The sequence below is a fragment of the Streptomyces sp. NPDC057307 genome (assembly GCF_042667665.1).
Taxonomy (GTDB): Bacteria; Actinomycetota; Actinomycetes; order Streptomycetales; family Streptomycetaceae; genus Streptomyces.
Genome location: NZ_JBHUZM010000024.1, coordinates 1 through 57,671 on the forward strand (window position 1 = coordinate 1; position 57,671 = coordinate 57,671).

Genomic DNA, 57,671 nt, shown 5'->3' on the forward strand with positions numbered 1-57,671 from the left:
GGGGGGGCGCCAGCGGCCGTACGAAGAGCAGCGCCACCGAGAAGACCAGGAACCCCACGGCGTCGACGGCGTAGCAGGCGGCGAGGCCGGGTCCGGCGATGAGCAGCCCGCCGACGGCCGGCCCCAGCAGGGCGGCGAACTGTGTGGACGCGGCGGTCAACGCGCCCGCCGCCGCGAGGCGTTCGGTGCCGACGAGCGCGGGGATGGCGGCGAGCATCGCGGGGCCGCCGAGCCCGGCGAGCAGTCCGGTGCAGCCGGTCGCGACGTAGATGACCCAGAGGCGGGGCTCGGGCTGGAGGGCGTTGACCGCGAGGGCGGCGGCGACGAGCGTCAGCGGCAGCCGGGTGACGAGCATCAGCTTCCGGCGGTCCGCGCGGTCGGCGAGCACCCCGCCGACGAGGACGCCCACCACCAGCGGCAGTGCGCGGGCGAGGCTGACGAGGCCGATCTGGAACGGTGAGCCCGTGAGGTCGTAGATCTGTACGGCGACGGCGACGCTCGTCATCAGCGTGCCGAACAGGGCGCCGACGAAGCCCGCGTAGAGCAGCCGGAAGTCGCGGTTCTCGCGGAGCGGGGTGACATCCATGACGAGGCCGGCCAGGCGCATGTACGACTCCAGGAAGGGGCTGGGCGAGGGTTAGGTGAGCCTTGCCTGAGCAACCCTGGACGGCCTGGGGCTTAAAGTCAACATGTGTGAAGTTCAGCGTGGGGTCCGCCCGATTGTTAGCCTCGGGCCCTGATGAGCAGCGACCATTCGCCGGCCCGGCGCCGGCCCACCCACCGCAAGGGGCGCGCCACCCTCACCCGGGAATCCGTGGGGCGGGCGGCGCTGGACTTCCTCGGGGAGCACGGGGCCGCCGAGCTGACGATGCGGTCGCTGGCCGCCGAACTCGGGGTGTCGCCACGGGCGCTCTACAACTACGTCGAGGACCGGCGCGACCTGATCACCGTCGCGGCCGAGATCTTCGAGGCGGCGTGGCGGCCGCCGGAGCTGGATCCGGCGCCGGGTGGCCGGCGGGAGTCGCTGCGCGCGTTCTGCCGCGATCTGCGGGCGCATCACCGGGCGCATCCCGGCATGACCACACTGGCGTTGAGCGAGAACATCACCATGGCCCGGCATCCGGTGATGCTGCGGAACGTGGACGCGCTGATCGGGTTCTTCGCGGCGACCGGGCTCACGCCGCAGGACGCCTATCGCGCGTGCATGGAGTCGATCAGGCTGGTCGTGGGCTTCGTGGAGTTCACGGACTCACTCCACGACCGGCCGCCCGCCCATCTCGACCCGGCGGAGCTGGGGCAGTCCCCACCGCCGTGGCTGCGCGCGGAAGCGGGGGAAACGGTGGACGAGGTGGAATTGGCACACCTCGGCGGGGCCGGCGAGCTGGAGCCCGACTCGCCGGACACCCTCTTCGAGTTCTCCCTGGACGTGTTCGTCGAGGGGATCGCGGCCCGCGCGCGGCGGCGCGGGCCGTGAACCGCGAGCCGTTAGCCGCGAGCCCGGAGAGACGGGCTCAGTCGAAGATCGGCCCCTGCGTACGGGTGCGCTTGATCTCGTAGAAGCCGGGGATCGAGGCGACCATCAGCGTGCCGTCCCACAGCTTGGCGGCCTCCTCGCCCTTGGGCGCGGGGGTGACGACCGGGCCGAAGAAGGCGATCTGCTCGCCGTCCGAGCCGGGCACCGCGATCACCGGAGTGCCGACCTCCTGGCCGACCTTGTCGATGCCCTCCTTGTGGGAGGCGCGCAGCTCGGTGTCGTACGTGTCCTTCTCCGCGTACTCGATGAGGTCCGCCGGCAGGCCGACGTCCGCCAGCGCGGCGGAGACGGACTCCAGGCTGTTGCCCTCACCGAGGTTGTGGAAGCGGGTGCCGAGCGCGGTGTAGAGCTTGCCGACGACCTCGTCGCCGTGCAGCTGCTGGGCGGCGATCACGACGCGGACCGGGCCCCAGGCGGCCTTCATGCCCTCCCGGTACTGCTCGGGAAGCTCGTCGAGCTTCGGCTCGTTCAGTACGGCCAGGCTCATGACGTGCCAGTGGACCTCGACGTCCCTGACCTTCTCGACCTCCAGCATCCAGCGGGACGTCATCCACGCCCACGGACAGAGCGGGTCGAACCAGAAGTCGACCGGCGTCTTGGTCTTCGTCTCACTCATGGGCGTGTCTCTCCTCGGAAAAGAACGGGTCAGGTCCAGCGATGGGCAACGTATCGGGCAACGCCACGGGTCGCCGCGGTCATTCCCGGAACACTCCCGGCGGATGCCCCGTGGGAGAATTCGAACCGTTGTAGGCAAAAACACGCACACGAAGGAGTGCCCGTGCCCGGTGAGAATCTGTCCCGCGACGAGGCCCGCGAGCGGGCCGAGCTGCTGTCCGTCGACGGGTACGAGGTCGCCCTCGACCTGCGTTCGGCGGTCGGTGAGGCGCCGGACAACTCGCCGGGGGGCGGCGCGGCACGCACCTTCCGCTCACTGACGACGATCCGTTTCCGCTCGGCGCAGCCGGGCATCGCCACCTTCGTCGATCTGGTGGCGCCGAGCGTGACGTCGGTGACGCTGAACGGGCGCCCGCTGGACCCGTCCGTCGTGTTCGACGGCGCGCGGATCGCGCTGTTCGGGCTGGCCGCCGAGAACGTGCTGGTCGTGGACGCGCAGTGCGCGTACAGCCGTACGGGCGAGGGCATGCACCGCTTCGTCGACCCGGAGGACGGCGAGGTCTATCTCTACACGCAGTACGAGCCGGCCGACGCGCGCCGTGTCTTCGCCAACTTCGAACAGCCTGATCTGAAGGCGCCGTTCAGCTTCGAGGTGACCGCGCCGGAGGGCTGGACGGTCTGGAGCAACGGCGCGGCGACCCGGTCCGGCGCCGACACCGGTGTGTGGACGTTCGCCGAGACCAGGCCGATCGCGACGTACATCACGGCCGTCGTGGCCGGGCCGTACCACCATGTCACCGACGTGTACCGGCGCGCGCTGCCCGACGGCTCCACCTTGGAGATCCCGCTCGGGGCGCTCTGCCGCAAGGGTCTCGCCCGGCACTTCGACGCCGACGACATCTTCCTGGTGACCAAGCAGGGCCTGGACTTCTTCCACGACCACTTCGACTACCCGTATCCCTTCGGGAAGTACGACCAGGCGTTCGTGCCGGAGTACAACATCGGCGCGATGGAGAACCCCGGCTGTGTGACCTTCCGTGAGGACTACGTCTTCCGGGGCCGGGTCACCGAGGCGTCGTACGAGCGTCGCGCGAGCGTCATCCTGCACGAGATGGCGCACATGTGGTTCGGCGACCTGGTGACGATGCTGTGGTGGGACGACCTGTGGCTCAAGGAGTCGTTCGCCGACTTCATGGGCGCGCTGTCGCAGGCGGAGGCGACACGCTTCACCAACGCGTGGGTGACCTTCGCCAACAGCCGCAAGTCGTGGGCGTACCGCGCCGACCAGCTGCCGTCCACGCATCCGATCACGGCCGACATCCGTGACCTGGAGGACGCCAAGCTCAACTTCGACGGCATCACCTACGCCAAGGGCGCGTCGGTGCTGAAGCAACTCGTCGCGTACGTGGGGCGGGAGGCGTTCCTGGAGGGCGCGCGGCGCTACTTCAAGCGGCACGCGTACGGGAACACCCGGCTGGGCGACCTGCTGTCGGTGCTGGAGGAGACGTCGGGGCGCGACATGACGTCGTGGTCACGCTCCTGGCTGGAGACGGCGGGCGTCAACTCCCTCACCCCGGTGGTCACTTACGACGCCTCCGGGCGGCTGACGGAGCTGGCCGTGGTCCAGGAGGCCGCCGAGTCGCACCCCGAACTGCGCCCGCACCGGGTGGCCGTGGGGCTGTACCGGCGCGAGAGCGTGGACGCCGAGCTGGTCCGGTACGCGCGCGCCGAGGTCGACGTCGAGGGGCCGCGTACGGTCGTCACGGAGCTGGCCGGGGCCGAGCGGCCCGATCTGATCCTGGTCAACGACGACGACCTGACGTACTGCAAGATCCGGTTCGACGAGGGCTCGCTGGAGACGCTGCGCGAGCACCTCGGCGAACTGACCGACCCGCTGGCGCGGGCGCTGTGCTGGTCGGCGCTGTGGAATCTGACGCGTGACGGGCTGATGCCGGCCCGGGACTTCATCGCCCTGGTGCTGCGGTTCGCCGGACGCGAGTCGGACATCGGTGTGCTCCAGATGCTGCACGCCTGGGCGCAGGGCGCGCTGATCCACTACGCGGCGCCCGCGTGGCGCGAGGAGGGCGCGGCGGCGCTGGCGGCAGGCGCGCTGGGCGAGCTGCGGCTGGCCGAGCCGGGCAGTCAGCACCAGTTGACCTGGGCGCGGTTCTTCGCGTCGACCGCCACCTCGGACGCCGATTTCCAGCTGCTGCGGGGCCTGTTGGGGAACACGGCGAAGGTCGACGGTCTCGATGTCGACCAGGAGCTGCGCTGGAGCTTCCTGCGTCCGCTGGCCTCGCACGGCCTGGCCGACGAGTCCGTGATCGCGGCGGAACTGGCCCGTGACGACACGGCGTCGGGCAAGCGCCATCAGGTCCGCTGTCTGGCCGCGCGGCCCTCGGAGGAGGTCAAGGCGACCGCGTGGTCGGACGTCGTCGACTCCGACGCCCTGTCGAACGCGCTGGTGGAGGCGACGATCGCGGGCTTCGCGCAGCCGGGGCAGCGGGCGTTGACCGCGCCGTACGCGGAGAAGTACTTCGAGGTGATCGAAGAGGTGTGGGCCGAGCGCTCGATCCAGATCGGCATGGATGTGGTGCGGGGGCTGTACCCGAGCCTGCAGGACCGCCCGGAGACGGTGCGCGACACGGACGCCTGGCTCACGGGGCATCCGGACGCGCCACCGGCCCTGCGCCGACTGGTACTTGAGGCGCGGGACGACCTGGCGCGCGCGCTGGCCGCCCAGGTGTGCGACGCGGCGGCGGGCGCGGCGGCGTCGGCCTGAGCCGGCGCGCGGGTCATGGGTGGGGCGCTTCCGAAAGCGCCCCACCTGCCCCGGAAGCGCCTGCCCACTCCGAAAGCGCCCCGTCTGATCGGCAATCGAACGTCCGTACTTTAGGACGAGCTTGTCCGGATTTGTCGACGGGCTCGTAACAGCGGTTAGCGGGTGGGCCGTTCGCGGGGAAGCCCCGGACATGAACAACTCCTCCACCTCCTGCGGCGGCGAGACCCCCTCTCCGCTCTCCCCCCGCCCGCTCAGCCACCTCGACGGCGCGCGGCGGCGTGTCCTGTCCGCCGCGCAGCTGCGTGAGCACGGGGTCAGTGCCGCGCGCGCCGCCGCGCGCTGCGCGCCCGGGGGGCCCTGGCAGCAGTTGCTGCCGGGGGTGTTCCTGCTCCACCAGGGCCCGCCCACCAGCGAAGAGCGCCTGCGCGGCGCCCTGTTGTACGCGGAGCGCCGCCCGGCCGCCGGCGCGGCGCGCGGGGACGTCCCGGCGCAGCCCGCCGGCGCGGGCACCGGCGCTCGCCGCGACATCGCCATGATCACCGGCCTGGCCGCCCTCACCCTGCACGGCCTCTCCTCGGCCCCCGCGCTGACCACGCTGACCCACATCGACGTGCTCGTCCCCCGCACCCGCCGACTGCGCTCCACGGGCTGCGTCCGTATCGTGCGCGCCCACACGCTGCCCGCCGCCGAGCGGGTCACCGGCCTGCCCGTCGCGCCCGTCGCGCGCGCCCTGGCCGACGCGGTCGCCGGGCTCACCGACGCGGCGGCCGTACGTCTGCTGCTCACCGAGGCGGTACGGGACGGTCACTGCGAACCGGCGGCGATCGTACGGGAGTTGAGCCAGGCCCGGCTGCTGTCCCGGCCGCATGTCGTGGACGCCGTCGACTCGCTGCTCGCGGCAGGCCGGGCGCTCGCCGAGGACCGGCTCTACGAGATGGTGCGGACGTACGGGCTCCCCGAGCCGGTCTGGAACGTCGACCTGCGGCTGCCGGGCGGCCCGCACCTCGGCGGCGTGGACGCCTACTGGCCCGACCACGCGGTCGCCGTGGAGCTGGACACCCGCGCGCCACGCCACGGCGGGACGCCGCAGGACGATGTCCGGTGGTCGGAGTCCGCCCGCAAGCGCGAGCATCTGGAGCGGCTCGGCGTCACGGTGGTCCATCTGACGCCCAGAAAGCTGCGGGACTCGATGGAGCTGCAGTCGACGGTGGTCCGTACGGCCCTGCTCGCGGCGGCCGACCGGGAGCCCCCGGCGCGCGTGGTCGTACTGCCGCGGTGAGGACCGGCGACCACGGCCGGGCCGCGAGAAGCCCGGATATGGGGCGGTTGATCCTCGATGGCGGACGGCGCCCGGTGGCGGATGTACGCCACCGCCACTTCCCGACACCGACAGCTCTCCACAAACCCTGGTCATTTACGCAAAGCTGAGCGGTCATCCGGTACCGAATTCCGGACTGTCTCTTTCACAACCAGGGATGCTGATGACCTCCGAATCCGAGAGCTCCATATCCGGTCCGAGACGCGTGGCTCGGGTCGCCGCCGCCACGGGCCTGGCCGCCGCGCTGATAGCCACCGGCGCGCTGCCTGTCTTCGCCGCTCCGGCTGCCGACGACCCGGCCGCCTCCGCACCTGTGAAACCCGCCAAGTCCGCCACCGAGAAGCTCGGTTCGTCCGACGTCGACCTGCTCGACAAGGCCGTCGCCGAGGGTGAGAAGAACGTCACCGTCATGGTGGCCACGGCTCCGGGCCAGACCGAGCAGGTCTCCGACCAGTTCGACGCCGTGTCCGGCGCGGTGGTCGGCAAGACGTACGACAAGCTCGGCTACGTACGGGCCACCCTGCCCACGGGCAAGGCCGAGGCCGCGCTCAAGGCGGCTCAGAAGCTCTCCTCCGTCCACGGCATCGACCTCAAGCACGAGATCGAGCTGGACGACCCGACGCCCGCCGCCGACACGGTGAAGGGCGCGGCGAAGGCCAAGGGCGCCAAGGCCGCGACGGCGCCCGGCGCGAACACCCCGGCGAAGAACCCGTACAACCCGTCCTTCGAGACCGGTGCGGTGGACTTCGTCAAGCAGAACCCGAAGGCCGACGGCCGCGGGGTCACCATCGGCATCCTCGACTCGGGCGTCGACCTGGGTCACCCGTCGCTGCAGAAGACCAGCACCGGCGAGCGCAAGATCGTCGACTGGGTCACGGCGACGGACCCGGTCAACGACGGTGACGGCACCTGGCGTCCGATGCAGCTCGACGTCAAGGGCCCGTCGTTCACGGTCAACGGCCGGACGTACTCGGCCCCGGCCGGGAGCTACAAGTTCAACCTGTTCGCCGAATCCGCCACGCGCGGCGGTGACATGGCCGGGGACCTGAACCGGGACGGCGACACCACCGACGTGTGGGCGCTGCTCTACGACGCGGGCACCCGCACCGTGCGGGTCGACCTCAACAACGACGCCAAGTTCGGCAACGACACGATCATGAAGCCGTACAAGAACGGCTTCCAGATCGGCTACTTCGGCGAGGACAACCCGAAGACCGAGATCGTCGAGCGCATCCCGTTCGTCATCGAGGTCCGCGAGGACGTCGTCAACAACGCGGGCGTCAAGTCCGACTACGTCAACATCGGTGTCATCGAGGGCTCGCACGGCACGCACGTCGCCGGTATCACCGCGGCCAACAGCCTGTTCGGCGGCAAGATGAACGGCGCGGCGCCCGGCGCCCAGCTGGTCTCCTCGCGCGCCTGCACCTGGAGCGGCGGCTGCACCAACATCGCCCTCACGGAGGGCATGGCCGACCTCGTCATCGAGCGCGGCGTGGACATCGTCAACATGTCCATCGGCGGACTGCCCGGTCTGAACGACGGCAACAACGCGCGGGCCGAGCTGTACAACCGGCTCATCGACACCTACGGCGTCCAGCTGGTGATCTCCGCGGGCAACGACGGCCCCGGCACCAACACCATCAGCGACCCCGCCGTCGCGGACAAGGTCATCTCCGTCGGCGCCTCCATCTCCAAGGAGACCTGGGCGGCGAACTACGGCTCGGTCGTCACGACCGACTACGACATGATGCCGTTCTCCGCCCGCGGTCCGCGTGAGGACGGTGGCTTCGCGCCGATCATCACGGCCCCCGGCGCCGCCATCAACACCACGCAGACCTGGTACCCCGGCGGCCCCGTCGCCGAGGCCGGCTACTCGCTGCCGCCCGGCTACTCGATGCTCCAGGGCACCTCGATGGCCTCGCCGCAGGCGACCGGCGCGAGCGCGCTGCTGCTCTCGGCGGCCAAGCAGAAGGGGATCGAACTGACCCCCGCGAAGCTGCGTACCGCTCTCACCTCGACCGCCACCAAGATCGCCGGCAAGAAGGCGCACGAGCAGGGCTCGGGCCTCATCGACGTCGTCGGCGCGTGGGACGCGATCGAGGACGGTGCCAAGGCCAACGAGTACAGCGTCAAGGCCCCGGTCGACACCTCGATCGACTTCGCGCTCAAGACCCCGGGCTTCGGCACGGGTCTGTACGACCGCGAGGGCGGCCTCCAGGCCGGCAAGAGCCGGACGTACGACGTCACCGTCACCCGCACCACCGGTCCCAAGGGCCTGGTGGCGCACCAGCTCAACTGGAAGTACAACGACGGCACCTTCAAGCTGCTGAGCGGCAAGAACGTCAAGCTGCCGAAGAACAAGCCGGTCACCGTCACCGTGCAGGCCAAGGCCGACCAGGCCGGCGCGCACAGTGCCATCCTCGAACTGGACGACCGTTCCAGCACGGGCGTGGACAAGCAGATCCTCACCACGGTGGTCGTCTCCAAGAAGCTGGCGAAGCCCTCGTTCACGTACTCGTCGCTGGGCTCGGTCGAGCGCAACGGCACCGAGTCGTACTTCGTCACCGTCCCCGAGGGCGCCAAGACCCTTGAGGTCGCGCTCGGCGGACTCGCGGCGGGCAGCCAGACGCGCTTCATCAGCCTGCACCCGCAGGGTGTGCAGATGGAGGACAGCTCGACGATCTTCTGCTACCCGAACTATGTGAACCCGGCCAACACCTGCCGTCCGGATCTGCGTTCGTACGCGGACCCGACGCCGGGCGTCTGGGAGATCGAGGTCGAGTCGCGTCGTACGTCGCCGCTGCTGAACAACCCGTACAAGCTGGACGTCACCGTGCTGGGTGCCTCGTTCGACCCGGCCGTCACCACACTCCCCGAGGCCAAGATCGGTACCCCGGCCCCGGTCGAGTGGACCGTCACCAACGGGTTCGCCGCCATCGACGGCAAGCTCGCGGGCGGCTCGCTCGGCTCGGCGAAGGTCGACCGGCCTTCGATCGCCCAGGGCGAGCAGAAGGAGACGACCGTCACCCTCGGTGCGGGCGTCGAGCGGCTCGACGTGGCCATCGGCGGCACCTCGGACAACTCGGCGGACCTGGACCTCTCGGTCTACCGGGACGGCGTGCTCGTCGGCCAGGCCGCCGACGGCGACTCCGAGGAGGCCGTCAGCCTGATCGCGCCTGCGGCCGGTGAGTACACCTTCGTGGTGGACGGCTACTCGGTCCCCGCCGGGACCACCGAGTACGACTACCGGGACGTCTTCTACTCGGCGACGCTCGGCGAGGTCACGGTCGGCGACACTCCGGTGAAGCTCGCCAACGGCGCGTCGGCGGAGGTCTCCGCCGAGGTGACGGTGGCCGGCGCGGCTCCGGAGGGCCGGCAGTTCTTCGGCGAGGTCCAGCTGCTGAACGCGCGCGGTACGGCCGCGGGCACCGGCAGTGTCGTGATCGAGAAGGTCCTGCCGTAGCGGTTACGCCGTAACGGTGGACACGTAGGAAGAGGGGCGGGCGTCCGGACGGGCGCCCGCCCCTTACGTGCGCCGCCCGCGCTGTGACCGACGCCGCACCGTCCCGACCAGCGGAATGGATTGGACAAGGCGGGCTCGGACAGACGCATCATGGACGCGGCACCCGGGCCGCATGTACGTACGGAGGAGTCCCTGTGAAGGTCGGAATCGTCGGAGCCACCGGTCAGGTCGGCACAGTCATGCGCACCATCCTGGCCGAGCGGAACTTCCCGGCCGACGAGCTGCGGCTGTTCGCCTCCGCACGCTCCGCGGGGTCCACCATCGAGTGGCGGGGCAAGCCGATCACCGTCGAGGACGCGTCCACCGCCGACTACACCGGCCTGGACATCGTGCTCTTCTCCGCGGGCGGCGCCACGTCCCGGGCGCTCGCCGAGAAGGTGGCGTCCCAGGGTCCCGTCGTGATCGACAACTCGTCCGCCTGGCGCGGCCACCCCGAGGTCCCGCTGGTGGTCTCCGAGGTCAACCCGCACGCGGTCGCCAACCGCCCCAAGGGCATCATCGCCAACCCGAACTGCACCACGATGGCCGCGATGCCCGTGCTGCGCCCGCTGCACGACGAGGCGGGTCTCACCGCGCTCGTCGCCACCACCTACCAGGCCGTGTCCGGCTCCGGGCTCGCGGGCGTCGCGGAACTGCACGACCAGGCCCGCAAGGTCGTCGAGAACGCCGACCGCCTGACCTTCGACGGCGACGCCGTGGACTTCCCCGAGCCGACCGTCTACAAGCGCCCGATCGCCTTCAACGTGCTGCCGCTCGCGGGCTCGATCGTGGACGACGGCTCCTTCGAGACGGACGAGGAGCAGAAGCTCCGCAACGAGTCCCGCAAGATCCTGGAGATCCCGGAGCTGAAGGTCTCCGGGACCTGTGTGCGGGTGCCGGTCTTCTCCGGCCACTCCCTCCAGGTCAATGTCCGCTTCGAGCGCCCGATCAGCGTGGCGCGGGCGTACGAGCTGCTGAAGGACGCCCCCGGCGTCGAACTGTCCGAGATCCCGACACCGCTCCAGGCCGCGGGCAAGGACGCCTCCTACGTAGGACGCATCCGCGACGACGAGACGGTGGAGAACGGCCTGGCGCTGTTCGTCTCGAACGACAACCTGCGCAAGGGCGCCGCGCTGAACGCGGTGCAGATCGCCGAACTGGTCGCGGCGGAGCCGCGCGGCTAGGCCCTGTCTTCAAAGTCCCGCCTGGCCTGCGACGCCTGGCACGGCACCTCGCCGCGTTGTCGGAATCGACCAAGTACGCCCAGTACGAGGCCGATCCTCCGCCTTGCGATGCACCGCACCAGCCGCCGCAGGCCCCGCCCTACGGGCGGACGGCGCTACTTTGAAGACAGGCCCTAGGACCTCTGGTCCTGAGGTGCCGGACGGGCCCGAACCCGTCCGGCACCTGAGGCGTCAGCGGCGTACCTCGAAGTGGAAGCAGCCGTACTCCACCGCCCGTACGTGGACGAGCGCCACCGCCGGGTCCGCGAAGGCCTCCGCGAACGCCTCGTCGAAGCCCTCGTCCGCCGCCTCGGGGATCTCCAGCAGCCGGCCGCCGACGATGCGCCCCTCGGAGTCGTAACGGCGCACGGTGCGCAGCGCGCCGGATCTGGCGAAGGGGTAGCCCGTCGCGTCCGCGGCCGGGCCCTCGCACTCCTCGGCGTGGATGAAGACGGGGCCCTGCTCGTCGTACGCGCCGGGCTTGGCCCAGGTCTCGGCTGCCCAGCGGCGCAGCGGCGCGTACGTCACGAGCGTGATCCGCTCGCCCACGCGGCTGGGGCGCAGGCAGCAGCGCAGCGGGTGGCCGCCCTCGGTGTCGGTGAACGGGGTACGGGTGGCGCCCGCGTCGTCGGTGTCGCGGAGTTCCTTGAGGGCGGCGGGCTCGATGGGTCGTGCGACGTGCTGTGCGATCTGGTGTGTCATGGAACGAGCATCACGCCGTCGGGCCGCGCCGACCGGCGGTTTTCGGACGTCGCGGTACGGCCCGGGGAGGCTCCGGCGATGGCTCCGGCGATGGCTCCGGGCAGCCTGATTACTGCCGGGCGGCCGACCGGGTCCGCATGGAAGGATGGGCGAAAACGTACCGATCCGAGGAGATGACCGGGTGCCTGGCACAAATCTGACCCGTGAAGAGGCGCAGCAGCGGGCGCGCCTCCTCACCGTTGACTCGTACGAGATCGACCTCGATCTCAGCGGCGCGCAGGAGGGCGGGAGCTACCGGTCCGCCACGACCGTGCGCTTCGAGAGCACGGAAGCCGGGGCGGAGACCTTCATCGACCTGGTCGCGCCCGCCGTGCACGAGGTGGTGCTGAACGGCAAGCCCCTGGACGTGGCCGTGGTCTTCCGGGACTCGCGCATCGCGCTGCCCCATCTGCGGCAGGGCGCGAACGAGCTGACGGTGATCGCGGACTGCGAGTACACCAACACCGGTGAGGGTCTGCACCGGTTCGTCGACCCGGTCGACCAACAGGCTTATCTGTACACGCAGTTCGAGGTGCCGGACGCGCGGCGTGTGTTCGCCTCGTTCGAGCAGCCGGACCTCAAGGCGACGTTCCGGTTCACGGTGACGGCCCCCGAGGGCTGGACCGTCGTCTCGAACTCCCCCACGCCGGAGCCCGAGTCGAACGTGTGGCGCTTCGAGCCGACGCCGCGGATCTCGACGTACATCACCGCGCTGATCGTCGGCCCGTACCACTCGGTGCACAGCACGTACGAGAAGGACGGCCAGTCGGTGCCGCTCGGCGTCTACTGCCGGCCCTCGCTCGCCGAGTACCTGGACGCGGACGCGATCTTCGAGGTCACGCGGCTCGGCTTCGACTGGTTCCAGGAGAAGTTCGACTACGCGTACCCGTTCGCCAAGTACGACCAGCTGTTCGTGCCCGAGTTCAACGCGGGCGCGATGGAGAACGCGGGCGCCGTCACCATCCGCGACCAGTACGTCTTCCGCTCGAAGGTGACGGACGCGGCGTACGAGACGCGCGCCGAGACGATCCTGCACGAGCTGGCGCACATGTGGTTCGGCGACCTGGTCACCATGGAGTGGTGGAACGACCTGTGGCTGAACGAGTCGTTCGCGACGTACACCTCGATCGCGTGCCTCGCGCACGCGCCGGAGTCGCGGTGGCCGCAGTCGTGGACGACGTTCGCCAACTCCATGAAGACCTGGGCGTACCGGCAGGACCAGCTCCCGTCGACGCACCCGATCATGGCGGAGATCACCGACCTGGACGACGTGCTCGTCAACTTCGACGGGATCACGTACGCGAAGGGCGCCTCCGTCCTCAAGCAGCTCGTCGCGTACGTCGGTCAGGACGAGTTCTTCCGGGGCGTGCAGGCGTACTTCAAGGCGCACGCCTTCGGCAACACACGCCTCTCCGATCTGCTGGGCGCGCTGGAGGAGACCTCCGGGCGTGATCTGAAGACCTGGTCGAAGGCGTGGCTGGAGACGGCCGGCATCAATGTGCTGCGGCCGGAGATCGAGCTGGACGAGGCGGGGCACGTGGCCTCCCTCGCCGTACGGCAGGAGGCGCCCGCGCTGCCCCCGGGCGCGAAGGGCACGCCGGTGCTGCGCCCGCACCGCATCGCGATCGGCTGCTACGACCTGGACGGGGACGGCAAGCTGGTCCGCACGAGCCGGATCGAGCTGGACGTCGACGGCGAACTGACACAGGTGCCCTTCCCGGCGAACACGCCGCGCCCCGCGGTCATCCTGCTCAACGACGACGACCTGAGTTACGCGAAGGTCCGTCTCGACGAGGAGTCGCTGCGGGTCGTCACCGCGCACCTCGGGGACTTCACCGAGTCGCTGCCGCGCGCGCTGAGCTGGGCGTCGGCGTGGGACATGACGCGTGACGGCGAACTCGCCACGCGCGACTACCTGGCGCTGGTCCTGTCGGGCATCGCCAAGGAGACGGACATCGGTGTCGTGCAGTCGCTGCACCGCCAGGTGAAGCTGGCGCTGGACCTGTACGCGGCGCCGGAGTGGCGCGAGACGGGGCTCACGCAGTGGACGGAGGCGACACTGGCGCACCTGCGGACGGCCGGGGCGGGCAGCGACCATCAGCTGGCCTGGGCCCGCGCCTTCGCCGCGACCGCCCGCACCCCGCAGCAACTGGACCTGCTCCAGGGGCTGTTGGACGGTACGGAGTCGGTCGAGGGCCTCGCCGTGGACACCGAGCTGCGCTGGGCGTTCGTCCAGCGGCTGGCGGCGGTCGGGGTGTTCGACGAGGAGGAGATCGCCGCGGAGTACGAGCGCGACCGTACGGCGGCGGGCGAGCGGCACGCCGCGGCGGCCCGCTCGGCACGGCCGACCGAGGAGGCGAAGGCCGAGGCGTGGGCGTCGGTCGTGGAGTCCGACAAGCTCCCGAACGCGCTCCAGGAGGCGGTCATCGGCGGCTTCGTCCAGACGGACCAGCTGGAACTGCTGGCGCCGTACACGGACAAGTACTTCGCCGCGGTCAAGGGCGTGTGGGACTCGCGCAGCCACGAGATGGCGCAGCAGATCGCGCTGGGCCTGTACCCGGCGCTCCAGGTCGGGCAGCCGACCCTGGACGCGACGGACGCGTGGCTGGCCTCGGCCTCCCCGAACGCGGCGCTGCGCCGCCTGATGTCGGAGTCCCGGGCGGGCGTGGACCGCGCGCTGCGCGCCCAGGCGGCGGACGCGGCGGCGGGCTGACGACGCGGTGAGGTGAGGTGACGGGTTGGGGGCGGCTCTTTCGTGGGGCCGCCCCCGGCTCGTCAGCCCCGGCTCGTCAGCCCCGGCTCGTCAGCGCCCGGCGCGCCCCCGGCCCGGCGCGCTTCGCCGTTACGCCGCCCCGTTCTCGTAGCGCGAGCGCAGCTCCGCCGCTCCCGCCTCCGTCAGTGAGCCGTGCAGCCGCATCCGCGCGACGCCGCCGTCCGGGAACGCGTCCAGGCGGACGTGCGTCACCACCGCCGGGACCGGCAGGACGAACCGGTGCGGGGTGTCCGGCTGGAGGCGGGTACGGGGGATCAGCTCCGTCCACTCCCCGCTCTCGCCGTTGTCCGCGCTCCCGCCGCCGCTCCCGGGGTCGCTCCCGGCGTCGCGGCCGTGCAGCGCGATCCAGCCCGCCGAGTTGCCCTTCAGGTACGCCGTGTCGATCTCCACCGCGCGCACCAGGCCCTGCGCGGCGAGCCGGAACCGTACCCAGTCGTTCGTGTCGCGCACGCGCCTGCGCCGGTTCTCCCAGCCGTCGTCCATCTTGCGGGACGTGCCCGGCAGGATGATCTGCGTGGGCGAGGAGTAGAAGCGGTCGGAGGCGTCGTCGTACGTACCGCCGTTGAGCACCGACAACAGGTCGATCGTGCCCAGGAGTCCGAGCCATTCGGGGTCCGGCACGACCTCGCCGTGGACGCGCAGGCGCGCCACGCCGCCGTCGGGGTGCAGCCGCAGGCGGAGATGGGTGTGGCGGCGGCCGGACGTGACGATGAAGCCGTTGGCCGCGTGTCCGCGTACGGGGGTGGGCGGCACCAGTTCCTCCCAGGTCACGCCGGGAGCGAGCAGCGCCTCGGGGCTCGGCGCGCCGTCGAGCGACGTCGCCTGGACGGAGATCCGCTGCGGGTAGTTCCCCCGGAAGTGCGCCGTGTCGACCACGATCCCGCGTACGACGCCGGGCGCGCCGAGGCGGACGATCGCCCAGTCGTGGTCGTCGGCGGCCGGGAAGGGGTGGCCGGCGTCCGCGCCGCGGCGGCGACGGGTCTCCCAGCCGTCCATGATCTTGCCCTTGTGGCCGAAGCGCTCGGGGTCGAAGACGGCGCGCTCGCGTACGAGGAGGTTCTCGCGCTGCGCGAAGAACTCGTCGTTGGCGGCGACGACTCCGGCGCCCAGACGCCGGTCGGCGAGGTCGACCAGCTCGGTGAAGGGGAAGTCGCCGGTGCGGTAGTCCGCGTACGGGTCGCCTCCGCCGTACGGCGCGGCGTCGTTGGCGTGCGGGTCCTCGTGCGGGGCTTCGTGGGTGTCGCGCGGGGTGTTCGGGCTCGGGTTCGGGTGCGCTTCTGGAGTCATGTCCCGACTGTCGCCCCGGCCCACCGTCCCGGTCCATCGAATGTTTTCGACAGGTTCGTTCAGCTGTGCTGAACAGTCGTACGCGCCTCCGCCGCCTCCCGCAGCGCCGCCAGCACCCGCGCCACCGCCGGGCCGCCCTCCGCCCCGCGCCGGACCGCCGCCACCACATGGCGACGCGGCTGGTCCGCGCTCAGGACCCGGGTCACCACCCCGTCCCGGCGCTGTTCCGCCGCCGCCATCCTCGGTACGAGGGCGACGCCCATGCCCGCGTCGACCATCGCGAGGATCGCGGTCCATCCGGCCGCGCTGTGCGCCTGTTCGGGCACGAACCCGGCCGCCTCGCACGCGGTGAGCGTGATCTCGGACCAGGGGCCACTGCCCCCGAAGATCCACGGCTCGCGGGCCAGGTCGGCCAGCCGCAGCCCCGGCGCGTCCGCGAGACGGTGTCCGGCGGGCAGCGCGACGTCCAGCGGGTCGACGAGCAGCGGGAGCTGGGTGAACCGGGGGTCACGGGCGGTCGGCGCGTGGGCGGCCAGCGACAGCGCCAGATCCACCGCGCCGGCGGACAGCAGCTCGTACGCCTGCGCCGCCTCCGCCTCCCTGACCCGCACCGACAGCCTCGGGGCCACCGCGCGCAGGTGCTCCACGGCCGGGACGACGAGCGCGGGAACGGCCGTCGAGAACGCGCCGACCCGCACCTCGCCCGCCTCACCGCGCAGATAGCCGGCCAACTCCGCGTCCGCGCGCTCCAGTTCGGCGAAGACCACCTCGGCGTGCCGCAGCACCAGGTGCGCGGCGTCGGTCAGCCGTACGCGCCGGCCCTGCGCCTGGAGGAGCGGTACGCCGAGCTGTCTGGCCAGGTTGGAGAGCTGCTGGGACACCGCCGACGGGGTCATCAGCAGCGCTTCGGCCGTCGCGGTGACGGTGCCGCGCTCGCGCAGCGTCCTGAGGATCTGGAGCTTCTTGATGTCCCACTCGGTCATGTCCGCCACTCTGCCTCCGGGACAGACGGAAAAGGCGCCGTACGGCACACCTGTGCCACGCGGCGCCTCCCGAGGAGAGGGGTCGTCAGACCCGGTGCTCCTTCTTGGACTTGTCGAGGACCATCACCAGACCGGCGATCACCGCGAACAGCACCAGCGGCGCGGCCACGTACAGACCGAGGGTCTCCCCGATGCTCAGGCCCGGTCCCGGGTCGTCGCCGTCGTCGCGGTTGACGGCGAGCACGGGAGACGACATGAGCAGCATCATCAGCGTCGTTCCGGCCATGACAGCGCCGGCGCGCAGGGCGTTCTTCTTGTCCACGGTGCCAACGTAGCGAACGCGTGGGGCGTGCGTGCGCCCGGGGGTCCCGTACAAGGTGTCAATTCATTACAGAGGGCCGCAATACGCTCATCAGGCCGTGCAGGCGGGGCGAGGCGGCCAGCTCCTCCAGCGTCATCGGCCGGCCCTCCGCGTCGGCGACCGGCAGCCGCCAGTTCGGATACTGGTCCCAGGTGCCCGGCAGATTCTGCGGCCTGCGGTCTCCCACCGCGTCCGGCAGCCAGACACCGACCATGCGGGCGGGTGTGCGCAGCAGGAAGCGGTACACCGCGCGGACCTGCTCCTCCTCGTCGCCCCCGTCGGCCGGCAGCAGGCCGAGCCGGATGAGCGTGCCGAGCCAGTCGGCGACCTCGGCGGACTCCTCGCGCTGCTCCTCCGCCAGCGGGCGGCCGAGCAGCCCCAGCCGGTGCCGCAGCTCCACGTGTTCGCCGGTGAGGCGTGCGGCGGTGGACGGCAGGTCGTGGGTGGTGGCGGTGGCGACGCAGTCCTCGCGCCAGCTCCCGGGGGCCAACGGGCGGCCCGTGCCCTCCCAGTCGCGTTCGAACCAGAGCACGGAGGTGCCGAGCACCCCGCGGCGGTGCAGCTCCTCCCGTACGCCGGGCTCGACCGTGCCGAGGTCCTCCCCTATGACGACGGCGCCCGCGCGGTACGCCTCCAGGACGAGGACGGCGAGCATCGCCTCGGCGTCGTACCGCACATACGTACCCCGGGTGGGATCCGCGCCGGCCGGGACCCACCAGAGCCGGAACAGGCCCATCACATGGTCGATCCGCAGGGCGCCCGCGTGGGTCAGCAGGCCCCGGAGCAGTCCGCGGTACGGCGCGAAGCCGGAGGCGGCGAGGACGTCGGGGCGCCAGGGCGGCAGCCCCCAGTCCTGGCCGTTGGCGTTGAAGGCGTCCGGCGGGGCGCCCACGGACATGCCCTCGGCGAACGCGTCGCGCTGCGCCCAGGCGTCGGCGCCGTCGGGGTGCACACCGACGGCGAGGTCGTGGACGATACCGACGGCCATGCCCGCGTCCCGGGCCGCGCGGCCGGCCGCCGCGAGCTGTTCGTCGGTGAGCCAGGCCAGCCAGCTGTGGAAGTCGACGCGGTCGATCAGTTCGTGCCGGGCCCGGCCGGTCTCGGCGGAGCGCGGGTCGCGCAGCTCCCGCGGCCAGTGGTGCCAGTCGGAGCCGTGCACCTCGGTGAGGGCGCACCAGGTCGCGTGGTCCTCCAGGGCCTGGCCCTGCTCGGCCAGGAAGTGGTGGTAGGCGGCGCGGCGGCCGGGGCCGAGCGGGACCTCGCGCACGATCTCCAGGGCCTCGCGCTTGAGCTGCCACACGGCGTCGCGGTCGATCAGCGCGCCCTTGTCGAGGACCGCGGCGCGCAGCCCGGCGGCCCGCTCCAGCAGCCCGTCGAGTGTCACGGTCCCCCGGCCGGTGACGTACGCGTACTCGGGAACGGCCTCGACCCGCAGATGGACGGGGTCGGGGAAGCGGCGCGATGAGGGGCGGTACGGCGAGGGGTCGGTCGGGTCGCCGGGGACGGCGGCGTGCAGCGGGTTGATCTGGACGAATCCGGCGCCCAGCTCGCGGCCGGACCAGGTGGCGAGTTCGGCGAGGTCGCCGAGGTCGCCCATGCCCCAGGAGCGGCTGGACAGCAGGGAGTAGAGCTGGACGAGGAAGCCGTGCGTACGGGGCGGGGGCTGCGGCACCTCGCGCGGGGCGACGACGAGCACGGCGCCCGCCGTACGGCCGTCGGCGGCGACGGCGGCGAGCCGGTGCACCCCGAGCGGCAGATCGGGCCAGGAGCGGCCCTCGGAGGCGGCGGACACGGCGCTCGGGACGGCCGCGTCCATGGGCGGCGCGTCGAGCGACGGCCACTCGACCGTGTCGCCCCGCTCCGTCTCCACCCGCAGGACCGTGCCCGGCGGCAGTTCGGCCAGCGCCCGTGGAAGGGCGGGCGGCAGGACGGCTCCGGAGCTGCCGGGGTCCGGGGTGGTCCACACGACGACGGTGGGCGGCAGCAGGCGGCTCGCGGCGGCGGACTCGGCGCGGGTCAGCGCGTCCTGGACGGCCTCGTCCGTGGACGCGTCGACGCCCAGCGCGGCGAGCACCGCGACGACCGTCTCCTCGGGGACCGGGACGGCGACGTCGGGGCCGGGTGAGTGGACGGTGGCGACACCGTGCAGCGCCGCGAGCGTGGCCAGGCGGCCCATTCAGACTCCTGAGAACTCCGTGCCGCCGGCCGTACCGGGCGCGGTCGGCTCGCTGGTGAGGGGTGCGGCGTCGGCGAGCGGGGGCTCGCTGGTGAGCGGTGCGGCGTCGGCGAGGGGCGGTTCGCTGGTGAGCGGGCCCGGGGCGTCGCCGGTCAGCGGTCCGGGCAGGGTGACGGCGAGGGGCTCGTCGCCGATCGGGTCACCAGGAACCACCTGTTTGGAAAGGGCGGAGAGAAGCAGCTGTGCGGATGCGGCCATGGCGGCGCCTCCAAGGACGACTCGGATCAACGGGACACAGCAGCCCTACCCAGTCGGCACGGCCGCAGACGTACTCGTCCGGGTAAACGTGCCCCGGTCACGCTGCGTTCCCCGAGCGGGAGTTGATCCCCCTGCCTATCACAACGGGCGAAAAACGGCATAGCGGCCACGCGCATTGACACCTTCACCCCAGGGTGGTGGGCTCGACGCCGATCGGCCGGACGGACGGGAATCCAGGGAGCCACGAGGGGAGCAGGGGCGTGCAACTCGGGCGCAGACAACGGACGGCGACAGCTGTCGCGGTCGCCGTGATCGGCGGACTTCTCGGTACGGCACCCGGCGCGACGGCGGCACCCGCCGATCCGGGCTCCCCCGCCGCCAGCACACCCGACGGGGAGGGCGAGGCGGAACTGCCCGCCGTCTGGCCCCGTCCCCAGTCGCTCAAGGCGGCGGGCACCGCCGTCACCCTCGGTGACGAGGTCACCGTCGTCGCGGCCGACGACACGGATCCGTACGCCCTCGACGCCCTGAGGGACGCGCTGCGCGAGGCCGGCGTCCGTACGGTGCGCACCACCGCCCCGCCCGTCTCCGGCCGCCCTCCGGCCACGCCGCCACCGAGCGGCGGCCCGGTCGTGCTCGCGGGCGGCAGCGGCGCCCTGAGCGCCCTCAGGAGCCTGCGGGCACCCGAGCGGACCGATCTCCCCTCCGGGGGCTACCGGATCGCCGTGGGCACCGTCGCGGGCCGCGGGACGATCGCGCTCGACGGGGTCGGCGACGACGGCCTCTTCCACGCCGCGCAGACCCTGCGGCAGCTGATCGGCGGCGCACCGGGCCGGGCGACGGTCCCCGGTGTCCTGGTGCGCGACTGGCCGGGCACGGCCGTACGCGGCATGACCGAGGGTTTCTACGGGGAACCCTGGGGCCATCAGGAGCGGCTGGCGCAGCTGGACTTCATGGGACGCACCAAGCAGAACCGCTATCTCTACGCGCCGGGTGACGACGCCTTCCGTCAGGCGCGCTGGCGCGAGCCCTACCCGGCCGGGCAGCGGGCCGAGTTCCGCGACCTGGCCGAGCGCGCGGGACGCAACCATGTGACGCTCGCGTGGGCCGTGGCCCCCGCCCAGGCCATGTGCATGACGTCCAAGGACGACGTCAAGGCGCTCAACCGCAAGATCGACGCGATGTGGGCGCTGGGTGTGCGCGCCTTCCAGCTCCAGTTCCAGGACGTCAGCTACAGCGAGTGGCACTGCGACGAGGACCGGGACACCTTCGGTTCGGGTCCCGGCGCCGCCGCGAAGGCGCAGGCGCGCGTCGCGAACGCGGTGGCCGAGCATCTCGCGCGGCGGCACCCGGGCGGCGAGCCGCTGACCGTGATGCCGACGGAGTACTTCCAGGACGGCGCCACCGAGTACCGCACGGCGCTGGCCGGCGACCTCGACGGCCGGGTCCAGGTCGCGTGGACGGGTGTCGGGGTCGTGCCGCGCACCATCACCGGAGGTGAACTGGCCGGTGCGCGCGAGGCGTTCAAGCACCCGCTGGTGACGATGGACAACTACCCGGTCAACGACTACGAGCAGGGACGCATCTTCCTCGGCCCCTACACGGGCCGCGAGCCCGGCGTCGCCGCCGGTTCGGCCGCGCTGCTCGCCAACGCGATGGAGCAGCCGTCCGCGGCCCGTATCCCGCTGTTCACGGCCGCCGACTACGCCTGGAACCCGCGCGGTTACCGGCCGCAGGAGTCCTGGCAGGCGGCGATGGACGATCTCGCGGACGGCGATCCCAAGGCGCGCGAGGCCATCGGCGCGCTCGCCGGGAACGAGTCCTCGTCGATCCTGAGCCCGACGGAGTCGGCGTATCTGCGCCCTCTGTTGAAGGAGTTCTGGCGCAGCCGTACGGACGCGGTGGCCGCGAAGGACCCGGCGGCCAGGGACGCGGCGGCGAAGCGCCTTCGGGCGGCCTTCTCCGTGATGCGGGAGACGCCGGAGCGGCTGTCCCGTACGGCCGACGGCCGGCTGGACGACGAAGTGCGGCCGTGGAGCGAGCAGTTGGCGCGCTACGGGCGGGCCGGTGAGCTGTCGGTCGACATGCTCCAGGCGCAGTCGCGGGGTGACGGCGACGCCGCCTGGCAGGCGTCGCTCGCCCTCGAACCGCTGCGGGAGGCGGCCGACCGGAGCACGGTCACCGTCGGCGAGGGCGTCCTCGACCCGTTCCTCGACCGCGCGGCCAAGGAGTCGGCGGCCTGGACGGGCGCCGACCGCTCGGCAGGCCCGGAGGCCCGCGCCAGCCGGAGCACCGACGCGTACACCGTAGGTGTGGGCCGCACCCGCCCCGTGGGCGTGATCACGACCATGACGGAGCCGGGCACGGGCGACGGCGCCTCGGTGGAGGCGCATGTCCCGGGCGAGGGCTGGCGGCGGCTCGGCCCCGTGTCGCAGTCGGGCTGGACCCAGACGGACGCGAAGGGGCTGCGCGCCGACGCCGTACGGATCAGCTGGCCCCGTGTACCGGGCGCGACGGCGCCGTCGGTGCGGCGTGTCGTGCCCTGGTACACCGACGAGCCGCGCGTACGGCTCGATCTCGCCCGGAGTGTGACGGACGCCGAGATCGGCGGGAGGACGGAGACGGTCGAGGCGGAGCTGGAGGCGCAGCGCCCCGGCGCGATCAGCGGCCCTCTGACGGCGAGGGCCCCGGACGGCATAGAGGTCACGCTGCCGAAGCGGGTGACGGTGCCGCGCGGTGTCCGTACGACCGTCCCGGTCCGGATCACCGTTCCCGAGGGCACCCCCGCGGGGAGCTACCGGGTCCCGCTGTCGTTCGGCGGGGAGGAGCGCACCCTGACGGTGCGGGCCTCGCCGCGTACCGGCGGACCCGACCTCCTGAGGACGCCGACGGCGACGGTCTCCTCGTCGGGCGACGAGACGCCCGCGTTCCCGGCCGCCGCGGCGGCCGACGGCGACCCGGCGACGCGCTGGTCGTCACCGGTCGAGGACGGCGCGTGGTGGCAGGTGGAGCTGGCGGAGCCGGCCAGGGTGGGCCGGGTGGTCCTGAACTGGCAGGACGCCTACGCGAGCGCCTACCGGATCCAGGTGTCGGCCGACGGGCGCGTATGGCGTGACGCGGCGCGGGTGGCGGACGGCAAGGGCGGGACCGAGTCGGTCCGGATGGACGCGAAGGACACCCGCTTCATCCGGATCCAGGGCGAGCGGCGCGGGACGGAGTTCGGTTACTCGCTGTGGTCGGTGGAGGCGTACGCGGTGACGGAGCCCGCGCCGCCGAAGTGAGCCGGTCAGCCGGTCAGCCGGTCGAGGACAGCCCCGGCGACCCTGACCGGCGCCGTGGAGCGGCCGCCGGGCGGGCACGGGGGCGACACGGAGCCGCACCGCGCCCCGGCACGACGAAGGCCCGGACACGACGAAGGCCCGGATCCTAGGCAGAAATGCCGTCGATCCGGGCCACCGCGTCCTCGGCGCCGAAGGGTTGCAGATACGGCATCCAGCGCGGATCCCGGTGTCCGGTCCCGATGATCCGCCAGGCGAGCCCGGACGGCGGCGCGGGCTGGTGGCGCAGTCTCCAACCCAGCTCGCGCAGATGCCGGTCCGCCTTGACGTGGTTGCAGCGGCGGCACGCGGCCACCACGTTGTCCCACACGTGCTTCCCGCCCCGGCTGCGCGGAATGACGTGGTCGACGCTGGTGGCGACGCTGCCGCAGTACATACAGCGCCCGCCGTCCCTGGCGAAGAGCGCACGACGGGTCAGCGGGACGGGCCCCCGGTAGGGGACCCGTACGAACCGTTTGAGCCGTACGACGCTGGGCGCGGGCAGGACCCGCGTCTCGCTGTGCAGGAAGGCGCCGGATTCCTCTAGGCAGATGGCCTTGTTCTCCAGAACGAGGACGAGCGCGCGGCGGAGCGGTACGACGCCGAGCGGCTCGTACGACGCGTTGAGGACCAGGACATGTGGCACGGTGCCTCCAGTTACGCCGGCGGCGCGTGGCTCGCGCCGGGACGATCTGTCTCAGTCTCTCCTCATGCCTGGTCGAAACGCCACCACGTCTTGGTAACGGGCTCGGAGTGTTTTCGCCCACACCACCCCCACGACCTCTGACCTGGCGTGTCCCCGTCCCCGTGCCTTCCAGGGACTTCGCCCGAAGCCGCCGGGTGAGGAGTGTCTCTCCCTCCCGCGGGGCGACGGCCCACACGCGATGCCCCGTTAGTGTGGTTGGTCCCGCCCGTGTTTCCAGGAGGTTCCCGCCGTGTCCCTGTCCGCCCCGCCGGCCCCGGACCCCTCGTCCGGGCCCGCCACACTCGACGAGGCCGCGGAACGGGCCAACGACGCCGCGGGCTGGGTGGAGCAGAACTGGTCCACCTGGCTGAGCGTCGGCCTGCGCATCCTGCTGATCATGGTCATCGCGCTCGTCCTGCGCCATGTCCTGCGGCGCACCATCACCCGGCTGATAGCGCGGATGAACCGCAGCGCCACGGCGGTCGAAGGCACGGCGCTCGGCGGCCTCCTGGTCAACGCGGAACGGCGCAGGCAGCGCTCCGAGGCCATCGGATCCGTGCTCCGGTCGGTGACGTCATTCACGATCCTGGGCACGGCCGCGCTGATGGCGCTGGGGGCGCTGAACATCAATCTGGCCCCGTTGCTGGCGTCGGCGGGGGTCGCCGGTGTGGCCCTGGGCTTCGGCGCGCGCAATCTCGTCACCGACTTCCTCTCCGGCGTCTTCATGATCCTGGAGGACCAGTACGGCGTGGGCGACACCATCGACGCGGGCGTCGCGTCCGGCGAGGTCATCGAGGTCGGGCTGCGGGTGACCAAGCTGCGCGGCGACGACGGCGAGATCTGGTACGTCCGCAACGGCGAGGTGAAGCGGATCGGCAACCTGAGCCAGGGCTGGGCCACGGCCGGTGTCGATGTGACGGTCCGGCCGACCGAGGATCTGGACGAGGTCCGCGACGTCATCACCGCGGTCGCGGAGAAGATGGCGAAGGAGGACCCCTGGGCGGAGCGGCTGTGGGGTCCGGTCGAGATCCTGGGCCTGGACTCCGTCCTGCTCGAATCGATGACGATCCGGGTGACCGCCAAGACGATGCCGGGCAAGGCGCTGGGCGTGGAGCGCGAGCTGCGCTGGCGCATCAAGCAGGCGTTCGACGCGGCGGGCATCCAGATCGTCGGCGGGCTGCCCCTGGCGGGTACGGAGGCGGCCGCGGCCGACCCGACGGCCGGTGTGGCCGCGCCCTCGGCCCTGGCGAGCCCCACGTCGCCGCAGTCCCTCGCGGCGTCGCCGATACCGCCGCAGCAGGCGGCCAGTCCCGGCGCCAATCCCAACCTGTCGAAGTAGTCGAACACACACCCCGCAGGTAACGCTTTGGTTGCCGCGGGGTGCTGCGGCTTCTACGGGTATTGACTGCTCCCTGACCCCCGGCCTACTTTCCTCCCATCAAATAGGAAACTTTCCTAACAGTGTCGGGAGCACCGACACCGGGAGAGCAGTCGCCGAAGGGCAGGTGCACGCCGTGAGCGATCCGTCCACGCCGTCCCCGGGCACACCACGCGTCCTGCGTGCGATGAACGACCGTGCCGCGCTGGATCTGCTGCTGGCGCACGGCACCCTCTCCCGTACCCGGATCGGCAAACTGACCGGTCTCTCCAAACCCACGGCCTCCCAGCTGCTGGCCCGACTGGAGGCGGCCGGTCTCGTCGTCGCCACCGGCACCACCGAGGGGCGTCCGGGCCCCAACGCCCAGCTGTACGCGGTGAACGCGGGCGCCGCCCACGCCGCCGGGCTCGACGTGAACCCGCAGCGCGTCCTCGCCGCCGTCGCGGACATCACCGGCGCCACCGTCGGCCGGTTCGAACTGCCCACGCCGGGGCGCCGGCCCGGCGACAGCGTCGTGACCCGGGTGACCGACGCGCTGGAGGGCGCCGTCAAGGCCGCCGGTCTGGCGCGCGGCGACGTGCACCGCGTCGTGATCGGTACACCGGGCGCCTTCGACCCGTCGACCGGTCGGCTGCGGTACGCCTCGCACCTGCCCGGCTGGCACTCCCCCACGCTGCTCGACGAACTGGCCGCCGCCCTGCCGATGCCCGTCGAGTACGAGAACGACGTGAACCTCGCGGCGGTCGCCGAACAGCGCCTGGGCGCGGCCCGCGGCAACGACGACTTCGTCCTCCTGTGGAACGAGGAGGGCCTCGGCGCCGCCCTCGTCATCAACGGCCGGCTGCACCGCGGCTTCACCGGCGGCGCCGGCGAGGTCGGCTTCCTCCCGGTGCCGGGCACTCCCCTCGTACGCCAGGTGGTCAAGGCCAACAGCGGCGGCTTCCAGGAGCTGGCGGGCGCCCAGTCCGTGCCCCGCCTCGCCCGCAGTCTCGGCATCGAGACGCCGGAACAGCCGTACGTGGACGTCGCCGCCGCCCTCCTTACGAAGGCCGCCGCCGGGCACGAGGAGGATCCGCGGCTGGCGGAGCTGCTGCGGCTGTTCGCGCAGCGGCTCGCCACCGGGCTCGCGTCCGTGACCGCGGTGCTCGACCCCGAACTCATCGTCCTCGCGGGCGGGGTGACCGCCGCCGGCGGAGAACCGCTGCGCGCCCTGGTCCAGGCGGAACTCGCCGAACTGGCCGCCTCCAGACCCCGGCTGCTCATCGGCGAGGTACAGCGGGACCCCGTGTTGCGCGGCGCGCTGGAGAGCGCGCTGGCGACCACCCGCGACGAGGTCTTCGACACCTCGCGCTGACCCGCCCCCGGCCTCCGGGCCCCCAGACCCCCCAAAGCCCCCTCACGACCCCGTCACATCCCTTTCAGGACCCGACCGACACCGGGAGTTCCGTCATGCCCAGAAACCGCCGTCTGACCGCTTCCGCCGTCGCGGTCGCCGCGCTGTCCGTCCTCACCGCCGCGTGTACGGGGCAGTCCGGCGACACCGCGTCGGACGACCCGAACGCCAAGACCACGATCACCTTCTGGCACGGCTGGAGCGCGCCCTCCGAGGTCAAGGCGATCAAGGAGAACATCGACCGGTTCGAGAACGCCCACCCGAACATCAAGGTCGACGTCGTCGGGAACATCAACGACGACAAGCTCAACCAGGCGCTGCGCGCGGGCGGTTCGAAGGGCCCGGACGTCGTGTCGTCCTTCACCACCTCCAACGTCGGCAAGTTCTGCTCGTCCGGCGCCTTCGCCGATCTTGAGCCCTTCATAAAGAAGGACAAGATCGACCTGGCGAAGACGTTCCCGAAGGTGCTGCTCCAGTACACCGAGTTCGAGGGCGACCGCTGCGCGCTGCCGCTGCTCAGCGACGCGTACGGGCTGTACTACAACAAGGACGCCTTCAAGGAGGCGGGCATCACGGCCCCGCCGAAGACGATGTCCGAGCTGACCGAGGTCGCCAAGAAGCTGACCAAGCCCAAGGGCGACACCTACGAGCAGGTCGGCATGATGCCGACGTACCACGGCTACGAGACGGTCGTCGACCACTACATGTCGAGCTGGGACCACGCGTACTTCGACAAGGACGGCAAGTCCAACATCGCCAAGGACCCGGCCTTCGCCAAGATGTTCACGTACCAGAAGAAGCTCGTCGAGGACCTCGGCGGCTTCGCCAAACTGGAGAAGTACCGCAGCACCTTCGGTGACGAGTGGGGCGCCAAGCACCCCTTCCACACCGGTCAGGTCGCGATGCAGCTGGACGGCGAGTGGCGGCTCGGCATGGCCGAGGACGCGGGCGTCGACTTCGAGATCGGTGTGGCCCCGATGCCCGTCGCCGACGACGAGGCCGACAGCTACGGCAAGGGCTTCCTCTCCGGCACGATCATGGGCATCGCGCCGCAGAGCAAGAAGCAGAACGCCGCGTGGGAGCTGGTGAAGTACATGACCACCGACACCAAGGCGGTCGTGGAGTTCGCCAACGGCATCAACAACGTGCCCTCCACGCTCGCCGCGCTCAAGTCGCCCGACCTGAAGTTCGACCCGCGCTTCAAGACGTTCCTCGACATCGCGCAGCACCCGAAGTCCAACACCCCCGACGGCGCGATCAACGGCGCGACGTACCAGCAGACGCTCCAGGACTTCGGCTTCCAGTACGAGAAGGGCTCCGTCAAGGACCTCCAGGAGGGCCTGGAGAAGACGGCGAAGCAGATCGACCGCGACATCGAGCAGGCCAAGTAGCGGGCCGGGACGTCCGCCGATGTCCAGCAACACGCTTCGCTCGAAGCGGCGCAGGAGCGCCCTTCGGACGGTGGCGTTCATGTCGCCCTGGTTGATCGGGTTCACGGTCTTCTTCGCGTACCCGCTCGTCTCGACCGTGTACTTCTCCTTCATGAAGTACGACGGTTTCAACTCCCCCGTCTGGAACGGGCTCGGGAACTGGTCGTACGTCTTCAGCGACTACCCGATGTTCTGGCCGTCGCTGCGCAACACCCTGTGGCTGGTCCTGGTGATGGTCACCTGCCGGGTCGTGTTCGGCCTCGGCGTCGGCATGCTGATCACCAAGATCAAGACGGGCACCGGGGTCTTCCGGACCCTGTTCTACCTGCCGTACCTGGCGCCGCCCGTCGCGGCCACCCTGGCCTTCGTGTTCCTCCTCAACCCCGGTACGGGGCCGGTCAACACGATCCTCGGCGACCTCGGGCTGCCCACGCCGGGCTGGTTCAACGACGCCTCCTGGTCCAAGCCGGCGCTCACCGCGCTGGCCGTCTGGGGCATCGGCGACCTGATGGTCATCTTCATGGCCGCGCTGCTCGACGTACCGAAGGAGCAGTACGAGGCTGCCGAGCTGGACGGCACGTCGGCGTGGCAGCGCTTCCGCTTCGTGACGCTGCCGAACATCTCGCCGATCGTGCTGTTCGCCGTGGTCACGGGCGTGATCCAGGCGATGCAGTACTACACACAGCCACTGGTCGCGGGCAAGGTCGCCTCCGGCGTGATCGGCGGCTCGGGCCAGCAGTTCGAGCCCGGCTACCCGGACAAGTCGACGCTGACCCTGCCGCAGCTCGTCTACAACCTCGGCTTCCAGCGTTTCGACTACGGCGCCGCCTGCGTCGTCGCGCTCGTCCTGTTCGCCCTGGCCATGGTCTTCACCGCGTTCCTGATGCGGCGTCGCGGCGGACTGATCGGAACGGGTGACTGACCATGTCCCAGAAACTCCTCGAAGCGCCCGACCGGCCGCTGAAGCCCTCGGACGACCGGACACCGGCGGCCCGCACCGCGCGCCGCAAGGCGGCGCTGCACTGGATCGCCGTGCACTCGCTCGGTGTCGCGGCGGCGCTGTTCTTCGTCCTGCCGTTCGTCTTCCTCTTCCTCACCTCGGTGATGAGCGACCAGCAGGCACTCACCCGCGACCTCACCCCGAACAGCTGGGAGTGGGGCAACTACACCAAGGTCTTCGACACGCCGGGCTTTCTGACCTGGTGGAAGAACACCCTGCTGTACGCGGGGCTCGGGACCCTGCTGTCGGTGGCCTCCTCGATCCCGGTGGCGTACGCGCTGGCCAAGTTCCGCTTCCGCGGGCGGCAGTTGTCGCTGATGCTGGTCATCTCGATGATGATGCTGCCGCCCCAGGTGATCATCATTCCGATGTATCTCTTCTGGGCGAAGCAGTTCGACCTGTCGGGCACGCTCTGGCCGCTGATCATCCCGATGGCGTTCGGCGACGCGTTCTCCATCTTCCTACTGAGGCAGTTCCTGCTCACGATCCCCAACGAGTACCTGGACGCGGCCCGCGTCGACGGCTGCGGTGAGTTCCGTACGCTGCTCAGGGTCGTCCTGCCGATGGCGAAGCCGGGCATCGCCGCCGTGGCGCTGTTCCAGTTCTTCTACGCGTGGAACGACTACTTCGGCCCACAGATCTACGCGTCGGAGAACCCGGCCGCCTGGACGCTCAGTTACGGACTGGAGTCCTTCAAGGGCGCGCACCACACCGACTGGAACCTGACCATGGCCGCGACCGTTCTGGTCATGGCCCCTGTGATCCTCGTCTTCTTCTTCGCACAGAAGGCGTTTGTCGAGGGCGTCACACTGACCGGAGTGAAGGGCTAGAAGAACACATGAAGCTCGCAGTAGTGGGTGGCGGGTCCACCTATACACCTGAGTTGATCGACGGCTTCGCCCGGTTGAGGGACACGCTCCCGATCAGTGAGCTGGTGCTCGTCGACCCGGCGGCCGACCGTCTCGATCTGGTGGGCGGTCTCGCCCGGCGGATCTTCGCCAAGCAGGGGCACCCCGGAAAGATCGTCACGACGTCCGACCTGGACGCGGGTGTGGCCGGCGCCGACGCCGTCCTGCTCCAACTGCGCGTCGGCGGACAGGCCGCGCGCCAGCAGGACGAGACCTGGCCGCTGGAGTGCGGCTGCGTCGGCCAGGAGACGACGGGCGCGGGCGGCCTCGCCAAGGCGCTGCGTACGGTGCCGGTCGTCCTGGACATCGCCGAGCGGGTACGGCGCGCCAACCCGGACGCGTGGATCATCGACTTCACCAACCCGGTGGGGATCGTGACGCGCGCCCTGCTGCAGGCCGGGCACAAGGCGATCGGGCTGTGCAACGTCGCGATCGGCTTCCAGCGCAAGTTCGCGAAGCTGCTGGACGTCGCCCCGTCGGCCGTCCATCTGGAGCACATCGGGCTGAACCATCTGACCTGGGAGCGGAGCGTACGGCTCGGCGGTCCCGACGGCGAGAACGTGCTGCCGAAGCTGATCGCCGAGCACGGCGACGCCATCGCGGCCGATCTGCGGCTGCCGCGCCGGGTGCTCGACACCCTCGGCGTGGTGCCCTCCTACTACCTGCGCTACTTCTACGCGCACGACGAGGTCGTCCGTGAGCTGGGCACCAAGCCGTCGCGGGCCGCGGAAGTGGCCGAGATGGAGGCGCAGTTGCTCGCCATGTACGGCGACCCGGCGCTGGACGAGAAGCCCGAGCTGCTGGCCAAGCGCGGCGGCGCCTTCTACAGCGAGGCCGCGGTCGATCTCGCCGCCTCGCTGCTGGGCGACGCGGGCAGCGGCGGCAGCCCGGTCCAGGTCGTCAACACGTACAACAACGGCACGCTGCCGTTCCTCGCCGACGACGCGGTGATCGAGGTGCAGGCCAGGGTCGACGCCTCGGGGGCGACGCCGCTGGCCGTGCCCGAGGTCGACCCGCTGTTCGCGGGGCTGATCGCCAATGTCACCGCGTACGAGGACCTGGCGCTCCAGGCCGCGCTGCACGGTGGGCGCGACCGCGTCTACAAGGCGCTGCTGTCGCACCCGTTGATCGGTCAGTACGAGTACGCCGAGGGCCTGACCGACCGTCTGATCGCGCACAACCGGGAGCACCTCGCGTGGGCATGAGCCGGACCGAGCCGGCGGCGGGGCGCGGCAGCGTCCTGGCCGTCGACGCCGGGAACAGCAAGACCGATGTGACCGTCATCGGTGCCGACGGGTATGTGCTCGGCGCGGCGCGCGGCGGCGGGTTCCAGCCGCCGGTCGTCGGCGTGGAGCCGGCGATCGACCGGCTGGCCGCGATCGTCGCCGACGCGGCGGCCGACGCCGGCCTCCGTACGGAGGGGATCGTCGGGCATGTCTCCGCGTGTCTGGCCAACGCCGATCTTCCGGTGGAGGAGCGGGAGTTGGCGGCGGCGGTGCAGCGGCGCGGCTGGGGACGTACCACCGAGGTGCGCAACGACACGTTCGCGATACTGCGTGCCGGGCTGCCCGGCGGCGCCGAACCGCGCGGGGTCGCCGTCGTGTGCGGCGCGGGCATCAACTGCGTGGGCATGCTGCCGGACGGCCGTACGGCGCGCTTCCCCGCGATCGGCCGGATCTCCGGCGACTGGGGCGGCGGCTCCGGGCTGTCCGAGGAGGCGCTGTGGTTCGCGGCGCGCGCCGAGGACGGGCGGGGTGAGCCGACGGAGCTGACGCGCACGGTGCCGGGGCACTTCGGCCTCGGCTCGGTGTACGCGCTGATCGAGGCGCTGCACCTGGGTCATCTCCCGTACGCGCGCAGGCACGAGCTGGCACCGGTCCTCTTCGCCACCAGCGCGGCGGGCGACGCCGTGGCCAGGTCGCTGGTCGACCGGCTCGCCGCCGAGGTGGTGGCGCTGGCCGGGGTGGCGCTGGAGCGGCTGGGGCTGCTGGACGAGGAGGTACCGGTGCTGCTGGGCGGCAGTGTGCTGGCGGCCCGGCATCCGCAACTGGACGACGGGATCCGGGAGTTGCTGGCGGCCCGCGCGCCGAAGGCCGTGGTGGGAGTGGTGGCGGCGCCGCCGGTGCTGGGCGCCGGGCTGCTGGGGCTGGACCACACCGGCGCCGCCGCGGAGGCGCACGCCAGGCTGCGGGCGCACTACGACGCGTGAGGCCTGACGTCTGAGGCCTGACATCTGACGTCCGAGGTGGCCGCGTGCGCGAGCGCGGGCGCCCAACGCCGGGCGCGCGCTGGGCGCGTAACGTGACGAGACCCGTGATCGGACCCTTTCGAGTGGGAACCGATCACGGGTCCGCGGCGTATTGAATGGAGGGAGCACGGTGGGGGGATCGTGCTCCATCGTCCGGCTTCGTCCGCACAAGGCCGGGCTTCGTCCGCACAAGATCACGTCAAGGCTTGTGTGGACAGCGGTCCCTGCGGCCATACTGCTGGCCGGGACTTGTCCCTCCGTCCGCCGAGGGGCGCGACGCCGTCGTCAGTGACCGAGGGGGAGGTCAAGTGACATACCCGCCGAATGTGCGCACAGCGCCTGTTCCGGCGCCGACGCACGCGCCCGCGCCGTCAGCTCCACCGCCCGTGCCGCCACCCGCGCCGCGTGGCGCGTGGGCCGAGGGCAGGGAGCGTCTGCGCGCCGCGGCGACGACGGAGCCGGGGCGGCTCCAGATCATCGGGGCGCTCCTGGCCCTGCTGGTCGTGGTGTTCGGGGCGGTGACGGCTTTCGAGGTCTCCGACCGGTACTCCTCCGCCGACGACGTCGTCGAGCGCAGCCAGCCGCTGAGCGCGGTCGCGGCGAAGATCTACGGCTCGCTGGCCTCCGCCGACACGGCCGCGTCGAGCGGCTTCCTGGCGGGCGCGCAGGAGCCGGCGACGGTGCAGAAGGTGTACCGGGACGACATCAAGAGGGCGTCCGAGCTGCTGATCGACGCCGCGACGAGCACGGACAGCTCCAGCGACTCCGGCCGCCAGATCGCCACCATCAACGAGAAACTGCCGCGCTACACCGGTCTGATCGAGCGCGCGCGGGCCAACAACCGGCAGGGACTGCCGCTGGGCGGCGCCTATCTGCGCTATGCCAACCAGCTGATGACGAAGGAGATCCTGCCGGCGGCCGAGAAGCTGTACGCGTCGGAGACGGCCCGGCTCGACCGGGACCACGAGGACGCCCGGGTCTGGCCGTTCCTGGCCCTTGCCGCCGGTGTCGTCGCCCTGGGTGTCCTCGCCTGGGCGCAGCGCCGCAACTACCAGCGTACGAACAGGGTGTTCAACCACGGTCTCCTCGCGGCGACGGCCGCCGCCACCGTGGTGCTGCTGTGGCTGGCGGTGGGCCACACGCTGGCGCGCGTCGAGCTGAACAACGCGAACGCGGACGGGCAGGCGTCGCTGAAGGTCCTCAACGACGCCCGGATCAGCTCGCTGAAGGCCCGCGCGAGCGAGAATCTGACACTGGTCGCGCGCGGCGCCGTCCTCACCGAGAAGAAGGGCGACGAGCCGCAGAAGGACCAGTACGAGGTGGACCACCAGACCAACATGAGGAATCTCGGCGCGGCGCTGGCGACGGCGGAGAGGCTCGCCGACGACGACGCGGGGAGCCGGCCGGTCGACCAGGCCCGGGAGGCCGCCGCCGAGTGGCAGAAGCGGCACAAGTCGGCGAACGACACCGACAAGGCCGGTGAGTACGACGACGCCGTGGAGTTGGTCATCGGCGACAAGGCATCGACGGGCGAGTCGTTCAATCTCGTGGACGACGCGCTGGAGAAGGCGATCGCCCACGAGCAGGGGGAGTTCACCGACTCCGCGAAGTCCGGCCGCGGCGCGCTGTTCGGCCTGGCGATCGGGGCCCTGGTGCTGGGCCTGCTGGGTGCGGTCTGCGCCATTCTGGGTATCAACCGCAGGCTTTCGGAGTACCGGTGACAGGGGGAGGAATGAAAGCCGCCACGGACACGAACGACTCGCGCGAGCCGGACGGTTCGCCGGGGACCGACGGCCGGCCGGCCGGCCGTCGTACGGGAGTCACCGTCGCCGCCGCCGTCGCGCTGACCGCGACACTCGCCCTGCTGCCCCTGTCCCGTGCCGACCGGGCCGACGACGGCCGGGAACCGCGGAAGGTCTCCGCCGAAGCCGCGCCCGCCGCCGAGGAGGCGGAGTGCGTCGAGCCGGAGCGCAGCCTGCGGCCCTCGTCACAGCCCGACGAGGGGCCGACCATCGACAAGATCAAGGCGCGCGGCCACCTGATCGTCGGCATCGACCAGAGCAGCTACCGCTGGGGCTACCGCAACCCCGCCACCAAGACCATCCAGGGCTTCGACATCGACCTCGCGCGGGCCATCGCCGAGGACATCCTCGGCTCCCCCGAGGACATCGTCTTCCGCGCCATTCCCACCAACCAGCGGGTCGACGCCCTGAACACCACCACGGACAGCGGGGTCGACCTGGTCGTACGGACCATGACGATCAACTGTGCGCGCAGCCTTCAGGTCGCCTTCTCCACCGCCTACTTCCAGGCCGGCCAGCAGGTGCTCGCGCCCAAGGAGGACTCCGACATCACGGGGTACGACAAGTCGCTCTCCGGCAAACGGGTCTGCTCGGCGGACAGCACGACGGCGTACGACGAGTTGGTGAAGAACTCGTTCGGCGCGATCTACAAGGACGAGCACGACGGGACACCGCGGGACGAGGACCAGCTGACGGTGCCGAACCAGCTGGACTGCCTGGTCCGGCTCCAGATGGGCGAGGTCGACGCGATCGTCACGGACAACGCGCTCGCGGCCGGCCAGGCCGCCCAGGACCCGGCGATCGAGCTGGTGGGCGAGCCGTTCACCAAGGAGTACTACGGCGTCGCGGCCAAGCTCGGCAACGACGACCTGGTGCGCCGGGTCAACCATGTGCTGGAGGAGTACCGCGCGGGCGGTGCCGACAGCCCCTGGATGAAGTCGTACGAGCAGTGGCTGGAGGCCGGACTGCCCGGCATAAAGGCGCCGCCGGCGGCGAAGTACAAGGACTGAGGAGCGGGTAGCGAGACCGAGGGACGCCAGGACCAGGACCGAGGACCGCGCACCGGTGACGGAGGCGGTCAGGGCAGAGCGGAGAGGTGATCGATGGGCGACGCGGGCTCCTTCCCCGACTCGAGGGGGAAGTCGGCCGGTCCTGCCATGGACCGGGACGAGGCGGATCGTGCCCTCGCGCGCCTCGGCGCCGAGCACGAGGCGATCGAGACGTCCCTGCTCGCCCTCCAGGACCACGCGGGCCGCCGGCTGCTCGAAGGGGCCGGCCTCAGTGGAGTCACCAAGGACCGCTGGGCCACCACCGACCGGGCGATCACGCTGCTGTGGAGCTACTTCGACGCCTACTCCGCCGCCCTGCGCGGCGCCCGTGAGGCCCGCGCCCGGCTGCGGTGGCTCAACCAGCAGGATCTGGTGGATCTGACCGAGAAGCTGCGGGGCCGCAGCGTCACGGTCGCGGGCTCGGCCAACCCGGCCCCCTCCCTCACGGGACCGGCCAAACTCTCCGAGCAGTTCACCCTCGCCGAACTGGTCGCGCGGATGAACGAGTTGTACGCGCAGTCGCTGGACATGGTCGTGGCGTCGGACTCCGTCTGGTCGGCGCTGCCCGCCCGGATAGACCTCCTCGCCGCCGAGCTGAACCGCACCCGTTCGCTGGCGCACTCGGCCGGGGTACGGCCCGGTGAGCACCCGGCGGGTGACGACCTGGAGGCGATCACCGACGAGCTGGCCACGCTGCGCGCCCAGGTGATCTCCGATCCGCTGGCCTTCTGGCAGCCGCTGCACGGCAGTTCGGCGCCCGGCGGCGGCAGGCCCGACACCGAGCGCTACGACCGGGCGGCCCGCGCCCTGGAGGACGTACGCCGGGAGATCGACGCCGTCCTGACGGTCCGTCAGGACTCGGAGGCGCGGCTGCTGCGGCTGCGGGACGTGCTGTCGCGCGCCGACCGTACGCTCACCGAGGCCCGGTCGGCCCGTGGCGAGGTGCTGGCGAAGATCGCCGCCTCCGAGGTGCCGGCGGTGAGCGGCCCGTCGACGGCGCTCCAGGAGCGGCTGTCCACGGCCGCCGAGTACCGCAGGCACGCGCAGTGGCATCGTCTCTCCCCGCTGCTGGAGTCCCTGGAGCGCGAGGCCGAGGACGAACTGCACCGGGCGCGCGAGTCGTTGACCGCCGTGACGGCGCCGCTCGCGGTCCGGGCCGAGCTGCGCGGCAGGCTCGACGCGTACAAGGCGAAGGTGGCCCGGCACGGGCTCGCCGAGGACATGGTGCTGACCGAACGCTACGACGCCGCCCGCCGGATGCTGTGGAGCGCGCCCTGCGATCTGCGCGTCGCCGAACAGGCGGTGCTGCGCTACCAGCAGGCGACGGCCGAGGCACTGGCCCAGCGGCAGTCCGGACCCACCGACCGCGGGGGGATCGCGTGAGCGTCGGCGGAGCACGGGGCCGGGATCTGAGAGAACGGCACGAATCACACGTACGGACAGTGCGGAACGTACTGGACGGCTTGAGCGAACGGGGGGACCGATGAGCGGGACGAGGAAATGCCAGCGCCCCGGTTGCGAGGGGTCGTACGAGGACATGGGCGGCGGTGAGCTGTACTGCGACACCTGCGGTCTGGCCCCGGTCGTCTCGCCGACCGGCATGGTGTCGTCGCCGCCCACCGGGATCACCGGTGGCGGCAGGGACAGCAGGGCCAGCGGCAAGGGCAGTGGCCGGGGCAGCGGTTCGGCGCGCAGCGGCTCGTCCCGCGCGTCGTCGCGGGCCTCCTCGCGCTCGTCGACGTCACGGCGTTCGGTCTCGGGGCGGCTGTCGCGTTCGCTGTCCGGCCGGCTCTCCAACCGGTCGGTGTCGGTGCGTAGTTCCGGCGCCGCCACCGGCACGTCGGGGCGCAACCGGCTGGGGGCGGGTCTCGTCTCCGTACCGGACGTGCCGAGGCCCGATCCGCGGTCGGCCGTGATGACGAGCGCCGAGGTCCCGGAGCGCAAGCGGTACTGCTCGCGTTCGGACTGCGGGGCGCCGGTGGGCCGTTCGCGCGGTGAGCGGCCGGGGCGTACGGAGGGGTTCTGCACCAAGTGCGGCCACCCGTACTCGTTCATGCCGAAGCTGCGCGAGGGCGACATCGTCCACGGGCAGTACGAGGTCGCGGGCTGTCTGGCGCACGGCGGTCTGGGCTGGATCTATCTGGCCGTCGACCGCGCGGTCTCCGACCGCTGGGTGGTCCTCAAGGGCCTGCTCGACACGGGTGACCAGGACGCCATGGAGGCGGCGATCTCCGAGCGGCGCTTCCTCGCCGAGATCGAGCACTCCAACATCGTCCGTATCTACAACTTCGTGGAACATCTCGACCAGCGGACCGGCTCCATGGACGGCTACATCGTCATGGAGTACGTGGGCGGCAAGGCGCTCAAGGAGATCGCCAACGAGCGGCGCGGCCCCGACGGCAAGCGCGACCCGCTGCCGGTCGAGCAGGCGTGCGCGTACGGCATCGAGGCGCTGGAGGCCCTCGGGCATCTGCACAGCCGCAATCTGCTCTACTGCGACTTCAAGGTCGACAACGCGATCCAGTCCGAGGACCAGCTCAAGCTCATCGACATGGGCGCGGTCCGCAGGATGGACGACGACGAGTCGGCGATCTACGGCACCGTCGGCTACCAGGCACCGGAGGTCGCCGAGGTCGGCCCCTCGGTGGCCTCCGACCTGTACACGGTGGCGCGCACGCTCGCGGTGCTGACGTTCGACTTCCAGGGCTACACGAACGTGTTCGTGGACTCGCTGCCCGACCCGGACAACATCGACGTCTTCCGGACGTACGAGTCGTTCTACCGGCTGCTGGTGCGCGCGACGGATCCCGACCCGGCGCGGCGGTTCGCCTCGGCGCAGGAGATGGCCGAGCAGCTGACGGGTGTGCTGCGCGAGGTCGTGGCGCTCCAGACGGGGCGGCCACGGCCGGCCCTGTCGACGCTGTTCGGCACGGAAGTGCGCGTCACGGACACCCAGTTGTTCGCCGACGCCGGTCAGGACGTGTCACGGCTGGGGCTGCGACCCGAGCCGGTGCGGACCGGGCTGTTCGGCCGCCGCGACAAGGCCGCGGGAAGCGCGAACGGGTCCTCGAACCGTCCCTCCGACGGGCCCGTGATCGGCACCGTCGGCGCCGCCGCGCTGCCCCCGGGCGGCGGGCAGCACCCGGGTACGGGCGTGCCGGCGCCACTGCCCGGCCACCCCGCGATCCAGCCGCCCCCGCCGCCCTTCGGGGCACCTTCCCAACTCCCGCCCGGCGCCCCGCGGGGCGGTGTCCCGGCGCCTCGGACCGGACCGGGGGCGGTCCCGGGCGCGGCACCGGGTGCCGGACCGAACGGTGGCGGACCGGGTGGCTCCGTCCCCGCCGTCGTGGCCGCCGAAGCCCTGGAGACCGGCGCCCCGCTCGCCCGTATCGACTCGCGCGCCACCGCGCTGGCCCTGCCGGTGCCACGGGTCGACGCGAACGACCCCAACGCGGGCTTCCTGGCCGGTCTGATGGCGGCCGCCCCCGCCGAGCTGATCTCCGCGCTCGCGACGGCGCCCGCCGACTCCCTGGAGCGCCGGCTGCGTGAGCTGCGCGCCCGGCTGGAGATGGGTGAACTGATCACAGCCTCCGCGGCGTTGAGCGAGCTGGAAGCTCGCCACGCCGACGACTGGCGGGTCGTCTGGTACCGGGGTGTCACCTCGCTGGTGACGGGTGAGAACGAGATCGCGGCGCTCTCCTTCGACGCGATCTACGACGCCTTCCCGGGGGAGGCCGCGCCGAAGCTGGCGCTCGGAGTCTGCGCCGAGGTGCTCGGCCAGCTCGACAACGCGGCCGAGTACTACCGCCTCGTATGGATGACGGACCCGAGCTATGTCAGCGCCGCCTTCGGCCTCGCCCGGGTGCAGAACGCGGCGGGCGACCGGACCGGAGCCGTACGGACCCTGGAGTCGGTCCCCGAGGCGTCGATCCACTACACGGCGGCCAGGATCGCGGCCGTACGGTCCCGGCTGCGCCGCCGTGACCTGCGTGAGCTGTCGCCCCTCGCCCCGCAGGGTGCCACGCCGGACACACCGCTGATCGACGATCTGAGAGCGGCGGCCGACCAGGTCTCGCGCCTCGGCCAGTTCGGTCTGGACTCGATGCGCCGCGAGCAGTTGTCGACGGAGGTTCTGGGCACGGCTCTGGACTGGGTACTCTCCGGTGGTCCAGGGAATCGTCCCGGACAGACCTCGTTGCTCGGCAGCGAACTGAACGAGCGCGGTCTGCGCTTGGGACTGGAACGCTCGTACCGGGTGCTTGCCCGGCTCGCTCAACGTGGCGAGGAGAGGATCGACCTGGTGGAGCGGGCCAACCGCTTCCGCCCCCGGACGTGGGTGTGATTGATGTCGCAGATGCACGAGCCGACGGCCCTTTCGAGGTGTCCCAGTTGCGAGGAGCCGCTGGAGTCGGGCGACCTGTTCTGTGGTGCGTGCGGGTACGACCTGTCGGCCGTACCCCCGCCTCCGGACGACCACCCCACGATCGTCATGAACGGCGCGCCGGGGGCGGGTCCTTCGGGCGCCGTCGACTGGCCGTCCGCCGCCGGGACGGACAGCACGGCCACGCCCGCGCCGGTGCATGTGCCCGGCGAGCTGCCGGGGATCGACTCGACCGGGGTGCCGCTGTCCGGGCACACCGGGGCAGGGCATCCGACGGCGGGCCACCCGGCGGCGGCGGGGCACCGGCCCGTGCCGTCGGCCGTGCCCACCGTCGCACCGCCTGCCGCACCGCCCCTGGCACCGCCGGCCGCACCACCTGCCGCACCGCCGACCGCGCCGATCCCCGCGGGTGACTTCGAACTGCCCGCGCCCACAGCGGCGGCGGCCGGGGCCCCGCTCCCGGTGCCCCATGTCACCGACCTCCCCTCGGCCGACCCCGCCGACCCGCGTACGGCGGCGCCCGCCGCCCCGGCGGGCACGAAGCTCTGCGTGGCCTGCCGCGCGGGCCATGTCGACACCGACGGCTACTGCGAGAACTGCGGTCACGCCCAGCCGCGCGAACGCGACCACGTGGAGCAGGAGTTGGACGCCGTGGCGGCGGTCAGCGACCGCGGGCTGCGCCACCACCGCAACGAGGACGCGTTCGCCGTGTCGTCGGCCGCCCTGCCGGACGGTTCACCGGCCGTCATCGCGATCGTCTGCGACGGCGTGTCGTCGGCGACCCGCCCCGACGAGGCGTCGGCGGCCGCTTCGGCGGCCGCCAACGAGGTCCTGCTGACGGCCCTGCCGCGCGGCACACACCCGCAACAGGCGATGCACGAGGCGATCGTGGCCGCCGCCGAGGCCGTCAACGTCCTTGCCGACCGGCCGGGCCGGGCCGGCGAGGAGGCCGCGCACCGCGCGCAGAACGCGCCCGCGTGCACGATCGTCGGCGCGGTCGTGGCGAGCGGGCTGCTCGTCATCGGCTGGGTCGGCGACAGCCGCGCCTACTGGGTGCCCGACGACCGCACGGGACCACCGGCCCGGCTCACCGAGGACGACTCCTGGGCCGCCCAGATGGTGGCCGCGGGCCTGATGAACGAGGCGGAGGCGTACGCGGACGAACGCGCCCACGCCATCACCGGCTGGCTCGGCGCCGACGCCTACGAACTCGAACCGCACACGGCGTCCTTCAAACCGGACCGCCCCGGTGTGGTGGTGGTGTGCACGGACGGCCTGTGGAACTACGCGGAGAGCCCCCAGGAAATGGCAAGGGCCCTTCCGCCGGACGCGGCCGAGCGGCCCCTGCGCAGCGCCCAGGTGCTGGTCGGCCACGCGCTCGACGGTGGGGGCCACGACAACGTAACAGTGGCCCTGCTGCCGTTCGCCGTGCCACAGCAAGGGGCAGGATCCGCCTACAAACCGGCCTGAGCACCCCACTGCCCGGACCCCGGCCGGACCACCGGCCCGGACCGGTGCCCGGTCCAACCCCGGGTGCACACCGGCCCGTTGTCCCGCCGATCTCTCAAGTCTTCTGTTTTTTGCCAGTGGAGCGTCAAGGAGCCGATACAGATGGCGAACTTCTCCAAGTCGACCGTGCCGCAGTTCTCCGTCGAGGTGTACCAGAACGAGTACCTGCCGGAGGGCGGGCGCGAGGTCAACGCGATCGTGACGGTCACGTCCACCGGAGGCGGTACGACCGGCCGGGTGCCGCTCACGGGAGCGGCCGCCACCCCCGCGGCGCTGCCGGGACAGGGCCCGAACGCGGCCGTGGTGATCATGGTCGACTGCTCGGGGTCGATGGACTACCCGCCGACGAAGATGCGCAACGCGCGCGATGCCACGTCCGCCGCCATCGACACGCTGCGCGACGGTGTCGCCTTCGCCGTGGTGGCCGGTACGCATGTGGCCAAGGAGGTCTATCCGGGCAACGGCGGGCTCGCGGTCGCCGACGCCGCCACCCGCGCGGAGGCCAAGAACGCCCTGCGCCGGCTGAGCGCCGGCGGCGGTACGGCCATCGGCACCTGGCTGCGCCTCGCGGACCGGCTGCTGTCCTCGGCCGACGTGTCGATCAGGCACGGCATCCTGCTCACCGACGGCCGTAACGAGCACGAGACCCCGGAGGATCTGCGGGCCTCGCTCGACGCCTGCGCGGGCCGTTTCACCTGCGACGCCCGCGGTGTCGGCACGGACTGGGTGGTGAAAGAAGTCACAGGACTCGCCTCGGCGATGCTCGGCACGGCGGACATCGTCGCCGATCCGGCCGGCCTGGCCGCCGACTTCACCGAGATGATGGAGAACGCGATGGGCAAGGAGGTCGCGGACGTCGCCCTGCGGCTCTGGACGCCCGTCGGTGTGGAGATCAGGTTCGTCAAGCAGGTGGCGCCGACGGTCGAGGAGCTGACCGAGCGGCGTACGGAGGCCAACACCCGTGCCGGGGACTATCCGACCGGCTCCTGGGGCGACGAGTCCCGTGACTACCACGTATGTGTCCAGGTCCCGGAGGCGGGCGTCGGCCAGGAGATGCTGGCGGCCCGGGTCTCGCTGATCCTCCCCGCCGCCGACGGCACGTCGCAGGTGCTGTCCCAGGGGCTGGTACGGGCGGTGTGGACCGACGACATGGTGGCGTCGACCTCCATCAATCCGCAGGTCGCGCACTACACGGGCCAGGCCGAGCTGGCCCAGGTGATCCAACAGGGCCTGGAGGCCCGTAAGTCGGGCGACTTCGACGGCGCGACCGCCAAACTGGGCCGCGCGGTACAGCTCGCGTCGGACTCGGGGAACGCCGATACGGCGAAATTGCTTTCGAAGGTGGTGGACGTGGTCGACGCGGCGACAGGTACTGTGCGACTGAAAGCAAAGGTCGCGGACGCGGACGAGATGACACTGGAAACGCGCTCGACCAAAACCGTTCGCGTCAAGAAGTAGCGAACAGCAGCGAGAAGCGATCAGCAGCGGCCTTCGGGCCGGACGAGGAGAGGGGGAAGCGCCGACATGCCGACTTGCCCGAACGGACACCAGTCGGGTTCCGACGACTGGTGCGAGGTCTGTGGCCATCGCATGGCCGGAGCCGGCGCTCCCGCCGGTTCGGTGCCGCCGCCTCCCCCACCACCGCCCGCGCCCGGTTACGGCTATCCGCAGGATCCGAACGCGACAGCGCAGGCCGAGATGTGCCCGCAGTGCCGTACTCCGCGTGAGGGCAACGCCCTGTTCTGCGAGGAGTGCCGGTGGAACTTCCTCACGAACACGGCGACCTCGTACACGCCGCTGGCTCCGCAGCACCAGCACCCCGGTGGACCGGGCGGGCCGGGTGGCCCCGGTGGACCGCCGCCGCCCGGACTGAATCTGCCGCCGGGCTTCCAGGCCCAGCAGTCGCCGCCCCGGCCGCCGGATCCGTACGACTACCAGGGCTCACGCCCCTCCCAGCTGAACCGGCCCGCCGAACCGCTGTCCCCGGACCAGCAGGGCCAGCAGGGCGGGTTCGGCCCGCAGGGCGGACCTCCCGGGCCGCCCGGCCACCCCGGGCCTCCGGGACCTCCCGGACCTCCCGGACCGCACGGCCAGCAGGGCCAGCACGGCCAGCAGGGACCGCCGCCGCCCCCGCCGTACCAGCAGCAGGGGCCGCCGTCACCGCCCTCGTTCCAGCAGTCGGGGCCGCCGGCCCCGCCGCAGCAGACCGGTGGCGACGACTGGGTGCTGCCGCCGCCCTCGCACGCGCAGGCGCCCCCGCCCCCGCACCAGTTCCAGCAGGGACCGCCGCCGCAGCAGCACCAGCAGCAGCCACCGCAGCAACAGCCGCCGCATCAGTACCAGCCGCCCGGCAACTGGACCGCGGTCGTCGCACCGGACCGTGACTACTTCATGGCGATGATGCAGCGCAGCGGCCCCGAGGCGACGGGCCTCAACCTGCCCGCGTACTCACCGGAACAGCACCTTCCGATGACCGGGAACCAGATCACCATCGGCCGCAGACGCCACTCCACCGGCGAGTCCCCCGATGTCGACCTGTCCGTCCCGCCGGAGGACCCGGGTGTCTCGCACCAGCACGCGGTCCTGGTCCAGCAGCCCGACGGCAGCTGGGCGGTGGTCGATCAGAACTCCACCAACGGCACGACGCTGAACGGCGCCGAGGACCCGATCCAGCCGTACGTCCCCGTCCCGCTCAAGGACGGTGACCGCGTGCACGTCGGTGCCTGGACGACGATCACGATCCGCCGGGGCTGACAGAGCGAGGGATCACGATCCGCCGGGGCCGAGCGACCAGACGTACGGCCCCGAGGGATCGTCCAGCCAGGCCCACTGCCGGTCCTGGCCGACCGTGATGCCGAACCTCTCCCGCTGCGGGCGCCCCTCGCGCTCCCAGAGGGAGAGGGCCTCGTGCGGGTCCAGGCTGCCCGCCGTCAGCGAGAGCATGAAGCGGAAGAGATCGTTCTCCAGCGCCCGCCGGGGCAGCCCGCCGATCCGCTGGAGGACGGGCAGTCCCGGCTCCGCCACACCGCCGCGCAGCGGGACGAAGAAGGCGGACGTGTGCAGGAAGTGCCCTTCCGCGTAACGGCCGTGGGGGTCCTCGCCGACATCCAGCGCGATCAGCCCGGTCGCCAGCGGCGCCAGGATCCGCGCCCCGTCCGCGCACTGCGCCAGCCAGCCGGACGGCACGGCGGGCAGCGTGCAGGTCGCGATGATCCGGTCGAACGGCGCCCGCCGCAGACAGCCGACAGCGCCGTCGCCCGTGACGACCGCGGGCCGGTATCCGGCGGCCGCGAGATGCCTGCGGGCGGACTCCGTGATCTCCGGATCCAGATCGACGGTCGTCACGCGCGCGTCGCCCAGCCGGTGCGAGAGCAGCCCCGCGTTGTAGCCGGTGCCCGCGCCGATCTCCAGGACGGTGTGCCCGTCGCGTACGTCCAGCTCCGCGAGCATCCGGGCCATCAGGGAGGGCTGGCTGCTGGAGGAGATCAGTTCACCGTCCCGTACGCGGGTGGCCAGCGCCCCGTCCGCGTACGCGCCGCGCAGCCAGCGCAGCCGTCTGGCCGGGTCGGGGTCGTCGCACCACAGCCGGTCGTGGCCGCCGGGTCTGCTGACGAAGTAGTACGGCACGAACAGATGGCGCGGCACCTCCTCGAACGCCGCGCGCCAGGCCGGGTCGTCCAGCGCCCCGTCGTCCGCCATGCCCCGCACCATGGCGGCGCGCGCCTCGGCGGCGACGCCGGCTTCGTCGTCGCCCGGCCCGTACGCCTCGCGCTGCTCGCGGTGAACGCCCATGACTCCACTGTCCTGTGTCGCGGGCGCGGAAGCGAGCAGTCCCGGGCCCTGCCCGTCGGACGAGTCCTAGACCTCAGGTACTCGGCCGGGGCGTCTGAGACCATGGAAGGGTGAACGAGATTCCGCGCGGCACGCTTTCGGAGCAGACCTTCTACGAGCAGGTCGGCGGCGAGGAGACCTTCCGGCGACTGGTGCACCGGTTCTACCAGGGGGTCGCCGAGGATCCGCTGCTCCGGCCGATGTATCCGGAGGAGGATCTGGGTCCGGCCGAGGAGCGGTTCACGCTGTTCCTGATCCAGTACTGGGGCGGTCCCCGCACGTACAGCGACAACCGGGGCCATCCCCGGCTGCGGATGCGCCACGCGCCGTTCACCGTCGACCGGGCCGCGCACGACGCGTGGCTGCGGCACATGCGGGTGGCGATCGACGAGCTGGGGCTCTCCGAGGAGCACGAGGCGCAGCTCTGGAACTACATGACGTACGCCGCCGCGTCGATGGTGAACAGCTGAGTCACGGCTGAACCCGCGCGCGGGCCGAGGGCCGCGAGCCGGGCGCTGCGGGCCGCGAGCCGATCCCTCGCCGGCCCCGGAATGCGGACTTCCCGTTCCGGACAACGGTCACGATCCGATCAAAGTCCGCCCGTAAGCGGTTTCCACGGGCGGGGGCCCTCTGAAAGTATCCGAAGCTCCGGGGCGGGCGAGGGATCGGCGGGGGACGGGTGACGGGGTTCGTGTTCCTGCGCGTCCGCGCGCACCGGCTGCTGCTCGCCGCCGCCCTCCTGGCCGTACTCCTGACCACCTCGGTCCTCTCCGCCCTCACCGCCTTCTCCGGCTCCATCGGCGACGCCGCGCTCCGCCACACCCTCCAGGGCCGCGACGCGGCCGCCGCCGCGCTCGTGATCACCGCGCAGGTCCCGGCGAGCGACCGGCGGGCCGCGAACGGGGCGGCGACGAAGGTCGCGCGGGAGTCGTTCGACGGGCTGCCGGTGACCGTACGGAAGCTGGAGCGTTCGGGGTCGTACGCGCTCCCCCGCGCCCTCCAGCCGCCCGACGCCCGCGTCGGCGATCCCGACCTCACGCACTTCGCGACGCTCGACCGCTCGCGCGTACGGCTGGTGACGGGCACCTGGCCGACGGCCGCCGGCGCTTCCGCGGCCGGCCCCGTACCGGTGGCGTTCCCCGAGGAGGCCGCGACCCAGCTCGGGCTGAAGGCCGGGACGCGGCTCACCCTCCTCGACCGGCTGGGCGACAAACCCCTCACGATCCACGTCACGGGCATCTACCGGCCGGCCGATCTCACCGACCCGTACTGGAAGTTGGACACCCTCGGCGGCCAGGGCGTCCGGACGGTCACCTTCACCACCTACGGCCCGCTGCTCACCGACCCCGCCCTGTTCGACTCCGGGCGGCTGCAGGCGGGCGACCTGTCCTGGCTGGCCGCCGCCGACTTCCGGTCCGTCACCACCGGCCGTATCGACGCGCTGCGCACCGCCGCCGAGCGCGGGCCCAAGTCCCTCGCCGCGCAACCGGTGTTCGCCGACGGTGTGACCGCGCGGACCACGCTGCCGAGCGTCCTCGACCGGACCGAACGCGCGCTGCTCGTGTCGCGCTCCACGCTGCTGATCGTCGCCGTCCAGCTCGTCCTGCTCGCCACCTACGCCCTGTTGCTGGTCGCGCGGCTGCTGAGCACCGAGCGGACCGGCGAGAGCGATCTGCTGCGGGCGCGCGGCGGTTCACGGCGCCGGATCGCCTGGCTCGCCACCGTCGAGGCACTGCTGCTGGCGCTGCCGGCCGCGCTCTGCGCGCCGCTGCTCGCGGGGCCGCTGACCAGGCTGCTCGTCGACCGCGGACCGCTCGACGGGATCGGGCTGCGGCTCGGTGACACCTCCACCGCGCAGGTGTGGCTGACCGGTGTCGGGGTCGCGCTGGCGTGCGCCGCCGCCGGGGTCGCGCCCGCCCTCGCCTCGGCGGGCGTCACCCGGCTGCGGCGCGGCAGGGCGGGGGCGCTGCCCGGCCCGGTGCGCGCGGGCGCCGACGTGGGGCTGCTGGTAGTCGCCGCCGTGGCGTACTGGCAGCTGGACCGGCAGACGGCCGCCTCCGGCGGTGCGCTCAGCGGTGACAGCCGGGGCGAGCTGGGCGTCGATCCGCTGTTGGTCGCCGCCCCCGCGCTGGCGCTGCTCGCTGGCACCGTACTGACCCTGCGCCTGCTGCCGCCCGTGGCGCGTCTCGCCGAACGGCGCGCGGCGAGCGGGGCCGGCCTGTCGTCGGCGCTGGCCGGCTGGCAGTTCAGCCGCCGGCCGCTGCGCGGCGCGGGGCCGGTGCTGCTGCTGGTGCTGGCCGTGGCGATGGGGATGCTGGCGATCGGGCAGAGCGCGTCGTGGGACCGTTCGCAGGAGGACCAGGCGGACTTCCGAAGCGGCGCGTCGCTGCGGGTGCCGGCCAACCGGCCCGGGGATCCGGGGCAGGCCGGGATCTACGCCGAGCTGCCGGGCGTACGCGCGGCGGCCCCCGCGCACCGCGCCACCTCCGAGCTGTCGGCGGACCGGACGGCGACCGTCCTCGCGCTGGACACCGGTCTGGCCGACGAGCGGATGCTGTTGCGCGACGATCTGTCGGGGCTGTCCGGCGACGACGGGGCGGCCCGGCTGATCGACGCGGTGAAGCCGCCGAAGACGGCACAACCCGGCGTCCCACTGCCCGAGGACACCCGACAACTCCGGATCACGCTGCGGCTCACCGCCACCTCGGCGGCGAACGGGGTGTCGCCGTCCGGCAGCGCACCGTTCACCACGGTCCTGGTCGAGGACCGGTACGGCATCGCCTACCGCCTGCCCGCCGGCGACGTGCCCGTCGACGGCCGCCCGCACACCCTCACGCTCGATCTGACCGGCGCCGGGGACTCCGCGCGCGGTCCGGGGGCGGCGAGCACGCCGCTCACCCCGGCGCAGCCGCTGACCCTGACCGGTCTGGAGCTGGAGTCGAGCGCCCCGCAGGGCAGGAGCGAGACCCACCGGCTCACCGTCGACGCGCTCCGGTCCCTGGACGCCGACGGCGCCGCGCGGCCGGTCGACGTCCCCGCGGACTTCGGCTGGCGGGCGGCGCTCCTCGCGTCGCTGGACGGCGAGGCCGACCCGGACCTGCCGCTGAAGCCGGCCGTCTCGGCTGCGGCGCCGCTGGCTCTCTCGTACGAGACGGGGGTCAGCCCGCAGGCCGGGCCCTATCTGGATCCGACGCGGAGCCTCAGCGTCCATGTGGGCGTCCCGCGCCCCGAGCCGCCCACCGCGCTGCCCGCGATAGCCACCGACACCTTCCTGCGGGCCGCCGGGGCGAAGACCGGGCAGAGCGTGGACGTCGAGGTCGCGGGCGACCGGCTCCGGGTCAAGGTCGTGCGTTCCGTCGCCCAACTGCCCACCACCGGCCCCGGCGCCCTGAGCGCGCAGGCCGCGACCGAGACCGCCGACGGCGGGCGCCGGGGCGACGGCGGCGCGCTCCTGCTCGATCTGCGCGCCGTCAATCAGGTGCTCGCCGACCGGCGGGAGGCGTCGCTGGCCCCCACCGAGTGGTGGCTGAGCGCGGCACCGGGCCGCACCCAGGAGATCGCGGACACGCTGCGGAAGCGGTCCGACCTCGACCCGGCGCAGGTGATGGTGCGCGACGAGATCGCGGACGAGCTGCTGAGCGATCCACTGGGCGTCGGTCCGCAGTCCGCGCTGCTGGCCGCCGCGATCGCGGCGGCGGCGCTGGCGGCCGTCGGCTTTGCGGTGAGCGCCGTGGGGTCGCTCCGTGAACGGGGCGCCGAATTCGCCCTGTTGCGGGCGCTGGGCACCCCACGCCGGCAACTCGCCCGGCTGATAGCCACCGAGCAGGGCCTGCTGCTCACGGTGGCGCTCCTGGTCGGCCTCGCCCTCGGCGCCGTACTCACCAGGGCGGTCGTGCCCCTGGTCGTCCTGACGGGCCAGGCCACGCAGCCGGTGCCCGCCGTCCATGTCGACCTGCCGACCGGCCAGGTCGCCGCGCTGCTGGCGGGGGTGTCCGTGCTTCCCCTGCTGCTGATCGCGTACCTCACCCTGCGCCGTACCGACCCGGCGGTCACGCTGCGCGAACGGGGAGGCAACTGAGATGAGCGCACCTTCGCCCGGCCGTCGTGACCCGTCCACGGAGCCGGCCGTCGCGTCCGGCGGGGCCGACGGGGCCCACACGTCCGACGGGTCCGACGGGGCGGGCTCGTCCCGCGCGTCCGGACGCCCGGTGCGGGTCGTCGCGCCGTGGATCCGGACGCGGTTGCGGACCGCGCCGGGGGCCGCCGCGGCGCTGGCCGTGCTCGTCGTACTCACCGCCTATCTCGCCGCCGCGTTCCCCCGTTCCGTCGACACCTACGAGACGAACGGCCTGCGGCACGCCATCCGTACGGCCGCCGCCGGCCAGAGCGTCCTGGAGGTCAGCGTGGCCGCGCCCGGCCTCGGCGTACCGCAGGCGGAGCGCGAGGAGGTCCTGCGCGGCGCCTGGGTGGCGCAGGCGCAGCGGAAGATCACGCGGACTCTGCCGGCGCCGGTGCGCGCCGACGAGGGCGGTTCGGCGTACGGCGTACGGACCTCCGAGCCGGTCGAGGGCACCGACACCTGGCTGCCCGCGCCCGACAACCTGCCGCCGATGTTCACCCTCGCCGCCCAGGCCGGTCTCGACCGCCACTCCACGCTCCGCGAGGGGCGGCTCCCGCGCGCGGACGGCGCGGTGCAGGAGCGCACCGGGGAGGTGGAGGCCGCGGTCACCGCGGAGACCGCCAAGTCGCTGCGGATCAAGGTCGGTTCGGTGGTGCACGTGCCGGGCGTGGACCGGGACGAGCTGGGCGTACGGATCACCGGAATCGTCACACCACGGGACCCGAAGAACAGCTACTGGGCCTTCGAGAGCACGCTCGGCACCCCCGTCCTCGTCACCAAACCGACCAACGACGTGCCCCCGCCCCGCTACTGGCGCGCCTCCCTCCTGCTGGCCCCCGACGCCGCGCCCGCGCTGCTCGGCACGACCGGTGAGCCCCAGACGTACTGGCGGATCGCCCCCGACGCGACGGCGCTCAACGCACGCGACGCGCCCCGGCTCGCCTCCGCCCTGGCCTCCTTGGAGAACGGCCCCGAGCTGACCGAACTGCGCGCCCCCGCCGTCGTCGGGCCCTCCGCCGTGGTGGCGACCGGACTTGACGAGATCGTCGCCGATCACCGCTCCATGCGATCGGCCATCGCTCCGGTCGTCACCGTCGCGGCACTGGGCATCGGGGCCGTGGCCGCCGTCGTCCTGGTGATGGCGGGCGGTCTGCTCGCCGTACGGCGGCAGGCCGAACTCGCCCTGCTGCGCTCACGCGGCGGATCGCTGCGCGGCATCGGCGGCCGGCTCCTGGCCGAGACGGCGGTGATCGCCCTACCGGCGGCGGCCGTCGGCCTGCTGCTGGCCGTGCTGACCGTCCCGGAGGCCCGGTCGGGGCCCGCCGTCGCCGCGGCGGGCGGCGCCGCCCTGCTGGCGTGCGCCGCGCTCCCGGTCCGGGCCGTCGTACGGCACCGCAGGCCGCGGCCGCACGGGGGCCGTGAGGATCTTGTACGGGCCCGGCCCTCCCGCCGCCGCACGATGGCCGAACTGACCCTGCTGGCCCTGGGGATCGGCGCGGTCGCCGCCCTGCGCCGGCGGGGCACGGACGGGGCGGCCGACCCCGGCGGGGACGGCGGGATCGGGGACGTGGACTATCTGGTCAGCTCCGCGCCTGTGCTGGTCGGACTGATCGCCGCGCTGGTTCTCGTACGGCTCTATCCACTGCCGCTGCGGCTCGTCGGCCGCCCCGCCGGGCGGCTGCGCGGCGCCGTCGGTTTCCTCTCGCTGGCCCGCGCGGGCCGCGCCGCGTCGTCGGGCGCGCTGCCCCTGCTCGCCCTGCTCGTCGCGCTGACGACGGCGGCCTTCGGCGGCTCCGTGCTCGCCGGGATCGACGGCGCCAGGGAGCGCGCCGCCGTGCTCGCGACGGGCGCCGACGCCCGGATCAGCGTCCTCGGCTCGTCGGCGGTGCTGCCCGACGGGCTGACGGAGTTGGTGCGGGACAGCGCCGGGGTCGGGGAAGTGACGGCGGTACGGGTCGAGTACGGCGTACCGCTCCCGTCCGACGCCAAGGGTTTCCGGACGGCGCTCGGCGTGACCATGATCGGCGTGGAGCCGCGGGCGTACGCCCGGCTGGCCCGGCAGACCGGGCTCGGGGAGTTCCCGGCCGGCGCGCTGAAGTCCGTGGGCGGGGGCGGCGTACGCGACGGCGGGTCGGACAAGGGCCGGGTGCTGCCCGCGATCGCCTCGCCCGCCGTCGCCGAACGGCTCGGCGACGGGCCGCGCGACATCCAGTCGCCCGCCGGGGACTTCAAGGTGCGGGTGGCGGCGACACGGTCCAACACCCCGGCGGCGCCCGGCGCCGACTACCTCCTGGTGAACGCCGCCGACCTGACCCAGCGGGCGCCGACCACCCTGCTGGTCACGGGCCCGAAGCTGGACGGTGGGGCGCTGCGCCGTACGATCGCCGGATTCGGCGAGGAGACACGCACCCCCTTCACCGTGACGCTGCGCACCGAGGAGCGGAAGACGTTCGTCAACACGCCCATGCAGGAGGGCGCCGAGCGGATCTACGCGGCGGCGATAGCGGCGGGCGCGGGCTACGCCCTGCTGGCCCTGCTGCTCTCGCTGTCGCAGACGGCCCCGGAACGCCTCACCCTGCTGGCACGGCTGCGCACCATGGGCCTCACGACACGCCAGGGCCGCCAACTGCTGGGCCTGGAGGTCCTTCCGCAGGCGCTGCTCGCCGCCGTGGGCGGGGCGTTCGTCGGCTGGGCGACCATCGTGCTGCTGGCGCCGGGGGTGGATCTCGTACGACTGGCGCTCACCGCGACATCGGACGTGACGCTGGACGGGGCGCCGCTCCAGGCCGATCCGTGGTCGCTGGTGCTGCCGGCCGTGGGGGTGCTGGCGCTCGCCGCGGCGGTGTCGGTGGTGCAGGCGTGGTGGGCGGGACGGCGGGGATCGATCAACGAACTCAGGGCAGGAGACAGCCGATGACATCGTCGACCGAGTCCGGGACGGGTGGCTCAGGGGCAGTGGAGGGCGCGGGGGCCGACATCTCCGCGGTGACGACGCTGGAGCAGTTGGAGCGCCGCGCGGGCACCCACCGCGACCGGCCCTCGTACGGGCACGACGCGCTCATCGCGTGCGACCGGCTGGTGCGGATCTTCACCGCCGACGGGGTGGAGGTGCAAGCCCTCCAGGGTCTCGACCTGCTGGTCGCCGAGGGCGAGTTGATGGCGCTCGTGGGCGCGTCCGGCAGCGGCAAGTCGACGCTGATGAACATCCTGGCGGGCCTGGACGTCCCGACGGCCGGCGCCGCGAAGGTGGCGGGCCGCGATCTGCTGGGCATGGACGCGAAGGCCCGGCTGCGCTACCGGCGTGAGGCGGTGGGCTTCGTCTGGCAGGAGACCGGCCGCAATCTGCTGCCGTACATGACGGCCGGTCAGAACGTGTCACTGCCGATGCAGTTGAGCGGCCGGGACGGGCGCGGTGGCTGGAGTGGGGGCAGTGGCCGGGGCGGGGGCGGTGGCCGGGGTGGGGGCGGTGGCCGGGGTGGCGGCCGTCGTCGCGCCGAGCGCGCGGCGCGGGCCGAATCACTGCTGACGATGCTGGACGTGGCGGACTGCCGCGACCGGCGCCCGCACCAGATGTCCGGCGGCCAGCAACAGCGCGTCGCGATAGCCGTCGCCCTCGCCAACTCCCCTTCCGTGCTGCTGGCCGACGAGCCGACGGGCGAGCTGGACTCGGCGACCGGGGAGCAGGTGTTCGCCGCGTTCCGCCGGGCGAACGAGGAGCTGGGCACGACGATCGTGATCGTCACCCACGACCAGGAGGTCGCGGACGAGGTACGCCGCACGGTCGCCATCCGCGACGGCCGCACCTCGTCGGAGGTCCTGCGCCGTACGGAGGTCGACGCGACGACGGGTCAGGAGTCGGTGGTGGCGCGGGAGTACGCGATGCTCGACCGCGCGGGCCGTCTCCAACTGCCCGCCGAGTACACGAAGGCGCTGGGCATGGAGCACCGCGTGATGCTGGAACTGGAACAGGACCACATCGGCGTCTGGCCGGACACATCGGGCCCGTCCGGCGATTGAGGACCCACCCACCCACCGGGCAGTCGGCAGACGGCAGTCCCGCGCTCCACGGCCCGGTCCCAGTCGCAATCCCACGCCCTACGTCGGAGTGACGCTCAGCCCGCCGATGCCGCCGGCTCCGCCACCGCTACCGCCCGTCCGTACGGCGATCGACCCGTACGGTGTCCGCAGCCGCGTCCATGTGCCGGTCCTGAGCAGCGCCACCGGCGCGTTCTCGGGCATCGGTCGCAGGAAGCCCACCGACTGCGCCGCGTGGACGGCGCGCAGCGGCAGACCCGTGTCGTCGACCGTCCGGGACCAGATCTCGTGGCCGATCCTGTCGCGTTCGGCGCGGTCGCGGTGCGCGGCGGGCAACGCCTCGTCGCGCGCGCGGAATTCGGCGACCGCCGCCGCGACGGCCTGACGCAGCGCGGCGGGTCCCGGCAGGCCCGGTACCAGCTGCCAGCCGCCGCGCGGCGGCAGCACCCCGGTCCACGGAGGGCCGGTGACGGCGGCGGGCAGCGCGAAGCCGCCCGTCAACTCGTCGATCGCTTCGAGGAGTTCACCGGCTGAGACGGTGATGTCCAGCTCCGCGGCGGCCGCGGGCACGGCCGCCGACGGTTCGTCACGCAGCCGCGCCGTACGGATCGCCAGGACCTCGAACGCCGGGGGCCGCCCGAACACCGCCACGGCCCCGGCGCCCACCTGGAGGCGTACCGCGGCCGCCCGGTCGTAGCGGATCAGCCGGCCGAGGAAGGCGGCGAGATCCGCCGCCTCCGCCGTGTCGGCGAGCCGCAGGGCCCGCACGGTCGTCGCCGTCATGCCGCGAGCGCCTCCGCGTCGTCCAGGTACTTCAGAAGGAAGGACTTCTCCTCGGCGGTGATCCGCCGAGGCCGGCCCGCCTGGAGGTCGTACGGCACGATGACCGTCGAGGCCCGCACGTACACCTGGTCCTCGTCCTTGATCTCGTACGCGATCGTGAGCGTCGCCGCGCCGATCTTCGTCACCCACAGCTCGATGTCCACCGGCTCGTACCGGTGCACCAGCGGCAGCTTGTAGTCGATCTCGTGCCGGGCCACGACGGACCCGCCCGAGAAGGACGGCGAGCCGTCCCCCTGCGCCAGCCGGAACATGAAGTCGATACGCGCTTCCTCCAGATAGCGGAGGAACACGACGTTGTTGACGTGCCCGAAGGCGTCCATGTCCGACCAGCGCATGGGGCAGCTGTAATGGTGGCGGGCCATGTCAGCCTCGGGTCAGCTTCTTGTACGTGGCGCGGTGCGGCCGGGCCGCGTCGGCGCCGAGCCGCTCCACCTTGTTCTTCTCGTACGCCTCGAAGTTGCCCTCGAACCAGAACCACTTGGACTCGCCCTCGTACGCCAGGATGTGCGTGGCGACGCGGTCGAGGAACCACCGGTCGTGAGAGATGATCACGGCCGCGCCGGAGAACTCCAGCAGCGCGTTCTCCAGGGACGACAGGGTCTCGACGTCGAGGTCGTTGGTCGGTTCGTCGAGGAGCAGCAGGTTGCCGCCCTGCTTGAGGGTCAGCGCCAGGTTGAGGCGGTTGCGCTCACCGCCGGACAGGACACCGGCCGGCTTCTGCTGGTCCGGGCCCTTGAAGCCGAACGCGGAGACGTACGCCCGCGAGGGCATCTCGACATGACCGACGTTGATGTAGTCCAGCTCGTCGGAGACGACGGCCCACAGCGACTTCTTCGGGTCGATGTTGCCGCGGCCCTGGTCGACGTAGCTGATGTTGACCGTGTCGCCGACCTTGATGCTGCCGGAGTCCGGCTCCTCGAAGCCCTGGATCATCTTGAAGAGCGTGGTCTTGCCGGCGCCGTTCGGGCCGATGACCCCGACGATGCCGTTGCGCGGCAGGGTGAAGGAGAGGTTGTCGATGAGGACCTTGTCGCCGAACGCCTTGCTCAGGTTCTCGACCTCGACCACGACGCTGCCGAGCCGCGGGCCCGGCGGGATCTGGATCTCCTCGAAGTCCAGCTTCCGCATCTTGTCGGCCTCGGCGGCCATCTCCTCGTAACGGGCCAGCCTGGCCTTGGACTTGGCCTGGCGCCCCTTCGCGTTGGAGCGGACCCATTCGAGTTCGTCCTTGAGCCGCTTGGCGCGCTTGGCGTCCTTCTGGCCCTCGACCTTGAGACGTGCCTGCTTGGTCTCCAGGTACTTGGAGTAGTTGCCCTCGTAGCCGTGCAGCCGGCCGCGGTCGACCTCGCAGATCCACCCGGCGACGTTGTCGAGGAAGTACCGGTCGTGGGTGACCGCGACGACGGCGCCCGGGTACTTGGCGAGGTGCTGCTCCAGCCACTGCACGGACTCGGCGTCCAGGTGGTTGGTGGGCTCGTCGAGCAGCAGCAGGTCGGGGGCCTCCAGCAGCAGCTTGCAGAGCGCGACGCGGCGGCGCTCACCACCGGAGAGATTGGTGACGGCCCAGTCGCCGGGCGGGCAGCCCAGCGCGTCCATGGCCTGCTCCAGCTGGGTGTCCAGGTCCCACGCGTTGGCGTGGTCCAGGTCCTCCTGGAGCTTGCCCATCTCGTCCATCAGGGCCTCGGAGTAGTCGGTCGCCATCAGCTCGGCGACCTCGTTGAACCTCTTCAGCTTGCCCATGATCTCGGCGGCGCCGTCCTGGACGTTCTCCAGCACCGTCTTGTTCTCGTCCAGCGGCGGCTCCTGGAGGAGCATCCCGACCGAGTAGCCGGGCGACAGGAAGGCTTCGCCGTTGGACGGCTGCTCCAGCCCGGCCATGATCTTCAGCACGGTGGACTTACCGGCGCCGTTGGGGCCGACCACACCGATCTTCGCGCCGGGCAGGAAGCTCTGCGTCACGTCATCGAGGATGACCTTGTCGCCGTGCGCCTTGCGCGTCTTGCGCATCGTGTAGATGTACTCAGCCAAGAGAAACCGTCCGGCAGATCGAGAAGGGCCAATGTGCGGCTCCACCGCGTGAGGGCAGATGAAGCCATCTTGCCGCACGTCCCTCCCTGGGGAGAAACCGCGTGTCCAGGGCTCGGACACCCCGTCCCGACCTGTGGTCCGCGTGGGCACGCCGAGGGCGGGCCCGGCGATGACGTGTCGGCCGACGGCGCCCGGCCCTGACTGCCGCTCCGGCGCGCGGCTCCGGCGCGCGACCGGATTCGTCTGCGCGTCGGAGCCGCTGTCAGGGGGCGGCGGGGTGCCGTGCCGGTCGGGTCGGGTCGGGGGTGGGTCGGGTCGAGAGTGGCTCGGGTCGGGTGCCGGTCAGATCCCGTCGGGCCGGGGGTGGGTCAGTCCTCGGTGGAGGGGTCGTTCTTCTTACGGACGAGGAAGACCGCCGCGCCGCCGATCAGGACCAGTCCGATCGCTACGCCCGCGATCATCGGGGTGGCGTTGGAGGTGCCCGTCTCGGCCAGGTCGAGCCCGTCCGTACCGGCGACGCCGCCCGTCGTGGCCGGGGCCAGCTGGGTGGTGGTCTCGTCGGCCGGCGGGCCGGGGTTCCCGCTGGTCCGGCAGTCGAGGACGCCCTGGAAGTTCTTGGTGAAGCCCCCGGGCCCGGTGATGGTGAAGTCGTACGCCTGGTCCTCGGCGACCGGCACGGTGACCGTCCTGGACTTGCCCGCCTCGACCGCGTACTCCTCACCGGCGAGTGTGAAGGCGAACGGCTCGTCGCCCTTGTTGGCCGCCGTGACGTCCACACCCCCCTCCGCGCAGTTCTTCTCGGCGGTGATCGCCGGTATCGCGCCCTTCGCGGCCCACGTGGCGGCGGCCGTCGCCGAGACCGTGGACTCGCTGGAGCCGGCCAGGATCTGCGTCTGGCTCTTGGTGACCCCGGCGAACGCCCTGCCCACCGGCACCGACGTGCTCGCCTGCACGCTCAGCGTGGCCGTGCCGTCGGCCGCGTCCTCGGGGACGTCGAAGTAGAGCCGCGCGCCGTCGACCGCCTCGTTGACGGGCTTGCCGTCCTTGTCGGTGATCTTGATGCCCATCGCGGCGGCGTCGGCCGGCGGGGACACCGCGACACTGTCCGCGTCGGTACGGACGGTGACCGGCCCGAGACGCTCGCCGCTCCGGCCGGAGACCGCGCCGGGCTCCAGGGTGAGCGAAGCCTTGGGCTCACCGAGATTCTCGGCGCTGCGCTCCAGCCAGTCGGCCAGCTTCTCGGCCTGCGGGTCGACGGCGTCGACGTCCGCGTCGTCGGAATGGCGCCAGATGGCGACCTGCGTACCGGCGGCGGCGGTCTGCGCGGTGAGCGGCCCGGTGCCCGCGTCCTCGGCGAGCGCCGCGAGGTCGTCGACCTGGGGGTAGGAGTTCTGCAGGATCCAGCGGATCTTCCCGGCGTTCTTGTTGGCGCCGAGCGAGGTCTGCGCCCAGGGCGTCTCCAGATACTTCGCCTGGTCCTGGGTGGGGTTGTGGATGTCGATGCAGTACGTCTTGAGCTTGCCGCCGCCGTCGACGGTCATCTCGAAGAGCCCGGCGGGCAGTTCGTGCTTCTGGCCGTCCGTGGTGAGCACGGCCTTGTCGAACGTCATGAGGCCGTCGAGCGTGGCCGCCGCGCCACCGCGGTGCTGAAGTGCCTCGTCGGCCACGGCCGTACCCGCTCCGACTATGGAGCCCACCACGACAAGACCCGAGACGGCCATCGACGCGGCGAGACGGGCGGCGCCCCGCCTACGAGCGGTTGGAGCGAGGAACGCGGAGAACACAGACAGCGCAGACAACACAGATTTTTCCCTCCGGGCGAGGTCCTCCGCGTGGGACGCGTGGGGGGATTTCCTCACCAGCAGCCTCAAGTGCCCCATGAGTACTCGGGAATCCTATGGATGGAGGTGACAGCCGATGCCCGTTCGGACGTTCCGATAACCGTTCCGAATCGGAATCGTTATCGCTCGCACCTTCGAAGTCGTTCGACTCTCGACAAATCTCCACAACTCCCCGGTCAGAGCGGTCCGGTCGGCGCCGCGACCGCCCCGGCCGACGCCGGCGACTCGTCGTGTTCGGACGGCCACGATTGCGTACGCACCGGTTTGCCGAGCGCGCCGGTGCCCGAGTCGGCAGCCGCGGCGTGCGCGGCGGAAGCCGC

40 protein-coding genes (1 of these 40 running past the window's edge) are annotated in these 57,671 nt (G+C 72.1%); 25 read left to right on the top strand and 15 right to left on the bottom strand.

What is annotated here, in order from left to right; genetic code table 11:
- Positions 1–607, bottom strand: a 607-nt coding sequence (locus tag ACFUN8_RS12150; protein ID WP_383634881.1) for an MFS transporter, incomplete at its 3' end; no start/stop codon positions are given.
- 132 nt (positions 608–739) lie between these two features.
- On the opposite strand from ACFUN8_RS12150, the gene ACFUN8_RS12155 reads away from it, so the two are divergent.
- Entirely contained in the window at positions 740–1,474 is a 735-nt protein-coding gene (locus tag ACFUN8_RS12155; RefSeq protein WP_383634883.1) for a TetR/AcrR family transcriptional regulator, read from the top strand.
- Positions 1,475–1,511: 37 nt separating this feature from the next.
- On the opposite strand, the gene ACFUN8_RS12160 is transcribed toward ACFUN8_RS12155, so the two are convergent.
- On the bottom strand, positions 1,512–2,150 hold the full coding sequence (locus tag ACFUN8_RS12160) for a DsbA family protein (RefSeq protein ID WP_382564373.1): 639 nt from the start codon (positions 2,148–2,150) through the stop codon (positions 1,512–1,514).
- A gap of 162 nt (positions 2,151–2,312) precedes the next feature.
- Between ACFUN8_RS12160 and pepN (ACFUN8_RS12165) the strand changes: the two genes are divergently transcribed.
- From pepN (ACFUN8_RS12165) to ACFUN8_RS12180, 4 genes are all read left to right on the top strand, one after another.
- A complete protein-coding gene (gene pepN / locus ACFUN8_RS12165; protein WP_383634886.1) occupies positions 2,313–4,931 on the top strand; it encodes an aminopeptidase N in 2,619 nt (872 codons plus the stop codon).
- A gap of 190 nt (positions 4,932–5,121) precedes the next feature.
- Positions 5,122–6,210, top strand: a complete 1,089-nt coding sequence (locus tag ACFUN8_RS12170) for a hypothetical protein (protein WP_383634888.1) — start codon at positions 5,122–5,124, stop codon at positions 6,208–6,210.
- Between the two features lie 196 nt (positions 6,211–6,406).
- Positions 6,407–9,712 (top strand): S8 family serine peptidase, encoded by a 3,306-nt coding sequence (locus ACFUN8_RS12175; RefSeq protein WP_383634890.1) that lies wholly within the window; start codon positions 6,407–6,409, stop codon positions 9,710–9,712.
- Between the two features lie 194 nt (positions 9,713–9,906).
- Positions 9,907–10,935 carry an aspartate-semialdehyde dehydrogenase gene (locus ACFUN8_RS12180; protein ID WP_383634892.1) on the top strand — a complete coding sequence of 343 codons (1,029 nt, stop codon included), beginning with the start codon at positions 9,907–9,909 and terminating at the stop codon, positions 10,933–10,935.
- A 231-nt stretch (positions 10,936–11,166) separates the two neighbouring features.
- Here ACFUN8_RS12180 and ACFUN8_RS12185 read toward each other — a convergent pair whose 3' ends face one another.
- On the bottom strand, positions 11,167–11,676 hold the full coding sequence (locus ACFUN8_RS12185) for a DUF1203 domain-containing protein (RefSeq protein ID WP_383634894.1): 510 nt from the start codon (positions 11,674–11,676) through the stop codon (positions 11,167–11,169).
- Between the two features lie 181 nt (positions 11,677–11,857).
- Between ACFUN8_RS12185 and pepN (ACFUN8_RS12190) the strand changes: the two genes are divergently transcribed.
- The gene (gene pepN, locus ACFUN8_RS12190) at positions 11,858–14,428 is read left to right on the top strand and encodes an aminopeptidase N (RefSeq protein ID WP_383634896.1); all 2,571 of its coding nucleotides are present in this window, start codon (positions 11,858–11,860) and stop codon (positions 14,426–14,428) included.
- 129 nt (positions 14,429–14,557) lie between these two features.
- On the opposite strand, the gene alc is transcribed toward pepN (ACFUN8_RS12190), so the two are convergent.
- The 5 genes from alc to ACFUN8_RS12215 form a co-directional block, all read right to left on the bottom strand.
- Complete coding sequence (gene alc / locus ACFUN8_RS12195; RefSeq protein ID WP_383634898.1) at positions 14,558–15,775, bottom strand: allantoicase; 1,218 nt, start codon at positions 15,773–15,775, stop codon at positions 14,558–14,560.
- 59 nt (positions 15,776–15,834) lie between these two features.
- Positions 15,835–16,758, bottom strand: coding sequence for a LysR substrate-binding domain-containing protein (locus ACFUN8_RS12200; protein WP_383634900.1), 924 nt, complete (start codon positions 16,756–16,758; stop codon positions 15,835–15,837).
- Between the two features lie 85 nt (positions 16,759–16,843).
- Entirely contained in the window at positions 16,844–17,080 is a 237-nt protein-coding gene (locus tag ACFUN8_RS12205; RefSeq protein ID WP_383634903.1) for a hypothetical protein, read from the bottom strand.
- Between the two features lie 58 nt (positions 17,081–17,138).
- Positions 17,139–19,295, bottom strand: coding sequence for a 4-alpha-glucanotransferase (malQ, locus tag ACFUN8_RS12210; protein WP_383634904.1), 2,157 nt, complete (start codon positions 19,293–19,295; stop codon positions 17,139–17,141).
- Complete coding sequence (locus ACFUN8_RS12215; RefSeq protein WP_383634906.1) at positions 19,296–19,553, bottom strand: hypothetical protein; 258 nt, start codon at positions 19,551–19,553, stop codon at positions 19,296–19,298.
- Positions 19,554–19,813: 260 nt separating this feature from the next.
- Between ACFUN8_RS12215 and ACFUN8_RS12220 the strand changes: the two genes are divergently transcribed.
- Positions 19,814–22,834, top strand: a complete 3,021-nt coding sequence (locus ACFUN8_RS12220; protein WP_383634908.1) for a beta-N-acetylglucosaminidase domain-containing protein — start codon at positions 19,814–19,816, stop codon at positions 22,832–22,834.
- A 145-nt stretch (positions 22,835–22,979) separates the two neighbouring features.
- Here the strand turns inward: ACFUN8_RS12220 and ACFUN8_RS12225 are convergent, their stop codons facing one another.
- Positions 22,980–23,516, bottom strand: coding sequence for an HNH endonuclease (locus ACFUN8_RS12225; protein ID WP_189107091.1), 537 nt, complete (start codon positions 23,514–23,516; stop codon positions 22,980–22,982).
- A 289-nt stretch (positions 23,517–23,805) separates the two neighbouring features.
- On the opposite strand from ACFUN8_RS12225, the gene ACFUN8_RS12230 reads away from it, so the two are divergent.
- The 14 genes from ACFUN8_RS12230 to ACFUN8_RS12295 all read left to right on the top strand — a co-directional run bounded on the left by ACFUN8_RS12230 (position 23,806) and on the right by ACFUN8_RS12295 (position 43,407).
- Positions 23,806–24,894: a mechanosensitive ion channel family protein gene (locus tag ACFUN8_RS12230; RefSeq protein WP_383634910.1), complete on the top strand. Its 1,089-nt coding sequence runs from the start codon at positions 23,806–23,808 to the stop codon at positions 24,892–24,894.
- A gap of 226 nt (positions 24,895–25,120) precedes the next feature.
- Entirely contained in the window at positions 25,121–26,287 is a 1,167-nt protein-coding gene (locus ACFUN8_RS12235) for an ROK family protein (protein WP_383634976.1), read from the top strand.
- A 95-nt stretch (positions 26,288–26,382) separates the two neighbouring features.
- Positions 26,383–27,717 carry an ABC transporter substrate-binding protein gene (locus ACFUN8_RS12240; protein WP_383634912.1) on the top strand — a complete coding sequence of 445 codons (1,335 nt, stop codon included), beginning with the start codon at positions 26,383–26,385 and terminating at the stop codon, positions 27,715–27,717.
- Positions 27,718–27,736: 19 nt separating this feature from the next.
- Positions 27,737–28,678, top strand: a complete 942-nt coding sequence (locus tag ACFUN8_RS12245; RefSeq protein WP_382564399.1) for a carbohydrate ABC transporter permease — start codon at positions 27,737–27,739, stop codon at positions 28,676–28,678.
- A gap of 2 nt (positions 28,679–28,680) precedes the next feature.
- A complete protein-coding gene (locus ACFUN8_RS12250; protein WP_383634915.1) occupies positions 28,681–29,586 on the top strand; it encodes a carbohydrate ABC transporter permease in 906 nt (301 codons plus the stop codon).
- An 8-nt stretch (positions 29,587–29,594) separates the two neighbouring features.
- Entirely contained in the window at positions 29,595–30,869 is a 1,275-nt protein-coding gene (locus ACFUN8_RS12255; RefSeq protein WP_383634917.1) for a 6-phospho-beta-glucosidase, read from the top strand.
- The gene (locus tag ACFUN8_RS12260) at positions 30,866–31,873 is read left to right on the top strand and encodes an N-acetylglucosamine kinase (protein ID WP_383634919.1); all 1,008 of its coding nucleotides are present in this window, start codon (positions 30,866–30,868) and stop codon (positions 31,871–31,873) included. The genes ACFUN8_RS12255 and ACFUN8_RS12260 overlap by 4 nt, the downstream gene beginning before the upstream one ends.
- A 347-nt stretch (positions 31,874–32,220) precedes the next feature.
- A complete protein-coding gene (locus ACFUN8_RS12265) occupies positions 32,221–33,633 on the top strand; it encodes a hypothetical protein (RefSeq protein ID WP_383634921.1) in 1,413 nt (470 codons plus the stop codon).
- 11 nt (positions 33,634–33,644) lie between these two features.
- Complete coding sequence (locus tag ACFUN8_RS12270) at positions 33,645–34,724, top strand: glutamate ABC transporter substrate-binding protein (RefSeq protein WP_383634923.1); 1,080 nt, start codon at positions 33,645–33,647, stop codon at positions 34,722–34,724.
- Positions 34,725–34,817: 93 nt separating this feature from the next.
- Entirely contained in the window at positions 34,818–36,146 is a 1,329-nt protein-coding gene (locus ACFUN8_RS12275) for a hypothetical protein (RefSeq protein ID WP_383634925.1), read from the top strand.
- A 100-nt stretch (positions 36,147–36,246) separates the two neighbouring features.
- Positions 36,247–39,105, top strand: a complete 2,859-nt coding sequence (locus ACFUN8_RS12280; protein ID WP_383634927.1) for a tetratricopeptide repeat protein — start codon at positions 36,247–36,249, stop codon at positions 39,103–39,105.
- A 3-nt stretch (positions 39,106–39,108) separates the two neighbouring features.
- On the top strand, positions 39,109–40,614 hold the full coding sequence (locus tag ACFUN8_RS12285) for a PP2C family serine/threonine-protein phosphatase (protein ID WP_383634929.1): 1,506 nt from the start codon (positions 39,109–39,111) through the stop codon (positions 40,612–40,614).
- Between the two features lie 141 nt (positions 40,615–40,755).
- Positions 40,756–42,111: a VWA domain-containing protein gene (locus ACFUN8_RS12290; protein ID WP_383634931.1), complete on the top strand. Its 1,356-nt coding sequence runs from the start codon at positions 40,756–40,758 to the stop codon at positions 42,109–42,111.
- A 66-nt stretch (positions 42,112–42,177) separates the two neighbouring features.
- Positions 42,178–43,407 (top strand): FHA domain-containing protein, encoded by a 1,230-nt coding sequence (locus ACFUN8_RS12295; RefSeq protein ID WP_383634932.1) that lies wholly within the window; start codon positions 42,178–42,180, stop codon positions 43,405–43,407.
- A gap of 12 nt (positions 43,408–43,419) precedes the next feature.
- Here the strand turns inward: ACFUN8_RS12295 and ACFUN8_RS12300 are convergent, their stop codons facing one another.
- Positions 43,420–44,445 (bottom strand): methyltransferase domain-containing protein, encoded by a 1,026-nt coding sequence (locus ACFUN8_RS12300; RefSeq protein ID WP_383634934.1) that lies wholly within the window; start codon positions 44,443–44,445, stop codon positions 43,420–43,422.
- A gap of 110 nt (positions 44,446–44,555) precedes the next feature.
- Between ACFUN8_RS12300 and ACFUN8_RS12305 the strand changes: the two genes are divergently transcribed.
- The 4 genes from ACFUN8_RS12305 to ACFUN8_RS12320 all read left to right on the top strand — a co-directional run bounded on the left by ACFUN8_RS12305 (position 44,556) and on the right by ACFUN8_RS12320 (position 52,621).
- Positions 44,556–44,954, top strand: a complete 399-nt coding sequence (locus tag ACFUN8_RS12305) for a globin (protein WP_382564418.1) — start codon at positions 44,556–44,558, stop codon at positions 44,952–44,954.
- Between the two features lie 209 nt (positions 44,955–45,163).
- The gene (locus ACFUN8_RS12310; protein WP_383634936.1) at positions 45,164–48,562 is read left to right on the top strand and encodes an FtsX-like permease family protein; all 3,399 of its coding nucleotides are present in this window, start codon (positions 45,164–45,166) and stop codon (positions 48,560–48,562) included.
- 1 nt (position 48,563) lies between these two features.
- On the top strand, positions 48,564–51,521 hold the full coding sequence (locus tag ACFUN8_RS12315) for an ABC transporter permease (RefSeq protein WP_383634938.1): 2,958 nt from the start codon (positions 48,564–48,566) through the stop codon (positions 51,519–51,521).
- Positions 51,518–52,621, top strand: coding sequence for an ABC transporter ATP-binding protein (locus ACFUN8_RS12320; protein ID WP_383634940.1), 1,104 nt, complete (start codon positions 51,518–51,520; stop codon positions 52,619–52,621). The genes ACFUN8_RS12315 and ACFUN8_RS12320 overlap by 4 nt, the downstream gene beginning before the upstream one ends.
- 78 nt (positions 52,622–52,699) lie before the next feature.
- On the opposite strand, the gene ACFUN8_RS12325 is transcribed toward ACFUN8_RS12320, so the two are convergent.
- The 5 genes from ACFUN8_RS12325 to ACFUN8_RS12345 form a co-directional block, all read right to left on the bottom strand.
- Positions 52,700–53,422 carry a hypothetical protein gene (locus ACFUN8_RS12325; protein ID WP_383634942.1) on the bottom strand — a complete coding sequence of 241 codons (723 nt, stop codon included), beginning with the start codon at positions 53,420–53,422 and terminating at the stop codon, positions 52,700–52,702.
- On the bottom strand, positions 53,419–53,844 hold the full coding sequence (locus tag ACFUN8_RS12330) for an acyl-CoA thioesterase (protein WP_383634944.1): 426 nt from the start codon (positions 53,842–53,844) through the stop codon (positions 53,419–53,421). Before ACFUN8_RS12330 ends, ACFUN8_RS12325 begins: the two co-directional genes overlap by 4 nt.
- A gap of 1 nt (position 53,845) precedes the next feature.
- Positions 53,846–55,510, bottom strand: a complete 1,665-nt coding sequence (ettA, locus tag ACFUN8_RS12335) for an energy-dependent translational throttle protein EttA (protein WP_383634946.1) — start codon at positions 55,508–55,510, stop codon at positions 53,846–53,848.
- Between the two features lie 368 nt (positions 55,511–55,878).
- On the bottom strand, positions 55,879–57,312 hold the full coding sequence (locus ACFUN8_RS12340) for a Cys-Gln thioester bond-forming surface protein (RefSeq protein WP_383634948.1): 1,434 nt from the start codon (positions 57,310–57,312) through the stop codon (positions 55,879–55,881).
- 215 nt (positions 57,313–57,527) lie between these two features.
- On the bottom strand, positions 57,528–57,671 hold the 3' portion of the coding sequence (locus ACFUN8_RS12345) for a single-stranded DNA-binding protein (protein ID WP_383634950.1). Its footprint extends 399 nt past the window's final position; 144 of the gene's 543 nt are visible here — the last part of the coding sequence; its start codon lies off the right edge, out of view; its stop codon occupies positions 57,528–57,530.

Excerpts from the sequence above, each read along its gene's own strand:
- ACFUN8_RS12215 (WP_383634906.1), bottom strand. The coding sequence starts at position 19,553 with ATGGCCGCATCCGCACAGCTGCTTCTCTCCGCCCTTTCCAAACAGGTG.
- ACFUN8_RS12175 (WP_383634890.1), top strand. The coding sequence starts at position 6,407 with ATGCTGATGACCTCCGAATCCGAGAGCTCCATATCCGGTCCGAGACGC.
- ACFUN8_RS12170 (WP_383634888.1), top strand. The coding sequence starts at position 5,122 with ATGAACAACTCCTCCACCTCCTGCGGCGGCGAGACCCCCTCTCCGCTC.
- ACFUN8_RS12285 (WP_383634929.1), top strand. The coding sequence starts at position 39,109 with ATGTCGCAGATGCACGAGCCGACGGCCCTTTCGAGGTGTCCCAGTTGC.
- ACFUN8_RS12250 (WP_383634915.1), top strand. The coding sequence starts at position 28,681 with ATGTCCCAGAAACTCCTCGAAGCGCCCGACCGGCCGCTGAAGCCCTCG.
- ACFUN8_RS12255 (WP_383634917.1), top strand. The coding sequence starts at position 29,595 with ATGAAGCTCGCAGTAGTGGGTGGCGGGTCCACCTATACACCTGAGTTG.
- ACFUN8_RS12295 (WP_383634932.1), top strand. The coding sequence starts at position 42,178 with ATGCCGACTTGCCCGAACGGACACCAGTCGGGTTCCGACGACTGGTGC.
- ACFUN8_RS12260 (WP_383634919.1), top strand. The coding sequence starts at position 30,866 with ATGAGCCGGACCGAGCCGGCGGCGGGGCGCGGCAGCGTCCTGGCCGTC.
- ACFUN8_RS12245 (WP_382564399.1), top strand. The coding sequence starts at position 27,737 with ATGTCCAGCAACACGCTTCGCTCGAAGCGGCGCAGGAGCGCCCTTCGG.
- ACFUN8_RS12185 (WP_383634894.1), bottom strand. The coding sequence starts at position 11,676 with ATGACACACCAGATCGCACAGCACGTCGCACGACCCATCGAGCCCGCC.
- ACFUN8_RS12300 (WP_383634934.1), bottom strand. The coding sequence starts at position 44,445 with ATGGGCGTTCACCGCGAGCAGCGCGAGGCGTACGGGCCGGGCGACGAC.
- ACFUN8_RS12270 (WP_383634923.1), top strand. The coding sequence starts at position 33,645 with ATGAAAGCCGCCACGGACACGAACGACTCGCGCGAGCCGGACGGTTCG.
- alc (WP_383634898.1), bottom strand. The coding sequence starts at position 15,775 with ATGACTCCAGAAGCGCACCCGAACCCGAGCCCGAACACCCCGCGCGAC.
- ACFUN8_RS12235 (WP_383634976.1), top strand. The coding sequence starts at position 25,121 with ATGAACGACCGTGCCGCGCTGGATCTGCTGCTGGCGCACGGCACCCTC.
- ACFUN8_RS12200 (WP_383634900.1), bottom strand. The coding sequence starts at position 16,758 with ATGACCGAGTGGGACATCAAGAAGCTCCAGATCCTCAGGACGCTGCGC.
- ACFUN8_RS12290 (WP_383634931.1), top strand. The coding sequence starts at position 40,756 with ATGGCGAACTTCTCCAAGTCGACCGTGCCGCAGTTCTCCGTCGAGGTG.
- ACFUN8_RS12320 (WP_383634940.1), top strand. The coding sequence starts at position 51,518 with ATGACATCGTCGACCGAGTCCGGGACGGGTGGCTCAGGGGCAGTGGAG.
- ACFUN8_RS12240 (WP_383634912.1), top strand. The coding sequence starts at position 26,383 with ATGCCCAGAAACCGCCGTCTGACCGCTTCCGCCGTCGCGGTCGCCGCG.
- ACFUN8_RS12280 (WP_383634927.1), top strand. The coding sequence starts at position 36,247 with ATGAGCGGGACGAGGAAATGCCAGCGCCCCGGTTGCGAGGGGTCGTAC.
- malQ (WP_383634904.1), bottom strand. The coding sequence starts at position 19,295 with ATGGGCCGCCTGGCCACGCTCGCGGCGCTGCACGGTGTCGCCACCGTC.
- ACFUN8_RS12275 (WP_383634925.1), top strand. The coding sequence starts at position 34,818 with ATGGGCGACGCGGGCTCCTTCCCCGACTCGAGGGGGAAGTCGGCCGGT.
- ACFUN8_RS12160 (WP_382564373.1), bottom strand. The coding sequence starts at position 2,150 with ATGAGTGAGACGAAGACCAAGACGCCGGTCGACTTCTGGTTCGACCCG.
- ACFUN8_RS12325 (WP_383634942.1), bottom strand. The coding sequence starts at position 53,422 with ATGACGGCGACGACCGTGCGGGCCCTGCGGCTCGCCGACACGGCGGAG.
- ACFUN8_RS12315 (WP_383634938.1), top strand. The coding sequence starts at position 48,564 with ATGAGCGCACCTTCGCCCGGCCGTCGTGACCCGTCCACGGAGCCGGCC.
- ACFUN8_RS12155 (WP_383634883.1), top strand. The coding sequence starts at position 740 with ATGAGCAGCGACCATTCGCCGGCCCGGCGCCGGCCCACCCACCGCAAG.
- ACFUN8_RS12330 (WP_383634944.1), bottom strand. The coding sequence starts at position 53,844 with ATGGCCCGCCACCATTACAGCTGCCCCATGCGCTGGTCGGACATGGAC.